At 56.7% G+C, this 41,025-nt stretch carries 31 protein-coding genes and 1 rRNA gene (1 of these 32 running past the window's edge); 21 read left to right on the forward strand and 11 right to left on the reverse strand.

Annotated features, from left to right (window positions below; translation table 11 throughout):
* Both pta and ackA read right to left on the reverse strand, forming a co-directional pair.
* A protein-coding gene (gene pta, locus LZP73_RS11905; protein ID WP_234235208.1) for a phosphate acetyltransferase crosses the window boundary here: on the reverse strand, positions 1–486 show its start. The gene continues 1,656 nt to the left of window position 1, outside the view; 486 of the gene's 2,142 nt are visible here — the first part of the coding sequence; the start codon lies at positions 484–486; the stop codon falls past the left edge of the window.
* Between the two features lie 78 nt (positions 487–564).
* Positions 565–1,764 carry an acetate kinase gene (gene ackA, locus LZP73_RS11910; RefSeq protein ID WP_234235209.1) on the reverse strand — a complete coding sequence of 400 codons (1,200 nt, stop codon included), beginning with the start codon at positions 1,762–1,764 and terminating at the stop codon, positions 565–567.
* Between the two features lie 190 nt (positions 1,765–1,954).
* Here ackA and yfbV point away from each other — a divergent pair, with 190 nt between their 5' ends.
* A complete protein-coding gene (gene yfbV / locus LZP73_RS11915) occupies positions 1,955–2,398 on the forward strand; it encodes a terminus macrodomain insulation protein YfbV (RefSeq protein WP_234235210.1) in 444 nt (147 codons plus the stop codon).
* Positions 2,399–2,719: 321 nt separating this feature from the next.
* Here yfbV and LZP73_RS11920 read toward each other — a convergent pair whose 3' ends face one another.
* Complete coding sequence (locus LZP73_RS11920) at positions 2,720–5,617, reverse strand: TonB-dependent receptor domain-containing protein (protein ID WP_234235211.1); 2,898 nt, start codon at positions 5,615–5,617, stop codon at positions 2,720–2,722.
* A 907-nt stretch (positions 5,618–6,524) separates the two neighbouring features.
* Positions 6,525–7,493 carry a cysteine synthase A gene (cysK, locus tag LZP73_RS11925; protein WP_234235212.1) on the reverse strand — a complete coding sequence of 323 codons (969 nt, stop codon included), beginning with the start codon at positions 7,491–7,493 and terminating at the stop codon, positions 6,525–6,527.
* A gap of 264 nt (positions 7,494–7,757) precedes the next feature.
* On the opposite strand from cysK, the gene LZP73_RS11930 reads away from it, so the two are divergent.
* Together LZP73_RS11930 and LZP73_RS11935 are read left to right on the forward strand one after the other, a co-directional pair.
* A complete protein-coding gene (locus tag LZP73_RS11930; RefSeq protein WP_234235213.1) occupies positions 7,758–8,831 on the forward strand; it encodes an RDD family protein in 1,074 nt (357 codons plus the stop codon).
* Positions 8,832–8,986: 155 nt separating this feature from the next.
* On the forward strand, positions 8,987–10,108 hold the full coding sequence (locus tag LZP73_RS11935) for a beta-ketoacyl-ACP synthase III (protein WP_234235214.1): 1,122 nt from the start codon (positions 8,987–8,989) through the stop codon (positions 10,106–10,108).
* A 63-nt stretch (positions 10,109–10,171) separates the two neighbouring features.
* Here the strand turns inward: LZP73_RS11935 and cysZ are convergent, their stop codons facing one another.
* Positions 10,172–10,957, reverse strand: coding sequence for a sulfate transporter CysZ (cysZ, locus tag LZP73_RS11940; RefSeq protein ID WP_234235215.1), 786 nt, complete (start codon positions 10,955–10,957; stop codon positions 10,172–10,174).
* 197 nt (positions 10,958–11,154) lie between these two features.
* Here cysZ and LZP73_RS11945 point away from each other — a divergent pair, with 197 nt between their 5' ends.
* The 12 genes from LZP73_RS11945 (at position 11,155) to LZP73_RS12000 (ending at position 28,579) form a co-directional block, all read left to right on the forward strand.
* On the forward strand, positions 11,155–14,580 hold the full coding sequence (locus LZP73_RS11945; RefSeq protein ID WP_234235216.1) for a chromosome segregation protein SMC: 3,426 nt from the start codon (positions 11,155–11,157) through the stop codon (positions 14,578–14,580).
* 22 nt (positions 14,581–14,602) lie between these two features.
* Positions 14,603–15,547 carry a cell division protein ZipA gene (gene zipA, locus LZP73_RS11950; protein ID WP_234235217.1) on the forward strand — a complete coding sequence of 315 codons (945 nt, stop codon included), beginning with the start codon at positions 14,603–14,605 and terminating at the stop codon, positions 15,545–15,547.
* 113 nt (positions 15,548–15,660) lie between these two features.
* Positions 15,661–17,667 (forward strand): NAD-dependent DNA ligase LigA, encoded by a 2,007-nt coding sequence (gene ligA / locus LZP73_RS11955; protein WP_234235218.1) that lies wholly within the window; start codon positions 15,661–15,663, stop codon positions 17,665–17,667.
* Positions 17,668–17,813: 146 nt separating this feature from the next.
* Positions 17,814–18,281, forward strand: a complete 468-nt coding sequence (locus LZP73_RS11960) for a DUF2919 domain-containing protein (RefSeq protein WP_234235219.1) — start codon at positions 17,814–17,816, stop codon at positions 18,279–18,281.
* Between the two features lie 225 nt (positions 18,282–18,506).
* Positions 18,507–19,709, forward strand: coding sequence for an HD-GYP domain-containing protein (locus LZP73_RS11965; protein WP_442800740.1), 1,203 nt, complete (start codon positions 18,507–18,509; stop codon positions 19,707–19,709).
* A gap of 70 nt (positions 19,710–19,779) precedes the next feature.
* Entirely contained in the window at positions 19,780–20,625 is an 846-nt protein-coding gene (locus tag LZP73_RS11970) for an SDR family oxidoreductase (protein ID WP_234235221.1), read from the forward strand.
* 68 nt (positions 20,626–20,693) lie between these two features.
* Entirely contained in the window at positions 20,694–21,305 is a 612-nt protein-coding gene (locus tag LZP73_RS11975) for a thiol:disulfide interchange protein DsbA/DsbL (RefSeq protein WP_234235222.1), read from the forward strand.
* A gap of 365 nt (positions 21,306–21,670) precedes the next feature.
* Positions 21,671–21,937, forward strand: coding sequence for a DUF4212 domain-containing protein (locus LZP73_RS11980; RefSeq protein ID WP_169564849.1), 267 nt, complete (start codon positions 21,671–21,673; stop codon positions 21,935–21,937).
* An 11-nt stretch (positions 21,938–21,948) separates the two neighbouring features.
* Positions 21,949–23,667, forward strand: coding sequence for a sodium:solute symporter family protein (locus LZP73_RS11985; RefSeq protein ID WP_234235223.1), 1,719 nt, complete (start codon positions 21,949–21,951; stop codon positions 23,665–23,667).
* 162 nt (positions 23,668–23,829) lie between these two features.
* Positions 23,830–25,674 (forward strand): DUF294 nucleotidyltransferase-like domain-containing protein, encoded by a 1,845-nt coding sequence (locus LZP73_RS11990; protein WP_234235284.1) that lies wholly within the window; start codon positions 23,830–23,832, stop codon positions 25,672–25,674.
* A 77-nt stretch (positions 25,675–25,751) separates the two neighbouring features.
* Positions 25,752–26,447, forward strand: coding sequence for an exonuclease domain-containing protein (locus tag LZP73_RS11995; protein WP_442800741.1), 696 nt, complete (start codon positions 25,752–25,754; stop codon positions 26,445–26,447).
* A gap of 251 nt (positions 26,448–26,698) precedes the next feature.
* Complete coding sequence (locus LZP73_RS12000; protein ID WP_234235225.1) at positions 26,699–28,579, forward strand: SLC13 family permease; 1,881 nt, start codon at positions 26,699–26,701, stop codon at positions 28,577–28,579.
* A gap of 247 nt (positions 28,580–28,826) precedes the next feature.
* On the opposite strand, the gene LZP73_RS12005 is transcribed toward LZP73_RS12000, so the two are convergent.
* The gene (locus LZP73_RS12005) at positions 28,827–29,345 is read right to left on the reverse strand and encodes a GNAT family N-acetyltransferase (protein ID WP_234235226.1); all 519 of its coding nucleotides are present in this window, start codon (positions 29,343–29,345) and stop codon (positions 28,827–28,829) included.
* A gap of 125 nt (positions 29,346–29,470) precedes the next feature.
* On the opposite strand from LZP73_RS12005, the gene LZP73_RS12010 reads away from it, so the two are divergent.
* A complete protein-coding gene (locus LZP73_RS12010) occupies positions 29,471–30,952 on the forward strand; it encodes an aminotransferase-like domain-containing protein (protein WP_234235227.1) in 1,482 nt (493 codons plus the stop codon).
* A 143-nt stretch (positions 30,953–31,095) separates the two neighbouring features.
* Entirely contained in the window at positions 31,096–31,551 is a 456-nt protein-coding gene (locus tag LZP73_RS12015) for a GNAT family N-acetyltransferase (RefSeq protein ID WP_234235228.1), read from the forward strand.
* Positions 31,552–31,637: 86 nt separating this feature from the next.
* On the opposite strand, the gene LZP73_RS12020 is transcribed toward LZP73_RS12015, so the two are convergent.
* The 5 genes from LZP73_RS12020 to LZP73_RS12040 all read right to left on the reverse strand — a co-directional run bounded on the left by LZP73_RS12020 (position 31,638) and on the right by LZP73_RS12040 (position 37,113).
* The gene (locus tag LZP73_RS12020; RefSeq protein WP_234235229.1) at positions 31,638–32,705 is read right to left on the reverse strand and encodes a ketoacyl-ACP synthase III; all 1,068 of its coding nucleotides are present in this window, start codon (positions 32,703–32,705) and stop codon (positions 31,638–31,640) included.
* Between the two features lie 78 nt (positions 32,706–32,783).
* Positions 32,784–33,455, reverse strand: a complete 672-nt coding sequence (locus tag LZP73_RS12025; RefSeq protein ID WP_234235230.1) for a GntR family transcriptional regulator — start codon at positions 33,453–33,455, stop codon at positions 32,784–32,786.
* 110 nt (positions 33,456–33,565) lie between these two features.
* Positions 33,566–35,164, reverse strand: a complete 1,599-nt coding sequence (locus tag LZP73_RS12030) for an aldehyde dehydrogenase (NADP(+)) (protein WP_234235231.1) — start codon at positions 35,162–35,164, stop codon at positions 33,566–33,568.
* A 9-nt stretch (positions 35,165–35,173) separates the two neighbouring features.
* Positions 35,174–36,175: a 4-hydroxyproline epimerase gene (locus tag LZP73_RS12035; RefSeq protein WP_234235232.1), complete on the reverse strand. Its 1,002-nt coding sequence runs from the start codon at positions 36,173–36,175 to the stop codon at positions 35,174–35,176.
* A gap of 23 nt (positions 36,176–36,198) precedes the next feature.
* Entirely contained in the window at positions 36,199–37,113 is a 915-nt protein-coding gene (locus LZP73_RS12040) for a dihydrodipicolinate synthase family protein (RefSeq protein WP_234235233.1), read from the reverse strand.
* A gap of 186 nt (positions 37,114–37,299) precedes the next feature.
* On the opposite strand from LZP73_RS12040, the gene LZP73_RS12045 reads away from it, so the two are divergent.
* From LZP73_RS12045 to LZP73_RS12060, 4 genes are all read left to right on the forward strand, one after another.
* Positions 37,300–38,343: a proline racemase family protein gene (locus LZP73_RS12045; protein WP_234235234.1), complete on the forward strand. Its 1,044-nt coding sequence runs from the start codon at positions 37,300–37,302 to the stop codon at positions 38,341–38,343.
* 25 nt (positions 38,344–38,368) lie between these two features.
* The gene (locus tag LZP73_RS12050) at positions 38,369–39,634 is read left to right on the forward strand and encodes an NAD(P)/FAD-dependent oxidoreductase (RefSeq protein WP_234235235.1); all 1,266 of its coding nucleotides are present in this window, start codon (positions 38,369–38,371) and stop codon (positions 39,632–39,634) included.
* A gap of 116 nt (positions 39,635–39,750) precedes the next feature.
* Positions 39,751–40,305, forward strand: coding sequence for a D-glycero-beta-D-manno-heptose 1,7-bisphosphate 7-phosphatase (gmhB, locus tag LZP73_RS12055; protein ID WP_234235236.1), 555 nt, complete (start codon positions 39,751–39,753; stop codon positions 40,303–40,305).
* Between the two features lie 603 nt (positions 40,306–40,908).
* Positions 40,909–41,025 (forward strand): 16S ribosomal RNA (locus LZP73_RS12060); the annotation flags it as partial.

The following is a 41,025-nucleotide window of genomic DNA, read 5'->3' on the forward strand; positions in this document are numbered from 1 at the left end:
CTTCTTGCCGCCCCAGGAGTTATAGGCAATTTCGAGGCGGTTCATCAGGCCGGTGGAGCTGTCGTTGCCCGGGGTGGCGATAAAGATCACGTCTGCATCTATCGCCTTGGCGATGGCATAGTTGATGTCGCGGGCGAAGGGGTGATGCCGGGTCGGCACCAGGCCTTCGACGACGAGGATCTCTGTGTTGGCGGCACATTCGGCGCTACGTTCTATGATCTGCTCCATCAGCACATCCGTCTGATCCGTGCGGATCAGCGCCTCGGCGTGGGCCATGCTGAAGGGTTCGAGTGGATTGACCGTCTGCGACTGGCGCAAGATGGTGGTCGAGCGCTCCGGGCCGGTATCTGTGGCGCGTTGCTGAGAAATAGGCTTGAAGAACTGTACCTTAACCCCGTGGCGCTCCAGCGCCCGGACCATGCCCAGGCTCAGGGAGGTGAGGCCAACGCCGACCCCGGTGGGAATTAACATGATATGGCGGGACATAAGAACCTCTGATATCTGTGATTACTTGGCAGCAGGGCTGCAATTGTGCATCTGTATGGGCCATGTTGGCCCCGGGGCTCAAGCCTGAACCAGCTTGATCGCATCTTCGGCGATGACCCATTCCTCGTTGGTCGGGATCACCATGGCGACGGGCCCCTGCTCCTTGGTGATGATGCCGGCCTTGCCGAAACGGGCCGCGAGGTTGCGCTCGTTATCTACCTCGAAGTTGAAAATAGCCAGCATGTTCAGTACTTTTTCGCGGATGATGTCCGAATTTTCGCCTATGCCGCCGGTAAAGATCACCGCATCCAAGCGTCCCAGTGGTACAGTATAGGCGGCGATATACTTCGCCAGCCGATAGCAGAAGATCTCCAATGCCAAGGTGGCGCCCTTATGGCCCTCGGCCATGGCTTCTTCTATGCCGCGGCAGTCGTTGGTCAGCTCGGAAATGCCCAGCAGGCCGCTCTGCTTGTTCAGCAGGCTGTTGACTTCATCCAGGGTATAACCCAGTTGATGCACCAGGTGATAGATGATCGAAGGGTCGAGATCGCCACAGCGGGTGCCCATCACCAGGCCTTCCAGTGGCGTCAGCCCCATGGAGGTGTCCACGCTCTTGCCATTTTTGACCGCAGTGACTGAGGCACCGTTGCCCAGATGGGCACAGATCAGATTGGTCTGTGCCAGAGGCTTGCCCAGCAGCCTGGCCGCTTCACGACTGACGAACAGGTGACTGGTGCCATGCATGCCGTAACGGCGAATGCCATGTTCGCGATACAACTTGTACGGCAGGGCATAGATATAGGCATGCTCCGGCATGCTCTGGTGGAAGGCGGTGTCAAATACCGCCACCTGGGGCAAGTCGGGGAAGGAGGCTTGGGCGGCACGGATCCCGATAAGGTGCGCCGGATTATGCAGAGGTGCCAGCGAGGCACAATCTTCGATGCCTTTGATCACCGCATCATCTATGACGACAGAGCGGGTAAACTTCTCGCCGCCATGCACTATGCGGTGACCTATGGCCTGGATCTGGGCCGCCAATTCGGGTTGCTGCGACAATATCTGCTTGACGATGAATTCGACCGCCTCGCGGTGGGCGCTGAAAGGCGCCAGCCTGGACTCCTGCTTAACCCCCTGCAGTTTCCATTTGATCTTGGCATTTTCCAGCCCGAAACATTCGGCCATACCCGAGATGAAATCTTCACCCGATTGGGCCTCTATGACGGCAAATTTCAGCGATGAACTGCCGCAGTTGAGTACCAATACCAATTTGTTGGCCATGTTTTGCCCCTTTTAACTTAATATGAATCGTTTATGGGGATGATACCGTTTCCGGCGCCCAGGCCGCCACAATCCCGTGTTATTTCTGTAACTCAGTTCCCAAGTTAACGTCGGCTGTCGCCTAGCTTGGGGCAATATCGGCAATTGTGCTAAGGTAAGCCTTATAGTCAGCTTGTCGTAGGAGCCTTAGTTGCGCATCCGAGTCCTCAAAACCCTTGGCGATGGTCGTCGCTATATGAAAGTCTGGCCCATGGTGAGACAACTGGGGCATTATTTTCCCGAATACCGGGTGGTGCGGGCGACCCGGCTCGCCTTGGTCTGCATGCCTGTGTTGGCGCTCCTGACCCTGGCGAGCCAGCTCTACTTCTTTGGCTGGGATTTTTTACCCCAGGCCCTGACCCTGGCTTTATTCTTCATCAGCTTGCCGCTGCAAGGCCTGCTGTGGTTGGGGTGGCGCGCCCGCCATCCCTTACCTCTGACCCTGTTCGATTGGACCAACAAGCTCAGCAGTAGACTCAGCGCTCAGGGCATAGAGAGTCGGCCATTGGGCGGGCGGGCCTGCTACCTGGACATGGCCCGAGTCTTGAAATTGGCCTTCGAACGACTGGAAGCCGCTTATTGGGAAGAGTTGTAATTGAGCCTATGAGGGCGTGTGAGCCCTGGCTCATACTAACCCTTATGCCCATCAGGCTGGATATGGCGCCGATGTTGTCCGGAGTGCCACGGTTCGGCGGGAATGCTCTTCGTGCTGATGGTTGACCTTTTATAACTTGCCCCCCTTGGTATTTTTGGCTTTCAGATAAATTAAAAACACGGCATCCGAGGATACCGTGTTTTTCAAGACAAATTTGCAACAACATGGCTCTTATCGCAGCTACAACACTTCAGCTATATCTCTGCATTGAAGCTTTTTCTCTGCGATTTCCCCGTACAGCTGTCACAGTATGACATTGGGTTAGAATTTGAAACTAACCGTTGTGTGGAAGAAACGGCCTATGTTGTCATATCCGGCAGATTCGACATTTGTGCCCTTGGCGCCATAGGGTAAGTCACGATCGAATAGGTTATCGATGCCAAATTTCAGACTGATACCCGAATCGAAGTCATATGCGACAGCAACATCGCTGATGAAATAATCACCGTAGGCGAGATTGCTGCTTGGGTTTGCATTGCGCTCCAACTCCCTGCTGGTGTAGAGGTTAACACCTTCTATGAAGCGAGTACGCCAATTTGCACTCCAATTGTCGATTGAATAATTCAGTGTCCAATTGGCTTGCCATTTGGCATATCCAGCTGTACCTGCGTTCTCTTCGAAGGTATCCGGCTCATCCTGGAATGAGAAGTCCTTGCGTTTTAACAGACGGGTGGCAATCAGGTTTGTTTTGAAGTCGCCGCCAAAGCCTTCAAAGTTATAACCTATATCTAAATCTATACCTGCTGCTTCGAGTGCAGCAATGTTAAGTGAGAACTGCTTGATTGACGTAATCTCGTGACTCGCAGGGTCACGAGTGATCAGACGGCAATACTCATTATCAATACCTGTTGATGAATCTACACAACGATCGATGATATCTTGAGCTGCAACCGAACTGATTGAATCCTCGATACTGATATTCCAATAGTCGGTCGATATAGACAGACCTTCAATGAAGCTGGGTTGGTAAATGACACCCACTGTGTAGCTTGTCGATTCTTCGGCCTTAAGATCTCTGTTACCACCACTCACGCCTTCGAGTTTCTTAGAGTCGTAATCTGAATTGAAATCAGCTGGGACACCCAAACTGGCACAATTGTCTTTGCGTACTTCAGGATGTGCAAGCTCGTCCAAATACTTGGTACGACAAGAATCTTTGACACTAAAGAAGTCTTGGCTTGCGGCACCGTACAATTCGCTGATATTAGGCGCTCTAATGGCTTCTGCATAGGTTGAGCGAACACGCAGTTCGTCATTGACTTCCCAGCTTAAACCCGCTTTCCAGGTAGTGGCATTGCCGATAGTGCTGTAGTCGGCGAAGCGAACGGCTAAGTCCAAGTCGAGCTGGCGGATCATCGGCAGATCGGCTAGCAATGGCAGGTTTATTTCGGCAAAGACTTCTTTCACGTCGAAATCACCTTTGTCCTCTCCCAGAACATTGAAAAATGTTCCTTCTGCATTATCTGGTTCGAAGACTTCACTTTGCTCTTTGCGGTACTCTATACCGGTAGATACACCTACCATACCCGCCGGCAGTTCAAACAATGCAGAATTTGTCAGTGAGCCACCGAGAACTGTCTGCTTGATGACAGAAGTGCCAGTTGAGATTGTGTTAATGTAGTCAATGGCTTCTTGGCTCGGGCGGCCGAATCCAAAAATATCAACAGGCACACAGCCAGCTTTTCTCGCTTCTTCGTCTCGACACACGGCCACGCCATCGACTCGTACTGAATCCAGAGCATGCCTATAATTAGCTTTCACTAAGTTATTTTTATTGACCCTTTCTAAATCAGTTTGGCCATACACTGCGTATACATCGTAATTCCAATCTTCACCCATTAAGCCTTCAAGACCCAACACATAGCGTTGGGTTTCACGGGTATCGTCTTCAATTCGAACACCCAAATCTGTCATGAAGCGACGAATGTTGATCGAGTCCAATGGCGCCGGATTGCCGTCCTTATCTTTGTGAGCTTGCATCAAGGCGACCAGCTCTGGATTGATGAAAGCATTGTCAATCTTGACTGTGTTGTCTGGATTTCCAAAGAAGAAGGCTGGCTGCCCCTCATCAGTCGATTGACTGTTCACATACTTAGCTTCAAAGTATGCATTCATATCATCGTTGATTTGATAGTTGGTCTTTAAATTGAAGTTGTAACGCTTGAATTCAGGTTGAAGCTCAACAAATTGATTGAGGTTAGTGAAATCACAATCGCTACAATAGATGCCATCAATATTAGTGCCACGATAGACGTCCCGTAGCGAGCCATCGGGATTAAACGTCTTCCAGCCATCTAAGTTGAATGTACCTGCATTGCTGATACTGTAATGGCCGGCATTGGCAGTATATATTTTGTCCGGGTCATTGGGATCATTTGAATCGATATAATTTCCGTCGGCATCTTTGGGACGGTTGGTGTTTTTCAAACTGCTGAAAGAGGTGGACGTCTGATCACGATCAAATGCTTTTAACTGATCTTGGGCGCTGTATTCGACAGCCAAGGCTATATTGCCTTTACCCTCATTGAAATCAGTGCCGTATGACAGGGAGAAACGGTCTTTACTATGAGGACTGTCTCCGGCCCATCCTTTAGTTGCCGAGACCTCCAGACCATTGATATCTTTTTTTAGAATGAAGTTTACTACCCCAGTAACAGCATCGGCACCGTATATTGCAGAGGCACCACCGGTTATCACTTCTACCTTGTCAATCCAGACACTTGGTATAGTGTTTACATCGACTGATGAAGTACCTGCTGAACTAGAAACGTGGCGTTTTCCATTGACCAGCACCAGCGTCCTGGCTGTGCCCATATTTCTCAAATCCAACAGGTTCAAACCTGAAGTGCCTATGAAACGTCCAGAGTTTGCCAATGAGTAAGTGCTACCCAATGCAGGTAATTGGTTTAAGGCTTCACCTATATTTGTTACACCCGTTGACAGAAGTTCTTCACCACTGATAACAGTTACCGGGGTTGGTGCTATTGCGCCTTCGCGAATGATACGCGAACCTGTGACAGATATTCTTTCTACTTCCTGTTTCTCTAAGGCATCGCCTTGATCTGCAGCGTATGCGGCGGATATGCCCATTGTTGCTGTTACTGCACTGCCTACCAACGCAAAGCGGATAGCCTTGGTTAATATCGAGTTTACTTGCATGATATGCTCCCTGGAATATAGTATTTTTTTATGCAATTAATTATATGAAAGCCGTAACGTAATTATAATTAAAACTGCGACGCAGATATAAGCATGCGGAAATAGTCTTTGCAATAGCTCTGTCATGAACATTTTTATGCTTTTCATGTCAGTTTGTAGATTGGATTTAAATTATATTGCAACATATTTGAAACATTCCGGCTGTTTATCTCTGTTGGACAATGATATGAATGTTGCATTTATGTTTCTCATGTTGCTTGGTTCATTTTTTGGTGTGTATCTGGGAAAATTAATATTTACAATTGTATTGGTTAGCATTGAAAATCCCACGATAATTACCATCATGCGTGCTATTTAATCCTTAAGGGTTATTTACGGTTCGGCATTCTATTTATTTTTAGTTTTGCGTTAATTGCCGCTAAATTTAGACTCATACAAAAATAGCATTCACCCAGGATAATAAATGAGCCCACTAAACCGGAATTCAGCCGATACTCATATCGTGAAGCGCCGAAAAGGGGAAGCTATCCTTGAACTCACGGCAGCCCCATCGACAGCTGGCCGCCTCTGTCGCTCAACCACTGACGCTGTGCTTATTATCTGAGTTCGAGGGCTGGGTGCCGTTAAAAAGAATGAATAAGGCAAGAAGCATTGTTGATGTTTGCCCAACCCGTATAACTATGGAGGGCAAGCGTAGCTTGCTTGATGAGCTGAGCGCATGGAACATTTGTTAGCTCATAACTCAGGAGAATGCCTGATGGAGGGGGGGATTGAAGCTGGGAGATTTACAAATCAGTGAATGAGGCAGCAAGACCATGCTCAGAGTGGCCGAAAAGTCAGCAATCGCGCCTTGCAATCACCCTGCCGCAGCAGGGTGATATTATCCAAGTGGGTCGATGCAAGCGGGTTATTGCACGTTTTCCTGCTCACCGAACTCGCCTTGGAAGAGCGCGGAGGAGAGGTAACGTTCGGCCGCCGATGGCAAGACGACCACTATGGTCTTGTCGGCAAACTCGGGCAGGGCGGCGATGCGATTGGCGGCTACCACTGCGGCACCCGAAGAGATGCCGACCAGTATGCCTTCTTCTTTCATCAGGCGCAGCGACATCTCGATCGCTTCGTCGTTGGTGACGGCTTCGACCCTGTCGACCATTTCGAGATCCAGGTTACCAGGAATGAAGCCTGCGCCTATTCCCTGGATCTTGTGGGGACCGGGTTGAATGGCTTGCCCCGCCAGGGTCTGGGCGATAACCGGGGAGTCGGCAGGTTCGACGGCGACCGAGGTAATGGCCTTGCCCTTGGTATTCTTGATGTAGCGGCTGACACCTGTGATGGTGCCGCCTGTGCCGACACCTGCGACAAACACATCGACTTCACCGTCCGTGTCGTTCCAGATCTCTGGCCCCGTGGTCTTCTCGTGAATTTCCGGATTCGCCGGGTTGTTGAATTGCTGCAGCAGGACGTATTTTTCCGGTGCCGACTGACGAATTTCTTCGGCCTTGTCTATGGCACCTTTCATGCCCTTGGCGCCTTCGGTCAACACCAGGTTGGCGCCCAGTGCCTTGAGCAGCTTGCGGCGTTCCAGACTCATGGTATTGGGCATGGTGAGGGTTAACTTATAACCACGGGCGGCGGCGACGTAAGCCAAGGCTATGCCTGTGTTACCTGACGTTGGCTCGATCAGCTCTTGCTCTTTAGTGAGTAAACCTTTTTTCTCAGCATCCCATATCATATTGGAGCCGATACGGCACTTGACGCTGAAACTGGGATTGCGGGCCTCGATCTTCGCCAGTACCTTGCCCTGACTGACGCGATTGAGGCGTACCAGGGGGGTATTGCCAATAGTGTATGAATTATCTTCGAAAATTTTACTCATGGATTACGTGCTCCTATGGTTTCTCAGTTAAATCATAATCTGCATTGCGGCTTTTAGAAGTGATTGTTTGTTCTTCATTATTCCATTTTGTTATTAAAAATACCGTTATTATTCGTAACTCCCGTGACGCTATCGTCCCAGGCGGCTTAACGCTTGCATTAATCACTGAAGTTAGGCGTAATTGAGCTAACCGTTGGCGGGAAAATTCCGGTTTTTTCCTGTTAGCAACATAGCCCAATGATTCGTAATGGACAACTTATCAAGATGAAGAAGCTGGCACCCGATATAGCGACAGATCCCAAGACCCTGGTGACGCCCTATGCCTTTAAGATCGCAGACAATATTCTCTATACCCCGTTAGCGACCCCCTTGAAACGCGCACTGGCGATGACCATAGACGGTTTCTTGATTGCCGTCATGGCCGATGAGGCTGGGTGGATGTTCATCCTGCTGGTGGCCTTGACGCTGTTGATCCAGCGCCGTAACCACCAATGGGGCAAGATTTTCAAGTGGGGCATGTACGTCGTCATGTTGCTGGGGCTGCTCTGGGTCCTCACCACAGCCGTGTTCGAAAAAGATGCCCCACCGGCTGAGCATGAGCCCAAGACTTCGGCGCTGACGGGAGTGGCCAGCCTGAAACTCCTCCCCCAGATAGTGGCGCTGGCCGGCTGTGAGTCCGCCGAATGTGCCTCGGATAAGGTAAAATCATTGGATAGCCAACTCAAGGCATCGGGCCTGTCGCCCAAGGAGCAGAAACAGATACTGCGCGATGTGATTGCAGATCTGGCACTGCCTGAGGGGGAATTGACGTCATTGGCCAAGAGCGTGGGGCTGGAGCTCGATGCCGGGAAAGGGACCCCGTCGGATGCGGTGCAAGAGGCGGCGGTTGGCACCGACAGCGACAGCGACCTTGGGGATAGTGTGCCTGACCCGGCCGTGGCAAAAAGCCTCATGCGGGACAAGGAGGCCAAGCCGAAATACAGTTTGCTCGAATGGGCCAAGGGGGTACTGAACGATCTGGGATTGGGCTTCGGTTGGTCGGCCTTCTATTTTACCGTGTTTACCGCCTGGTTCGACGGTCAGACTCTTGGCAAGAAGCTATTGCGTATCAGGGTCATTCAACTCGATGGCAGCAAGATCAGCCTCTGGGCCGCCTTCGGCCGTTATGGCGGTTATGGTGCCGGTTTCGCCACGGGTTTGCTGGGGTTCCTGCAGATATATTGGGACGCCAACCGCCAGGCGATCCAGGACAAGATTTCCGCTACCGTGGTGATCGACCTGACCAAACCCAAGAAGATCCCCGCGGGGATGGCGGTCGATGCCATGGATCCTGTGTGAAGCGCATCTTGTGAAGTACATTTAGTGAAGCGCATCCTGTGGTGGGCAGAGAGTCGCGGCGACAATGTAAAAACGACAATGTAAAAACGACAATGTAAAAACGACAATGTAACAAACGACAATGTAACAAACAGCGTATGGATTTTGGAGCGAGTATGAATAAGGTGGTCATCTCTGGCAGTGGGTTGTTTACCCCGCCCCATGGCATTGCCAATGCGGAGCTGGTCGACAGTTACAATGCGTATGTCGATATCTTCAACAGTGAAAATGCCGGCCTGATAGCCCAGGGGCACCTGGCACCCCTGAGCTACAGTTCCAGTGAGTTTATCGAGAAGGCCTCGGGGATCAAGCACAGGTATGTGATGGTCAAGGAGGGCATACTGGATCCCGAAGTCATGATGCCGCTGATCCCCGAGCGCAGCGCCGATAGCCTGTCGATGCAGGCCGAGATGGGTGTGGCGGCGGCACGTATGGCATTGGATGAAGCCAAGCTCGAGGCCGGGCAGATAGATCTTGTCATCGTCGCCTGTGCCTATACCCAGAGAGCCTATCCTGCGGTGGCGATAGAAATTCAGCGGGCGCTCGGCACCCGGGGGTTCGCCTACGACATGCTGGTGGCCTGTTCCTCGGCGACCTTCGCCATGGTATCTGCGATGAACGCCATCGAGAGCGGCACCGCGGCGCGGGTGTTGGTGATAAACCCGGAGATCTGCTCCGCCCAGGTCAATTACCGCGACAGAGACAGCCACTTCATCTTCGGCGATGTGGCCACGGCTGTGGTGTTGGAGCAGGAAGCGCTGACGCGCTCGCCCCAGGCGTTCCGCGTCCTCGGCAGCCGCTGTTTCACCCACTACTCGGGCAATATCCGCAGCAACTTCGGCTTCCTCAACCGCTGCGATCCCGCCAATGCCCATAACGGCGACAAGCTGTTCCATCAGCAGGGGCGCAAGGTATTCAAGGAGCTGTTGCCGCTGATCTATCAACATCTGGAACGACAACTGGGCGATGCCGGCCTGGAGCCCAAGGACTTCAAGCGGCTGTGGTTGCACCAGGCCAATATCAACATGAATCAGTTCGTGGTGAAGAAGTTGCTCGGCGATGCTTTGGCGCCGCTGCAGGCGCCGGTAGTGCTGGACGAGTATGCCAACACGGCTTCGGCCGGCTCTGTCATCGCCTTCCACAAGTATAAGCATGACTTCGCCGCCGGCGATCTCGGACTGCTATGCTCGTTCGGTGCCGGTTATTCCATAGGCAGCCTGATCTTGCAAAAGTGCTGAGCCGATAGCTGGAGCCAATAAAAACGCCTGCGACAGCAGGCGTTTTTATGTTTGCTTAACCTGCTAGTCCGGGGCTATCTCAGGGTGACGATACACCTCGCGATACTTGTCGACCCACATGGCGGTGGCGCCGCAGATGGCGACCGGCATGACGATGAAGTTGACTATGGGGATCATGGAAAACACAGTCACGGCGGCGCCGAAACTGAAGCTGGTGCCCCTGGTCTGGGCCAGGGCGAACTTCATGTCCTTGAAGGTCACCTTGTGATTGTCGAACGGATAGTCGCAGTATTGGATGGCCATCATCCAGGCGCTGAACAGGAACCAGAGCACGGGCGCCAGAGTCTGGCCGACCAGGGGGATCCAGAAGATCAACAGGAACAGCAGCGCCCGTGGCAGGTAATACTTGAGCTTGAGCCATTCCCGCCCCAGGACCCTGGGTAAATCTTTGAGCAGATCCACAGTCGTGCCTGTGTTGAGGGGCTTGCCCGTCAGCAATTGCTCGACTTTTTCCGCCAGCAGGCCGTTGAAGGGCGCCGCCAGCCAGTTCATCACTGAGCTGAACACGAACGACAGCAACACCAGCATGGTGACCACGGCCAGGGGCCACAGCAGGAAGTTGAGCCAACTCAGGTAATCGGGTAATTGAGCGTTAACCCAGTCGAAAAAGACTTCCAACTGCCCGAGCGCGGCATAGATGACGCCGGCAAATAGCAGCAGGTTAATCATCAGTGGAATGAAGACGAAGGTGCGCAGCCCCGGGCGCTTGATCAGGTTAAAACCATAGAGAAAATAATTGACGCCGCTTTTCCTGGCATTTGCGGCTGGGGACGATAAGGCAGAAGCCATAAGCAAAAATCCTTCGGGTAATCCATAACATGCCCCGATTGTGAGCAAGCCGGCTGCGAATGACAAGGGGAAAACCCGGCTAAACCAATAAAAAACGTTACAAAATGCGGCCCGCTTTGTTAAAGTTGCCACCATAGCCGCACCGGCTCAATTCTGACATATCATGGCATGGACCATGAGGCGACCCGACTGGCACCATGAGATTAAAACTAATAAAACTTGCTGGCTTTAAGTCGTTCGTCGATAGCACCAAGATCCCCTTCATCAATGCCCTCAGCGCCATCATAGGCCCCAACGGCTGTGGCAAGTCCAATGTCATAGACGCGGTGCGCTGGGTGCTGGGCGAAAGCTCGGCCAAACACCTGCGTGGCGATTCCATGACGGATGTGATCTTCAACGGCTCGGGTGGCCGGCGACCCGTGTCGGTTGCCGGGGTCGAGTTGGTGTTTGAAAATACCCAGGGACGCCTGACGGGCCAATATGCCGCCTATCAGGAAATTTCGGTCAAGCGTCAGGTCAGCCGGGACGGCGAATCCAACTATTTCCTCAATGGCCAGAAGTGTCGCCGTAAAGACATTACCGATCTCTTCATGGGCACGGGCCTGGGTCCCCGCAGTTACGCCATCATAGAACAAGGCACCATCTCTCGGCTGATCGAGTCCAAACCCCAGGAGCTGCGGATCTTCATCGAAGAGGCCGCCGGCATCTCCCGTTACAAGGAAAGGCGGCGGGAGACGGAGAACCGCATTCGTCACACAAGGGAAAACCTCGAACGTCTGGGTGACATACGTGTCGAGCTTGGCCAGCAGCTGGCCAAGTTGTCGCAACAGGCCCAGGCGGCCAAGCAATACCGCGAGCTGAAGCAGGCCGAGCGTGAGACCCAGGGGCAGTTGCTGGTGATGCGTTACCAGGAACTGCAGACCCAGATGGCGGGGCTCAAGGCACAGATTCAGACCCTGGAGCTGGATATAGAGGCAGGTCATGCGCTGCTTCAAGCCATACAGCTGGAACTGACAGAGCAGCAAGTGCTGCTGGCTGAGCTGTCGCAGCAGGAACAAACCGGGGTCGAAAGTTACTATCAGACGGGCACGGCGCTGGCGACCCTGGAGCAGCAGCTCCAGAACCAGCAGCAGCGCGATGCCCAGCAGCAAGCTCAGTTGAGCCAGCTTGCGGAGCGGCTCCTCGCCCATGAAGCCAAGTTGGCCCAATACCAAGCCGACAGTCAAGGCATTGCCGCCGAGTTGGCGGCGCTGGCACCGGCACAGGCGCTGGCCGAGGAAGCCCATGATGAATTGCAGGCCCAATGGGAGCAGCAGCAAGGGGAGCAGCAAGCCCAGGCCGAGGCGCTGGGGCTGGCAAATGAGCGGGTCTCGGCTGCCAGGCTCGAGCTGGAGCTGACCCGCAACAAGTTGGGCCACTGTGAACAAGTGCTGGCCCATAAACAGACCCAGAGCGACGCCCAGCAGACGCAGTTGCAGGCACTCGAAACCAGAGCAGAGGGGGATAACCCGGCATTGCTCGATGAGGGGCTGGCGAAGCTGGATGCCGAGCTCGACTGGCAGCGCGAGCGTAATCTCGCCCTCGAAGAGGCATGCCAGGAGGGTGAGCAAGCGCTGGAGGAGATGCGCCAGGGCGCCGAGGCGGCGAGTCAGGGCCTGGCGGCGATGCAGGCCAGACTCGAGCTGATTGCCCAATGGCTGGCTGCGGGCGCAACTGAGTCGGACAGGCCTCAGCTGTGGCAGCGGCTCGAGGTCGCCAATGGCTGGGAAAAGGCCGCCGAGCTGGTGCTCGATGGCCTCTTGACTCGCGAACTTGGGGTCAGCGGCGACGAGCCAGGCTTCGAGTCCATGGCCTATGATGCCCAATCCGAGGGTGACCAGGCCTATCTGGGCGCCGCAGTCAATCTCAGCCCCTGGCTCAAGCATTTGCATTGGGCCAATGATCTGGCTGCGGCACGGGGCCTGTTGCCGACTTTGGCTGCCCACGAGCGGATAGTCACAGCCGATGGCTATCTGTTGGGGCATGGCTTCCTGCTGACCAAGACGGAGGGGGCCCAGTCACTGGTGCAGCTGAGCAAGGAGCAGGAGCGGTTGACCTGCGACATCAGCCAAGCCCAGGCAAGGTCCGCGAGCCTGCAGGCGGATATGCGCCGTCTGGGCGAAGCGCTGACGGCGCATAAACAGGGATTGCTGCAGGGCCAGCAGCGGCTGCATCGACTCCAGTTGGAAAAGACCACCCTGGAACTGCAGCGCACGACCCTGGCCGAACAGATGGCCGAGCGCAGCGGGCGTCAACAGGAGCTCGGCAGGCTGTTGGCGGCGGCGGCGGCTGAGATAGAACAGCAGCAAGCAGGGCTCGAGGCCTTGGGCGAGCTGGAGTCGAACCTGAGCCGCCAGCTGGATACACAGCTAGAGCTGCAACATCAATTGCAGGCACAGGCGCAGACGGCCAGTAGCCAGAGCCGGGATCTCAAGGCCAGGCTGGATGAGCAGACCAGGCAGCGCCAGGCGCAGGCGGCCCAGAAGCAGACCCTGACCATGAAGCTGGCGGTGACCGCCGAGCAAGTGCAGCAGCAGAGCCAGAGGGTGGAGGAAGCACTGCAGAGCCGGCGACAGCTCGAGGGGCAGCTGACGGCGCAGCAAAGCAAGCAGGGGGGGCAGAATGCCGCCCAGCTGCAGGAGGGCTTGGCGCTGTTGCTGGCCAGACAAGAGAGCCAACAGCAACAACTGCAGGCCATTCGTCTGCGGCAAGCCCAGGTACAGGAAGGGCTCGATGGCACGGGTTTAAAGCAAAAACAAGAACTTGGTCGCTTAGAGGGCTTGACTCAAACCCTGAGCACGTTAAAGTTACGTCATGAAGGCTTGAAGGGGCAGGCACAGAGCCAGCTGCAGCTGTTACAGGAGGCCGAGATCCAACTCGACCCTGTGGCGGCCACTATCCCGGCAGAGGCCACCCCGGACAGCTGGCAACAGCGTCTGGACAAGCTCAGGGCCAAGATAGCGCGCCTGGGGGCGATTAACCTGGCGGCCATCGAGGAATTTGAGCAGCAGAGTGAGCGCAAGCAGTATCTCGACAGCCAGGATGAAGATTTAACCAAAGGTTTGGCGACCCTCGAAGAGGCGATACGCAAGATAGACAAGGAAACCCGCAGCCGTTTCAAGCTGACCTTCGATTCTGTGAACCAGGATTTGGGGCGTTTGTTTCCCAAGGTCTTCGGTGGCGGCCATGCCTATCTGGCGTTGACCGACGACGACTTGCTGGAAACCGGGGTGACCATAATGGCGCAGCCACCGGGAAAGAAGAACAGCACTATTCATCTTCTTTCCGGTGGAGAAAAGGCGTTAACCGCTTTATCATTGGTTTTTGCGATTTTCAGGCTCAATCCGGCGCCTTTTTGTATGTTGGATGAAGTCGATGCACCACTGGACGATGCCAACGTCGAGCGCTTCTGTCGCTTGTTGCAGGAAATGTCCCAGAGTGTGCAGTTTATTTACATCAGCCATAACAAGATCACTATGGAGATGGCCGATCAATTGATTGGCGTGACTATGCACGAACCCGGGGTGTCGCGTATAGTCGCTGTGGATATAGAGGAAGCGCTGGCCTTGGCCGACGCGGGATAATCTCAGAAATACAGGGTAACCAATGGAAGATTTGCAACTGGTTTTATTTGTGTTGGGCGCGATAGCCATAATCGCGGTACTGGTACATGGATTTTGGTCCATCAGAAGGCAACAGCCTAAATCATTGAGAGACAGCCCCATTGGGAGCTTTTATAAGGATCAGGCCGACCGCAGAGACGCGGAAGGATTCGACGCCGATGGCATTGGCCAGGTGCGGGTACGCAAGCCTGGGCAACAGGAGCCTGAGGCGGATGTGGATCTCGCGGTGCGTGCCGGGATGCAGAGCCCAGACTTTTCCTTGTCGGCGACCCCTGGCACCAAGGCACAAACCAAGCCGGCCAAACCCAGACAGGCAGCCAGTCCAACGGCCAATGCCAGTGCTGTTGAAGAGGCGTCCGAGTCGGCGACGCAGAGTCAGATGGAGTTGGGTCTGGCCAAGGATAACCTCCAGGCGCAGCTGTTCGATGAGCCGGCTATTGAGCCTACAGATGCACAAGTGAGGGAGACAACAGGCGTCGACGCGGCGGCCCAGGCCGAGGAAGACGAGCTGGGTGAGCCCCAGGATGTGCTGGTACTGCACCTGATGGCCAAGGAAGGGGAAGAACTGCAGGGCGCCGAGTTGCTGCCCTGCCTGCTGACCCTGAATTTCAAGTTCGGCGAGATGAATATCTTCCACCGCCATGTGGATAACGCAGGTACAGGCAAGGTGCTGTTTTCCATGGCGAACATGGTGAAACCTGGGACCTTCGATCCCGACAACATGGAACAGTTCAGCACCCCAGGGGTGGTCTTGTTCATGACCATGCCTTGTTATGGCGATGCGCTGATGAATTTCTCCATCATGCTCAACTCGGCGCACCAGTTGGCCGACGATCTCGATGCCCTGGTGCTCGACGCCCAGCGTCAGCCGTGGGATGAGGCCAGCAAGCAGGATTATCTGCGGCGGATCCGTGCTCAAGTCGGCTAACCCGGCTTGAGCCAGTATAAGCTCCATGGCCTTGAGTACGGCCATTATTAATCGAATTCAGTATTGGTGAGGCCGCAGCAGCGGCCTCATTTTTGTTATTTGGATACCATCCCATGCACGCGATTCAAACAGAAATAGCCCAGCTTACCCAGACACTCAACGAACATAACATACGCTATTACGTCGACGATGCGCCGAGCATCCCGGATGCCGAATACGATCGGCTGATGCAAAGGCTGAAACAGCTGGAGAGCGCCCATCCCGAGTTTGTCCGTGCCGACTCTCCGACCCAGAGGGTCGGCGGGGCGCCGCTGGCCAAGTTCGAGCAGATAGCCCACCTCAAGCCCATGCTCAGCCTGGACAATGCCTTCGACGAAGACGAGTTCAACGGCTTTCATAAGCGGGTCAGCGACAGGGTAGGTGAGGTCGAGTACTGCTGTGAGCCTAAGCTCGATGGCCTGGCGGTCAGCATAGTCTACCGTGATGGGCTGCTGGAGCGTGCCGCGACCCGGGGCGATGGCAGCATAGGCGAAGATATCACAGAGAATGTGCGCACCATACGCGCCATCCCCTTGAAGCTCAGGGGGGATGATCTTCCGTCCCTGGTGGAAGTGCGCGGTGAAGCCTTCATGCCCAAGGCGGCGTTCGAGGCCCTCAATGACAGGGCACGGCTGAAAGGTGACAAGCTGTTCGTCAATCCGCGCAATGCCGCCGCCGGCAGTTTGCGTCAGTTGGACAGCAAGATCACCGCCGCCCGCGAGCTGGCGTTTTACGCCTACGCCCTCGGGGTCGTCGAGCCCGAGTCCGGCGTGCCCGCGACCAGTCATTATGATCAACTGCAACAACTCAAGGCCTGGGGACTCCCCGTCAGCGCCGAGGTGAAAGTCTGCGCCAGTCCCGCCGCGGTGTTCGACTATTATGCCGACATTCAGACCCGCCGCGCCGCATTGGCGTTCGAGATAGATGGGGTGGTCATCAAGGTCAACAGCATAGCCCAGCAGCAGCAACTTGGGTTTGTCGCCAAGGCGCCGCGTTGGGCCATAGCCTATAAGTTCCCCGCCCAGGAAGAGATGACGCTGCTCGAAGGGGTGGACTTTCAGGTCGGCCGCACCGGCGCAGTCACGCCCGTGGCGCGCCTCAAGCCGGTATTCGTCGGCGGGGTGACTGTCTCCAACGCCACACTGCACAATGCCGATGAAATCGCCCGTCTCGGGGTCAAGATTGGCGATACCGTCATCATCCGCCGCGCCGGCGATGTTATCCCGCAGATCGTCGCCATAGTGCCGGAAAAACGTCCGGCGGATGCCAGGGATATCGAATTTCCCAGCGAGTGTCCCGTGTGCCATAGCCTGGTCGAGCGGCTCGAAGGCGAAGCCGTTGCCCGTTGCAGTGGCGGTCTCTTCTGTGAGGCCCAGCGCAAGGAAGCCATCAAGCATTTCGCCTCCCGCAAGGCGTTGGACATAGACGGCATGGGCGACAAGGTGGTGGAACAACTGATAGACAAGGAGCTGGTCAAGAGCCCGGCGGACCTGTTCGGCTTGACGGCCTCCATGATGACCATGCTGGAGCGTATGGGGATGAAGTCGGCGACCAAATTAGTGGCGGCGATCGAGACGGCCAAGAGCACCACACTGGCAAAATTCCTCTATGCCCTGGGGATCCGTGAGGTGGGCGAGGCGACGGCCGCCAACCTGGCGGCGCATTTCGCCAGCCTGGAGAAGATCAGGGAGGCCAAGGTCGAGCAGTTAATCGAAGTCGAAGACGTTGGAGCGATAGTGGCGCAGCATGTGGCGCACTTCTTCGCTCAGCCCCACAACCTGGAGGTGGTCGATAAGCTCATAGCGGCCGGGGTGCATTGGCCGGCGATCGAGGCGCCGGCGGAAGATAAGCTCATTCTCAAGGGCCAAACCTGGGTGCTGACCGGTACCCTGACCCGACTCAATCGCAACGATGCCAAGGCTCAGCTGCAGGCTTTGGGGGCCAAGGTGGCCGGCAGTGTTTCCAAGAACACGGATTGCCTGGTGGCGGGTGAGGCCGCAGGTTCCAAGCTCGCCAAGGCACAGGAGTTGGGGATCAAGATCCTGGATGAAGATGCCTTGCTGGCGTTGTTGAATCCTTAAGCCTTTAGCCTTAGGAACTGGCCGCGGGACAATCTTTTGTGGTCGAGTCATGCCTGGTGCTTGTAATCCGGGCATTCGCCTCCATGTTATAGCTATCACCCATGTCAGCCACAGAAGGGCTTAGGCCTGTCCAAACGGAACCCAATTTGAATTTCAGTCACATCACCTGGCTAGATGATAAAGGCCATATCAAGCCCCCCCTGGCTCTGTACCTCATGCTGGCGTTTCTGGCCAGGGGCTGGTGCGTCTTCATCGCCTCTTTGACCCAGATGAGCGATCGCAGCGCCCTGGTGCGGCTCTTCTATCCCCAGAAGACCGAGTTTCTCTGGGCCCTGGGGACAGGGGCGGGGGCCGTGCTCCTGTACTTTGTGGTCATCGCCGAGCGCAAGCGCTCGCCCGCCTGGATAAGGCCGCTGTTTGGCCGCTTGGCCTGGCCCCTGTGGGGCCTGCTGCTGCTCGATGGCGCCATCCTGCTGCAGCGGCTGCTGCATAGCGATCTGCTGTTTAACTGGCGCTTCGCCTTCGATGCCGTGCTGTTATTCTGGTGTGTTTTATACCTGCTCAAGTCTCGCCACCTACATCATTACCTCAGGGACTGGCCGTCACAGCCTTAGGCCCTAGGGCCTGTGACGCGCTAAATGTCCATCAAGGCTTATGCTTTTGCCTAAGCTATGTTAGATTCGTCAATTCGAGTGTGACAAAAGTGTTGCAATTCCCCTGGCCAGGGCAGCACTTGAGTGCAGGGCCTATGGTGCGCCACCGAATGCGCCACTATCGCTACTGCATAGCCACAGCCGAGCCCAATCCCAGTTACTGCCAGCCCCATACCCGGAGGAGCTATCCGAGTGGCATATATTCGTTTACCCCTGTCACAACTGGAAGTTGGACTGACGGTGAAATTACCTTTGTCTTGGCGCGAGCATCCTTTCATGCTCAACAAGATAAAGATCAAGGATGATGCACAGATAGCCCTGATCAGGGGACTGGATATTCCCTATGTCTACCTGGTCGAGGGGGAGCCGACGGCGGATGTCGCCATCCAGGTGCCTCAGAGTGAACCCGAGCCGCCGGAGGCTGAAGCCGTGCGGGATCCCGTCGCCGAGACCCGCAAGGCTATCCATGCCAGTCAGAAGCAATTCTTCCAGGGGGTGAGCGATACCCGCAGTCTCTACAGCAAGCTGAACAGTGATCCCGAAGGCGCCTACCGTTTGTCGGCCACCCTGGTGGAAGATCTCATGACGCATCTGCATGGGAGCGATACCCCGCAGCTGGCCCTGGTCAAGGTCGCTCCCAACGAAGTCAACATCACCCAGCATGGGGTCTCGGTTGCCGTCATCGCCATGATGATGGGCCATAGCCTGGGGCTGGCCCCCAGGGAACTCAGGGACATAGCCCTGGGTTGTCTGTTTCACGATATCGGCAAGTTCAAGGTACCGGATGCGATACGGCGCAAGCGGGGCGCGCTGAACGAGCATGAAACCAAGTTCATGCGCATGCACCCCAACTTCGGCCATGAGATGCTGGAACGTTCAGGTTTATTTCCCGCCGAGATGCTGCACATAGTCCTGCATCACCATGAATACCTGGACGGTTCAGGTTATCCGCACAGGCTCAAGGGCAAACAGATCCCGCTCTTGACCCAGATAGTCAGCCTGGCCAATGATTATGAGCATCAGTTCGGCAATGAACAGGTCGACTCGCCCCAGCTCGCCCTCGGTTATCTGTTTAAACACCATGGCGCCAAGCATAGCCCTGAGTTGTTGTCGACACTGGTGAAGGTGTTGGGTATCTATCCTCCCGGCACCCTGGTCTCGCTGACCGATGGCAGCATCGCCAAGGTAGTGATGACCACGGGAGAGGCGAAGCAGCCCCATGTGCTCGCCTGCCAGCCTGGCTCGGGCCAACTGGCATTGAGGTTCCTCATCGAGGAGGAGGTGCATATAGCGCAGATCCTCAAACGCGAGGCAGTGTCCGACACCCTTGCCGGCCGTTTGCAGCTGGATATGGGCATAAGTTACTATTTTTGCGCCCCACCTGCTTGAATTCAGACGGGTTTGTTCCGTATGCTTGGGCAAGATAAGTTTTCAGTGGCCCCATTTTAGTGGAATAGAGATGAAACGTATTGCGATAGTTGGCTGTGGCTGGTTTGGCTTACCTCTGGCCAAGACCCTGATAGCCCAAGGCTACCAGGTGAGTGGCACCAAGCGTTGTGCCCGGGATCTGCCTGGCCTGGCGCGCGCCGGCATAGCCGCATACGCCCTGGATCTCGATGCCCCGCAAGTGCCTGGCAATCCAGAGCCTCTGGCCGGGTTATTCGACAGTGACTTTCTGCTTGTCAATGTGCCGCCAAGGCTCAAGCAAGGCCACGAAGAATACCTCAACAGATTGCGCCGCCTGAAAGCCCTTATTGGCGACCGCCAGTATCAGCGGCTGATCTTTATCAGCAGCACTGGGGTGTATCCATCCCAGGCGCCCGGTGTAGAGTCCAGGGAGCTGACTGAGGCCGATGCCAGTGCCCATAGCCTTCAGAGCGAGACACTGCTGGCCGCCGAAGCCCTGTTCGGCGTCGAGCCCAACGCCTGCGTGCTGCGCTTCGCCGGCCTGGTGGGACCCAAGCGCCATCCGGGGCGCTTCCTCGCCGGCAAGAAAGATCTGCCCGGCGCCAATGTGGCGGTCAACTTGCTGCATCTGGACGACGGCATCCGCGCCGTGGCTTTGTTGTTGCAGCGCACGCAAAGCCACGGGCCTATCGCCCCCGTCTATAACCTCTGTGCACCAGGGCATCCGCCCAAGGGCGAATTTTATCGCCAGGCGGCGCTGAGCCTGGGGCTGGAGCCGCCTGAGTTTAATGCCGGCAGCGCGCCGGACAAGCGGATCCAGGGCAACAAGATCTGTGCTGAGCTAGGTTTCGAGTACCTGCACTGGGATCCCTATGTCATGTTGGACGCCTGCCGCTAGCCATACACGCAACACTGAAACTCACGAATAAACCTCAACCCAAGAGAGAGAGAGCGAAAGGAATGACATTGAAGACACTCTACGTCGGCGCCGCCCTGATATTCGGCCTGGCATTGAACCTGCCCGCAGAGGCGAAAAATTATGTCGAAGGCCAGGATTATGTCAAAGTCGGCGGCATTAGCGAGACCAAGACGCCCGTGCTGAGGGAATTTTTTTCCTACAATTGCCCGCACTGTTACCATAAGGATCCCCAGATCGCCGCGACTGTGGCCTTGCTTTCCAAGGATATCGACTTCGTCAGGACCCCCATAGGGGCCGGGCGCCCGGCTTGGATCTTGAGCCAGCAGGCCTATTATGTGTCCCAGAAGCTGAAGCTGACTGAGCAGGTGCATGCCAAGATCTTCAATCAGATCCATGAATTGGGCAAGGCATTCACCCGTCCGGAGCAGCTCAAGGCCTTCTTCGTCGCCCAAGGCGTCAGCCCTGAGGTGTTCGACGCCACCTTCAATTCGGTGGACAACAAATTCACCCTGTCCAATTACGATTTTCAGGCGCAGCTGGCCGAGATCAAGGCCGTGCCATCCCTGCTGGTGAACGGTCATTACCTGCTGAACCCAAGCTCCTTCTCGCCCAGCGAGCTGGCTGAGCTGGTACGCTATGTGGCGGCCCTGGCTGACTAACCCTGTCGCATCATTTTATTCGCCCGTCCGGCCTGCTGTGCCGGCGTGCGCTCCCCATGGGATGAGGCAAGATCAGGAGTCGTTATTTCGTTGGGCAAATGCCCATCTTTTGTAACATAAACTTCCCAACCACTCTGTCCCTCCCGCATCCCCGCCGCTTTTGGCTTCGACCTTGGTCTAAGGTCGAAGCCAAAATCTGTGAGTCACACCTCTCTAAATTCATCCCATCCTGTTGATTTATAGTTGTTTATTGTGTTTTGGTCGTCGATTGCTTCTCCCAGTTAGACTAAGGTCGCGATTGTGGTCACCCTTGGGCTTGTTAGATTAACCAAGACTTAACAATAAAACACTAAAGGGGAGTCGCTATGGGTTTTGAAAATAATGAAAAGGCCGCCGGCTATTGGCGTGAAAATTTACGCCTGGTCTTGGGGCTGCTCGCCATCTGGGCGGCGGTATCTTTCGGCTGCGGCATTCTGTTGGTCGATGTACTGAATCAAATCCACTTCATGGGCTTCAAACTGGGCTTCTGGTTTGCGCAGCAGGGCGCCATGTATGTATTCGTTGCACTTATTTTTGTCTACGTCGCCAAAGCGAATGCGTTGGACAAAAAATACAATGTTCATGAAGATTAAGGGGTAACGAGATGGATGTTCAAACATTAACCTATTTAATCGTCGGCTTTACCTTTGCGCTCTATATAGGGATCGCGATTTGGTCCAGGGCGGGGTCGACCAAGGAATTCTATGTTGCCGGCGGCGGTGTGCACCCTGTGATGAACGGGATGGCGACGGCGGCGGATTGGATGTCGGCGGCATCCTTCATCTCCCTCGCCGGCATAGTGTCATTCGTGGGCTACGACGGCTCTGTTTACCTGATGGGTTGGACAGGGGGCTACGTATTGTTGGCCCTGTGCATGGCGCCGTACCTGCGCAAATTCGGCAAGTTTACCGTGCCGGATTTCATCGGCGATCGTTATTACTCGCAGGCGGCGCGCACCGTGGCGGTTATCTGTGCCATCTTCATCTGCTTCACCTATATCGCGGGTCAGATGCGGGGTGTGGGTGTGGTGTTCTCGCGCTTCCTGGAAGTCGACGTAGAGACAGGTGTCTATATCGGCATGGCCGTGGTGTTCTTCTATGCGGTGCTCGGGGGAATGAAGGGCATCACCTATACCCAGGTGGCCCAATACTGCGTGTTGATCTTCGCCTTCATGGTGCCGGCCATCTTCATTTCGGTGATGATGACGGGTCACATCATTCCACAACTGGGCTTCGGCGCCGAATTGGTCGATGCCGCGGGGAATAGCACCGGGGTGTATCTGCTCGATAAGCTCGATGGCCTGTCGGCCGAGCTGGGTTTTTCCCAGTATACCCAAGGCGCCAAGAGCACCATCGATGTGTTTTTCATCACGGGCGCCCTGATGTTTGGTACCGCCGGGCTGCCACATGTGATAGTGCGCTTCTTTACCGTGCCTAAGGTGAAAGATGCCAGGGTCTCTGCCGGCTGGGCGCTGGTGTTTATCGCCATAATGTACACCACCATTCCGGCTCTGGCGGCCTTCTCCCGGGTGAACATGATAGAGACTATCAATGGGCCTGCGTCTACCGGGGTTGCCTATGAGACGGCACCCGAGTGGATCAAGAATTGGGAGAAGACGGGCCTCATTGCCTGGGACGACAAGAACGCCGATGGCAAGCTTTACTATGCCAAGGGCGAGCGCAACGAGATGAAGATCGACCGCGACATCATGGTGCTGGCGACCCCTGAAATTGCCAATCTGCCGGCCTGGGTGATTGCCCTGGTGGCTGCCGGTGGTCTGGCCGCGGCGCTGTCGACCTCCGCCGGTTTGCTGTTGGTTATCTCTACTTCCGTCTCACACGATCTGCTGAAGAAGAACCTGATGCCGGACATTTCCGACAAGAAAGAGCTGCTGTTTGCGCGTATCGCCGCGGCGCTGGGGATAGTCCTGGCCGGTTACTTCGGTATTCACCCTCCGGGTTTCGTGGCGGCGGTGGTGGCCATCGCCTTCGGACTGGCGGCCGCCTCGCTGTTCCCTGCGATCATCATGGGGATCTTTTCCCGCACCATGAATAAAGAAGGGGCGATTGCCGGCATGGTAACGGGTCTCCTGTTTACCGCGGCCTACATCATCTACTTCAAGTTTGTGAACCCGGCCGACAACAATCCGGCCAACTGGTTCCTGGGGATCTCGCCTGAAGGCATCGGCATGCTGGGCATGATGATTAACTTCATGGTGGCCTTCATGGTCAGCAAGGTGACCCGGGCCGTGCCACAGAATGTGGTGGATATGGTCGAGTCGATCCGTTTCCCCAGAGGGGCGGGTGAGGCCAGTGGCCACTAGTGGGTCTGGCTGAAAACGGCTTGGCCGGCAAGAGGTAAAATGCAGAAGGGCGCCGCGGCGCCCTTCTTGTTTGTGGCTTTAGTCGAATAGTCTTGCCCGTTGGCGCCGGGCTATAGTAACGGCTAAGGCCAAGACACGGAGAATGCGATGGAAACAGGCAAGATGGATGCGACCGAGCTGCAACCCGTGCTCGAGTTTCTCGGGCGGCAGGTGCCGTTCGATGCCCTGAGCCGTGAGGCACTGGCGCTTTGTTGTCGTTCCCTGGTGATAGGCTATTACGCCAAGGCCTCAGGTTATGTGGCCATGGATGCCAGTCGCCCCAGGCTGCACCTGGTGCGCAGCGGCGCCTTCGAGGTCCGTACCCCTGAGGGGGAGCTGATAGATCGCCTGGGGGAGGGCGATTGTTTCGGTTTCTCGTCCATGCTCAGCGGCGAAGAGATAGTCAACCGGGTGGTCATATTGGAAGATGGGCTGGTATATCATCTGGATGCAGATACCTTCGATGTGCTGCGACGCCAGAGCCGCGAATTCGATCGCTTCTTCAACCGCATGTTCGCCCAGCGGCTGCGCAACCAGGGGCGTTATCGGGCCAAAGAACTCGCCACCAGCCGCATCTGTGCCTTGATGACGGCCACCCCCATGAGCATAGACGGTCAGGCAAGCGTGACCGCGGCGGCGCAACTGATGCAACAACACAGGATCTCCTCCTTGCTGGTGACCGACGGCCTGGCGCTGAGCGGCATATTGACCGACAGGGACTTGCGCAATCGCGTCCTGGCAGCCGGGCTCGATGGCGGGGTCGCTGTGCACAGGGTGATGACGCCCAGGCCCGTCAGCCTCCAGGCCAACGCCTCTGTGTTCGAGGCCATGCAGCTGATGAGCGAGCATAACATTCACCATCTGCCCTTGTTGGAGCAGGGCAGGCCCGTGGGCATAGTGACCAGCACGGATCTGCTGCGCCGTCAGAGCTGCCAGCCGCTGCTGCTGATCGGCGAAATAGAACGCCAGACGGATCTCCCCGGCCTGGTGCAGGTGAGCAAGCAGCTGCCCTTGTTGCTGCAAAACCTCATAGGCGCAGATACCCGGGCCGAAGAAGTCGGGCGCATCCTGACCTCGGTCACGGATGCCTTGACCCGGCGCCTGCTGTTGCTCAACCAGGCCTTGCTGGGAGAGCCGCCCATGGCTTATTGCTGGCTGGCATTTGGCTCCCAGGGGCGCCAGGACCAGGCGGCCTGCTCGGATCAGGATAATGGCTTGCTGCTCGCCGAAGAGCCGGATGCCGAGGCACTCGGTTATTTTTCCGCTCTGAGCCGGGCGGTATGCGAGGGCCTGAGTCTCTGCGGTTTTCCCCTATGTCCAGGCAACATAATGGCGCAAAATCCCGACTGGTGCCTGTCGCTGACCCGGTGGCAGCAGCAGTTCGTCCAGTGGGTAGCGACACCCGATCCCGGGGCGCTGCTGCACGCCAGTATCTTCTTCGACATGCGCCCCGTGTTCGGCCCAGCCAGCCTGTTTGCCGCCCTGCAGGACAAGGTGTTGGCCGATACCCGCAAGAATGCGCTGTTTCTTGCCGCCCTGGCGGGCAATGCCTTGCAGACCTCGGCGCCGCTGGGCTTCTTCCGCACTTGGGTGCTGGAACGGGATGGCCGCGAGATCAAGGGGATAGACTTGAAACATAGGGGCAACGCCTTGATTAACGACATTGCCAGGGTGTATGCCCTGGCCGCCGGTATCAAGGAAGTCAACACTGCCCAGCGGATCCGCGCCGTCATGGCGCTGGGTGAGCTCAATCGTCAGGATGCGCTCAACCTGGCCGATGCCCAGGAGTTTATCGCCCATAGGCGCCTGGCCAATCAGGGGGCGCAATTCACCGCGGGCCAACCTATGTCAAATTACCTCAAGCCGGCGGATGTCTCCAGCCTGGTGCGGCACCAGCTCAGGGACGCCTTCAGGGTGGTGCATGAGGCGCAGGACGGCCTGCGCATGACCTTCCTGCGGCGCTTTTAACATGCTGTGGCTGTGAGCATGACCTTATGTATGACAGGATGAAGATGACAGACTTGGCGGATTTGCTCCTGTCGCCCATGGTGCATCGCTTGCTGCCGGGGCGCCTGCTCAGGCCCTGGCTGCGTCTCAACGCCAACAGGGCCAGGCAGACGCCGCTGGCGGCCTACTTAAGGGCGCTGGAGCCCTTGCTCGGCATGGCGGTGGCGCGGGCACCCATGATGGCGCTGGATCTGGAGATGACAGGACTCGACCCACGCAGGGATCAACTCCTCAGCATAGGCCTGGTGCCGATAGAGGCCGGCGAACTGCTCCTCGCCGGTGCCAGGCAGGTCTTGGTGCGCATCGATGCCAGTGTCGGCCATAGCGCCACCCTCCATGGCATAGTGGACAGGGAACTGGCGCAGGCCATGACCCAGAGCCAGGCCATGGACTGGTTGTTAACCCGGACCCGGGGACGCTTGCTGGTGGCCCATAATGCGCCTTTGGATCTGAGCTTTATCCGCCGGCGCATGCAGCTGGACCATGGCTTGGGGATCACCCTGCCGGCGGTCGATACCCTGAGACTGGAGCGGCGCCGTCTGCTGCGCCAGGCGCAGGACCTGACCCAGGGCAGCCTCAGGCTGGGGGCTTGCCGCAGCCGTTATGGCCTGCCGGGCTATGCCGGTCATCATGCCCTCGGCGATGCCCTGGCCTGCGGCGAATTGCTGCTGGCACAGCTCAGCGCCATGGGCGACGGCCTGACGGTCGCCGAGCTGCTGCGACTCTCATCCTAGCGCTAGCCTGGGGCAGGCAGAAAAGCCGCCTTAGATGCCAATATGCTGCAATACTGGATCTGAGGCTCTGCACTATTGATTTAGTGCCCATTGATTTAATGCCTGTTGGTTTGATGCCTGTTGGTTTGATGCATAGTCTTTAATACATAGTCTTTAATGCATTGCCTCAGTGAAGTAGCGTCTTTGAAATGCCAGATGCCCGTTATGCCGGCGCCCAGTACCGGCGACGCCTTCGATACGGATGGATTGCCATGTCAGCTGCCCAATTAATCCTTATCTCAGTGCTCATCGCCGCCATGGGCATGTTTCTCTGGGGCCGCTGGCGCCACGATGTGGTCGCCATGGCGGCGCTGCTGATCTGCATTTTTACCGGGGTGGTGCCTGCGGAGGACGCCTTCGGCGGTTTCGCCCACCCGGCGGTGATCACCGTCGCCTGTGTGCTGGTGCTGGGTCATGGGCTGCAGCAATCCGGCGCCATGAACCTGGTGGCGAAACGCCTGTTGCCCACCAAGGCGGGGCCGACCCTGAGCATCCTCTTGCTGCTGGGGTTGGCGGCCCTGCTGTCGGCCTTCATGAATAACGTGGGGGCGCTGGCGCTCTTGATGCCGATCGCCATTCAGATGGCGGCCAAGTTGCAACTGCCGGCGGGTAAGGTGTTGATGCCGCTGGCCTTCGGCTCAGTGCTCGGGGGCATGACGACCCTGATAGGCACCCCGCCCAATCTGATCGTCTCCAGCTTCAGGCAGGCAGAAGGCCTGCATGGCTTCAGCATGTTCGACTTTTCCCCCGTAGGCTTCACCGTCGCCTTCGCCGGCGTGCTCTTCATCGGCCTGCTCGGCTGGCGTCTGGTGCCGACACGCAAGCAAACGGGCAGCGCCGGTTTCGATACCGGGACTTACCTGAGTGAGGTGCGGATAGTGGAGGGCAGCAAGGCGGAAAAGATGAGCCTGCAGGATGCCGAGCGCTTGCTCGATGAGGCGGATGCCCAGATAGTGGCGCTGGTGAGGCGCGAGGTGCGCATCTCGGCCCCCAGTCCCAGGTTGGTGCTGCGCGCCGGCGATATCCTGGTGCTCGAGGTCGAGCCCGGCTCCCTGCCGGCGGCATTTTCCAGCCTGGGACTCAAGTTTGAAGCCGAGGTGGCCGCGGCCAGTAAGGAAGCGCCGGAGAAGCAGGCCGGGGCCGCAACACCCGCCGGAGGCAAAGCCGAGACGGCCAAGGCAAAGAAAGAGCTGGAGCAAGAGCAGGAGGACGGCCAGGAGACGAAAGCCAAGCAGGACGAAGTCGCGCTCCAGGAGCTGGTGGTGATGCCCAACGCCGCCCTGGTGAATCGCTCGGCGACGAACATAGATCTGCGCAGCCGTTATGGCATCAACCTGCTGGCCATCTCCCGTCAGGGACAACGCAGCATACGGCGTCTGCGTACCACCCAGATCCAGGCGGGCGACGTGTTGTTGGTGCAAGGCACGCCCGAGGCGCTCGGCGGTTTCGCCTCCCAATTCGGTTGCCTGCCGCTGGCGGAACGCGACATACGGGTGCCGCAGATGAGCCATGCGCTGCCGGCGTCGCTGATCATGGCGCTGGCGGTGTTGCTGGCGGCCTTAGGCATCTTGCCCACGGCCGTCGCCTTCGCCGCCGGTGCGCTCGCCTTCGTCATCCTTGGCATAGTGCCACTGAGATCCATCTACACCTCGGTCGATTGGCCCGTGGTGGTGCTGCTGGCGGCCATGCTGCCGATTGCCGATGCCATGGAGACGACAGGAATGGCCGACATGGCAGCGAAGCTGTTGTTGCAGCAGGTCGCTCAGGATCATGCCATCGCCGGGTTGGTGTTGCTGCTGGTGTTGACCATGTTCCTGTCGGACCTGATGAATAACGCCGCCACGGCGGCTGTCATGTGCCCCATAGGCATAAGCACTGCGATGCAGCTCGGCGTCAGTGCCGATGCCTTCCTGATGGCCATCGCCGTCGGGGCCTCGTGCGCCTTCCTGACGCCCATAGGCCACCAGAACAACACGCTGATCCTCGGCCCCGGCGGTTTCAGGTTCGGTGACTATTGGCGCATGGGACTCATGTTGGAGATCATAGTGGTGGCCGTCAGCGTGCCCATGCTGTTGTGGGTCTGGCCACTGTGACACCATCCCATGCATCAGAGTCCGGCCCGGAGCGCTATTGGTCCCAATAAGGGGTAGCCATGAACAGCCAGCCGGCTACCGTCGGCAAGCTGAGGAAATAGACATAGGCCTGCAACTGCTGATTGCTGCGCTTGGCGACCAGCTTGGTGATGAGCTCACCGGCACTGATCCAAATCAGGTGCGCACTGACGTTGAGCAGCGCCAGCTATCTTACACAGGTTCTGGCGAGTGTCCGCCGGGCATGAGGTTATGCTTTCAGGCGCATGTGGTAACGATTGAGGGTGACCCCATCTTCCTGATATTGGGCCTGATATTCAAGCCCCAGCTTGAGCAATACATTGATTGAGGCGGTGTTTTCGACGACGGCGTCGCCGACGACCTGGTCCAGCGCCATATGGGTCCTGGCATATTGCAGGCAAGCCCGCATGGCTTCGGTGGCATAACCTCGACCCCAATGTCGGGGTAACAAGCGGTAGCCTATGTCTGTTGCCATGATGCGGGTCTCATACTTGAAGCCACAGAAGCCTATGACTTCTTCAGTCTCTTTAAGCACCAGGGCCCAGCGGCCATAGCCGTATTTGGCATATTCCGCCAACCAAATATTCTCTATGACATTTGCTGCATCCTCAGGGGTCTTTACCATGCCGGCATCCCCGGTATAGCGGGTGACGCTTGGGTCGCTGTTGAAGGCGAATACTGCCTGAGTGTCGGCGATCTCGAACTCCCTGATAATGAGCCTGGGGGTTTGAGTGATGATTTTTCCCATAACTTGTCTTCCTAAATGGCTGTTACAATTTGATTTTTACTTTAACATAGGGTTAAAACCAAAACAGATGCAGTTTAGGTTAAATAAAACCAATACAGAATGCGTCGCTTTCACAGGCCGGGAATATGGCAGAGGTTAAGGTCAGTAAAGTCACAGGCAGTACATTCAAGTACCGTAAAATCGTCGATGAGACGATCCGTGCCATAGAGTTGGGGGCGCTGCGAGGGAAATTAGCTTCGGTGCGGGAATATGCCAAAAGTAAAGGGGTCGGGGTCTCTACAGTGACTCAAGCTTACTATGAGTTGGCCCGCCAGGGCTGGATAGTCGCAGAGCCCAAACGAGGTTATTTCGTCTGTCCCAAAGAGGTAAACAGGCAACCAGATTATGGCTGTCATTACCATAGGGGCTATGCCAACCAGGACTTGGTCAGGGCGGTACAATACTCCTTCAATGACCCGGATATCCTGCCTCTGTCCTGCACTGCCCCCAGCAGCGTCATAGACATAGAACCGGTTCTCAATCGCTTACATAAACAGGCGTTGAAGCAGCGGCCCTACAAGTTGCAGATGCAAGATCCCATAGAGGGCATAGCCGAGCTGAGGCAGGAAATCTGCCGTCATTTTTTTCGCTCAGGCCAAGTCTTCTCCCCACAGCAGTTGTTGATCACCAATGGCCGGAAAGAGTCGCTGTTGGTGGCGCTGGCTGCTGCCGGCTGCATGGGCAAGACGCTGGCGCTTGAGTCACCTGTGTCCTTCTATTTTCAAGCGATACTGAGCCAACTCAATGCCGATGTGATCGAGGTGCCGATACAGGCCAATTATGACGACGAGCTGGCATTGCTCACCCAAGCCCACAGGGCGCAGCCATTCAGTGCCTATCTGGTTAACCCGAGCTTTTCCGATCCCACGGGCAGAGTGTTATCCAGGGACAATAAGCTGGCGTTGATCTATTGGGCGCAAAGGCATGGAGTGACGCTGATAGAGTACGACAGGAGTGAGCTGTATTTTGGTGCCGAGCGTCCGGTCACTCTCGCCAGCCTGATTGCCGGCGAATGCGTCGAAGCCTCATCGGCCGGCGATTCATGGGCCACGGCCAAATGCAAACTCATCAGCATAGGGGGCTTTTACGACACCCTGTCGCCGAGCATCAGTCTGGGTTACCTGATATGTATCAATACCCTGGAAGAGTGCCAATACGCCAAACAAACGCTGGCCGAAGAGCCGGGTATCCTGTTGCAACACATGGTTAGCAGCTTGATGGCGTCCGGTGAATACCCCAAAATTTTGGCCAGACTCAGGCGCCAACTTAGGCTCAATTGTTTGAGCTGCATAGGCCTGTTGCAAACTGGATTACCTAATGGTGTTTACATGAGCCAGCCAGCGGGTGGCCCCTGTCTGTGGTTACAGCTGCCTGAAGGTTATTCGAGTGAGCTGCTCTGGTCGCATGTCATTGCCTCCAAATTGTCGATAGCGCCAGGGACGCAGTTTTCCTTCGACAGGCGATATGACAAGTGTTTTCGCATCACCTATGGACTTCCCTGGAATGAGGCTATGGTGGCGGGCTACCGTCGATTGGCGGACATCATTGCCGCGTTTCTCGTTGCTTAGTTGCAGCGAAGCCGGATTGTTTATCTTGGCGGGGCATGGCATCATGGGACTTATAATTGATAGTCAAGTCAGTCACATAGCTATTACAACCTCATGGTTATAGGTATGGTCAATGGTATGGCCAGCAGCACAGGAGATAGGATATGGAGTTGAGACAGGCCACGGCAGCCGACATAGGGCAGATCAGCGCATTGGTGACCGAGCTGGTGACCAAGTATATAGCGCCTGACTGCACGCCAGAAGGTGCAGGGTTACTCCTGAATGCCATGACACCCGAGGCCTTCGAGGGCTACTTGGCCGCAGGCTACAGGTATCATGTCGCCGACATGGCCGGAGCGATAGTGGGGCTTGTCGGCATCAAGGAAAATGCCCATCTGTACCATCTCTTTGTTGCAGACTCGCACCAGGGCCAGGGGCTATCCAGGCGTCTGTGGGAGCTGGCCAGGGAGGTGGCGCTGGCGGCGGGCAATGAAGGCGTGTTCACTGTCAATTCGGCGCTCAATGCCAAGGACGTCTATCTCAGGCTGGGGTTTGTCCCCTTGGCCGGCGTCAGGGAAAGGGCGGGGATCCGCGACATTCCCATGGAGCTGAGGCTCTGATGTCGGCTCTTGTCGCTGCTTCCATAAACAAAAAAGCCACCCGAGGGTGGCTTTTTTGTTGGCATGTCAAGCTTTTATAACAAAAACTATCTATTGCAGAAATAGTTGACCGCTTCTTTAACCAGTTCTATGCCCGTCTGCTCGCAGGGAGGCAGCTCGGCATCGCAGCTGGCGATAGGGGTGACACGCTCGCCCCATTTGAACAGCAGGGCCGCCGAGGTCAGGCCGGCACCGAAGGCGCAGGAGAGTATCGTCTGTCCAGGTTTGATCAGGCCTTTTTCCAGCGCATCGCAGATGGCGATGGGAATGGTGGCCGCCGAAGTGTTGCCATAGTTAGCGATATTGACGAAGGCCTTTTCTTTCGGGATCTTCATTTTGCTGACTAAGGTGTCTATGATGCGTTCGTTGGCCTGATGCGGGATCACCAGATCCACCGCATCCTTGTCGATGCCACACTTGTCCAGCACCTTGACGCTCAGCTTGTTCATGCCATTGATGGCACGCTTGAAAATTTCCTGACCTTCGAACTGGATGAAAAAGTCCAGTGAATCGGCGCTGAATCTGTCCATCGCGCTGCCGAAGTTGGCCTTGAGGATCTCACGGCCTTCGGGATCGTTGCTCAGCTCGTAACCTAACACCCCACCCTGAATGTCGCTGGCTTCGACCACGACGGCACCGGCACCATCGCCGAACAGCACTGCGGTTTCCCGGCGTGACCAGTCGAGGTAGAAGGACAGACGTTCGGCACCTATCACCAAGACCTTGCGACTCTGACCACTCTTGATCTGCGAGCTGGCGAGCCCCAGACCGTAGAGGAAACCACTGCAGGCGGCATTGATGTCGAAGGCGGCGCAGGTGGCACCTATGTTGGCCTGTACCGTCGAGGCTATGTTGGGGATCAGGGTATCAGGGCTGGCGGTCGCCAGGATGATCATGTCCAGTTCGCTGCCATCTATGCCGGCAGCGGCCAGGGCGCGCTTGGCAGCGAGCGAGGCCAACTCGGAAGTGTTGACGTGGCTGATGTGACGCTGGCTGATCCCTGTGCGTGACTTGATCCACTCATCCGAGGTTTCGATGAAGGTGCTGAGATCTTGGTTTGTTAGCGTCGCAGGTGGGACGCATTTTCCCCAACCTGTGATAGTGGCGTACTGCATTTGTTATTCTCTCAAATCAAAAAGGCGAGCCTCTGCTCGGGCGCCTGTGGTGGCTAAACGTGACTGCGTTTGCCAGATCTAGTTCACCTGCTGCGCGACGAGTTCGCGGATAGCCGTGGCGGCATGTAATATGTGCTGACGCAATAGTGTCGTCGCTTTCTCTATGTCTTTATTCCGACAATGACGAAGCAAATCCCTGTGATCTTGCTCTGCCTGGGGGATCCCGCCCGCCAGCAACAATTGCAGACGAATATACCTGTCGCAATTGGTGTTCAGTCCGTGTACGACCTCCAGCGTATGAGGTCGATTGGCCGCCCGATATAAACAGGTGTGGAAACGGGTATTGAGATCGCTCCAGCTGGCAACGGCATCTTCCTGCTTGAAGGCGGATTCCATCTGCTCCAGTACCTTCTCGGCCTGTTGCAGGTCTGCATCTTGCAGATTTGGGATGGCTTTGGCAAGTAGATCTGTCTCTATCATGGCCCGCAGCTCGAATAATTCCGTGACTTGCTCGACCGAGAGGATAGTTGCCGTGGCACCTTTGTGGGCCTCAAACTTGACCAGGCCTTCGGCTTCCAGCTGCAACAGGGCTTCACGCACCGGGATGCGGCTGACATTGAGTTGTTCGGCCAAGGCACTCTGACGTAGTGGCTCACCCGCTGCAATTTCGCCCGAAAGAATTCTTTCTCTCAGCACTTCCACCACAACCTGAGTGCGAGTCTTATGAACGATAGGGGTTGTTCTACTCATAGATTCCGTCTATTTAGTCACGATTTTATCTTGTCCGACCAAGATTACCGTTAACGAGTCGATAAATAAAGGGAAACCCCCGGGTTCCCTTCATTTAACCCAGAGGCGAACTAGCGTGAAACGACGTTGGACTTATCGCTCGTCAGCTCGGGGGGACGGAGGGGCGCGGGCATATTCTGGTAGCAGATAGGCCGCAGGAAACGCTGCATGGCCCTGACCCCGACCGAGGTCGAACGTACATCTGTGCTGGCAGGATAGGGGCCGCCGTGGTTCATGGCGTGACAGACTTCGACTCCGGTAGGCATCTGATTGAAGATCAGCCGCCCGACCCTGTGGCTGAGGATGTCGACCAGCTCGGGTTCGGCCAGCAGTTCCGCTTCCAGTCCATGCAGGGTGGCGGTGAGCTGGCCGTCCAGGGCCTCGGCGATGGCATACATCTCGTCCTTACTGGCGCAGCATACCACCAAGGCATAGGGGCCGAAGACTTCCTGCTGTAATTCGGGGCGACCGAGGAAGGCCGTTGCCGAAATGCGCAGTGCCGCGGGACGGGTATGGTGTTTCGCCGTTGCCGCCTTGCCCTGGGCCAGCAGTTCCATGCCGGGACGCTGCAACAAGGCGGCGAATTCCCGTTGGAAGCCGGCCGCTATGCCAGGGGTCAACATGGCGGCGGCGTCCTGGCTCGCCAGTTGTTGCGCCAAGGTGGCGAGATAGCCTTGCTGGGCCTCGCCGGGTGCCAGGATCACCAATCCCGGGCTGGTACAAAACTGACCATGGCCCATCATCATGGACTGAACTTGGCTGTTGGCCAGGGTTTCGGCCTGGGCTTTCAGGATGCCGGGCAACAGAAATTGTGGATTGGTTGACCCCAGCTCACCGTAGAAGGGGATGGGTTCAGGGCGCGCGGCACAGATGTCGGCCAGCAGGCGACCGACCCTCAGCGAGCCGGTGAAGCCGACGGCCTTGATGGCGTTGTGGCGTACCAGCGCCGCGGCAATCTCGGGCCTGTCGCTCTGCAACAGATTGAATACCCCGTCCGGCATGGCACATCTGGCGATGGCGCGTGCCAGCGCCAGGCTCACCCTTTCACTGGTGCCCGGATGGGCAGGATGGCCCTTGATGACGACGGGGCAACCCGCGGCCAGCGCCGAGGCGGTGTCGCCGCCCGCAGTCGAGAAGGCCAGCGGGAAATTGGAAGCACCGAAGACGGCGACGGGTCCAAGTGGCAAGCTGCCCAGGCGGATATCGGGTTTGGGCAAAGGGGTGCGATCCGCCTGGGGGAGATCCACATACACTGTCTCCAGCGGCTGACGCAACTGGCCGGCGAACAGTTTGAATTGACTGCAGGTGCGGGCCAGCTCGCCTTCCAGCCTGGCGGACGGCAGGCCGCTCTCCTGCTGGGCTGTGAGGACTATCTCATCCCTGTCAGCCTGTATCTCGGCGGCTATGGTGTCGAGAAACTCGGCCCGCTGGCGCGGCGAGGTGCGTCGGTAGGCCACGAAGGCCCCCGCCGCGGCGTTGGCGGCGCGCTCGACCTCGTCCATGCCGGCATTGGCGAACCACTCGGGCAGCGGCTGGTTGGCGACGGGATCGAAACGCTGAAACCCGCTGGCTTCTCCGCACCATTGACCATGGATGAAGTGCTGGCCGCTAAAGCGGGTGTCTTGCCCTTGATTAGGGTCTGGCTTGAGTCCTTGAATGGCTTGTTGCATGAATCCTCCTTATATCACCTGGAAACCTAAGGCGTAGGGATCGCTGTCATCGACAGTGATGCTGTTGTGGCCCGTGATCCGCGCCCAGCCCTGGATGCTGGGGCAGATGGCGTCAAATTTACCGACCCGGGTGACCGACTCTATCCGGCCGATAAACTGACTGCCTATGATGCTCTCATGGGTGTATTGCTCGCCGACTTGCAGTCGCCCCCTGGCATGCAGCTGAGCCAGGCGGGCGCTGGTGCCTGTGCCGCAGGGCGATCTGTCTATGGCCTTGTCACCGTAGAACACGGCGTTGGCGCCATCCGAGCCAGGGGTGAGGGTATCACCTGTCCAGAGCACGTGGGACACTCCCTGTACTGTGGCGTCGTCCGGGTGAACGCAACTGAGCTGCTCCCTGGCAATCTGACGCACTATTGGACTCCAGCGCAGGATCTCCGCCGCGCTCCAATGGCGCAGCCCGGGGAAATTTTCCTGGGGATCGACTATCACATAGTAGTTGCCGCCATAGGCCACATCGACCCTGAGTTCACCCAGCCCCGGCACTTCCAGGATGGCATCCCTGTGTGCCAGGTAGGCGGGTACATTGTAGATCCTGACCCAGTCGACCTTGGCGCCTGTCTGTTGGTAGTCGATGCGGATCTGCCCGGCCGGCACATCCAGGGTCAGCTTGCCCGGTTCTCTGGGCTGCAGCAGCCCGGATTCGATGGCGGCTGTGACTGTGCCTATGGTGCCGTGGCCACACATGGGCAGGCAGCCGCTGGTCTCTATGAATAGCACTGCCGCATCGGCGTTATCCGAGCAGGGCGGATAGAGAAAGGCGCCCGACATCATGTCGTGGCCCCTGGGCTCGAACATCAGCGCCTGACGGATCCAGTCGTGGTGTTCGAGGAAATCCTGGCGTTTTTCGCTCATGTTGCGACCCTGAAGATCCGGATGGCCACTGGTGACCAGGCGGACTGGGTTGCCGCAGGTGTGCGCGTCGACGCAAAAGAAAGTGCCTTTGATCATCTCAGCCTTGCTCCTTCAGCCTGTTAATTGAGGTTGTACTTGTCGAGATCTATCCGGGTCGCCAGGGCCTCGGCAACGAGGCGCTCGACATAGGCGCGCTCTTCGCCTATCAGCGGCAGGCGTGGCATGCGCACATTTTCACTGCCGCGGCCGACCAGTTGCTCCGCCAGCTTAATACATTGCACCAGGGTCGGGATAGTATCCAGGCGCAGCAGCGGCATGAACCAGCGATAGAGTTCTCTGGCCTCCTGGATGCGGCCGGCGCGGGCCAGCTTGAACAGGGTCACAGACTCGCGCGGGAACACATTGGTCAGGCCAGAGATCCAGCCGCAGGCGCCTAAGAGCAAGCTCTCAAGTGCGATATCGTCGACCCCACAGAGGATGGCGAAGCGCTCGCCGAAACGGCTCTGGAGTTCTGTCAGTCGGCGGGTGTCCGTGGTGGACTCCTTGATGGCCACTATGTTGGGCTCGTTGGCCAGTATCCCGGTCATCTCCAGGTTGATATCGACGCCGTAGCTCACAGGGTTGTTGTAGATCATGATGGGCAGGCGGGTTGCCCGGGCGACTGTCTGGTAGTGGGCTATGACTTCTCTGTCTGTGCCCCGGTACACCATGGCGGGCAGCAACATCAGGCCATCGACCCCAAGTTGCTCCACATCCTTGGCATAACCCGCCGCCAAGTCTGCGGTATTTTCGGTGCAGCCCGAGATGACCAGGATACGGCCACGGACGGTATCCAGGGTGTGACGGATGAAATCGCGCTTCTCCTGCGGGCTCAGGGAGGCATTTTCGCCGATAGTGCCCAGGGCTATGATGCCATCTATGCCGTCGGCGATCAGGGCTTCCAACATGCGGGCATTTGACGCATAGTCGATGCTGCCATCCTGATTGAATTGGGTAGAAATTGCCGGAAAAACACCTTGCCAGTTTACTTTCATCTGTGGACCTCTTCATGTCTCATAGTGGGGTATTGCTTTCGGTATAGGGTGGATTCTTCCATAAAGAAGATATATTGTATACAATAATTGCTTAAAAATATTCCCAGGCTTGAAAACTGGCGATTTGCATGAAGCTACAGACTCAAGCATGCGGCACAAATATGAAGATAACAGAAGGAATCGACCATGCATCAGTTCGACCTCAGCGAAGAGGCTTTGGCGCGCTATCGCCAATTTAGCTGCCTGGATGTCCACACCGAAGGCGAGCCGTTAAGGATCATCACGTCGGGTTACCCAGAGATCCCCGGCGACACCATGCTCGCCAAGCGCCAGTATTTGACGGCGCACCTGGATAGTTATCGCAGCTTGCTGATGCATGAACCCAGGGGCCATGCCGACATGTATGGCGCCCTGATCACCGAGGCGGTGACGCCCGAGGCGGATTTCGGCGTGCTCTTCATGCATAACCAAGGCTACAGCAGCATGTGTGGTCACGGCATTTTGGGGCTGCTCAAGGCCGCCTGCGAGACAGGGGCCATCACACTCTCAAGGGGGCCAAGAGCCATAGGCATAGATACGCCGGCGGGATTGGTGAGGGCCAGCGTCGAGCGCCTGGACGACGGGTCGCTCCACGCCAGTTTCTTGAATGTGCCTTCCTGGGCCGAGGCGCTCGATTGCAGCGTCAAGGTGCCTGAACTGGGAGTCATAGCCTATGATATCGGCTTTGGCGGCGCCTATTATGCCTACGTGGATGCCGACAGGTATGGCATCAGCTGCCGGGCCGACAATCAGGCCCGGCTGATAGCGCTTGGCCAAAGCATCAAACAGGCTGTGATGGCGGTCCATCCGCTGACGCATCCCCTGGAAGCCGACTTGAGTTTCCTCTATGGCACTATATTTACCTCCAGAGAGGTCACAGATCCCGGGGCCCATTCCCGCCATGTGTGTATCTTTGCCGACGGTGAGCTCGACAGATCCCCCACAGGCACAGGGGTTGCCGGTCGCATCGCCCTGCTGATGGCCAGAAACGAGGCGCAGTTGGGGCAAGCCTTGACCATAGAAAGCATAGTGGATGGCAGAATGACGGTCACAGGGGTGGAACGGGTCGGCTATCAGACCAAGGATGCGGTGATCGCCCGCGTCTCGGGCCGGGCCTTCATCACAGGGCGGCAGCAATTTCTGCTCGATCCCCAGGATGTGTTTCAAACGGGTTTCATGCTGGCGCGCTAGTGCCGGCTCAGTGTCAGGACAGAGTATGAGTATCGAATCAACACCGGGGGCGCAGCAGACCCTGACGATAGTGGGTGCCGGCATAGTGGGGCTGGCGAGTGCGCTTGCCTTGCAACGCGCGGGTTTCAAGGTGCGGGTCCTGGATAAGACAGGCGTCGCGGCCGGCGCTTCCAAGGGCAATGCCGGTCATTTCGGCACTGAGCAGGTATTTCCACTGGCGGATCCCGCCTTATTGCTCAAACTGCCCGGCATGCTGCTCGATCCCCTTGGGCCCTTCAGGATCCGGCCCCAATATTTCTTCAAGGCCTTGCCCTGGTTCATGCGCTTCATGCTGAACATGTTGCCCGCCAGGCGGGCACATAACACCCGGGCCATCAGGGCATTGAACCAGAAGGCCATAGGCGCCATGCAGCAACTGGTCAGCTTCTGCGATTGCGAACCCCTGTTGGTGCTCAATGGCAGCTTGTTGGTGTTTGAAACGACCCCAAGGGCCGAGGTGGAGGCGGAATATCGGCGTTATGCCGCTGCCGGGGTGGCCGTGCGCTTGCTGGACGGCGACGCAGTGCAGGCATTGGAGCCGACATTGAGCCGAGACATCCGCCATGGCCTGTATTTCACCCAGGTGGGTCATACCCCGGATCCTCAGGGGCTATGTGAGGCGATGGCGCGCAAATTTGTCTCCCTGGGAGGCGAGCTGGTCATCGGCGAGCTGGCGCAGATCCAGACCCAAGGCGGCTTGAGCCTGAGAACGACCGAGGGCAATGTGTGGCAGACCGAACATCTATTGCTCGCCGCCGGCGCCTGGTCGACACCGTTCGCCAGACAAATAGGCCATAAGGTGCCACTGGAAACCGAACGCGGCTATCATCTGATGATGCCGCAACACAGCGGTCTGTCGCGGCCCGTGGCCTCTTTCGAGCGCAAGTTCATCATCACCCCCATGACACAGGGTACCCGGCTCGCGGGCACGGTAGAATTTGGCGGGCTGAAGGCGCCCATGTCGCCCGCCAGAGCAGATTGCCTGTTCGAGCATGCCAGGGTATTGCTGCCGCAGATCTTCGCGACTGCCAGGGTTAGCGATGGCGAGCGCTGGATGGGCTTTCGCCCTTCTTTACCCGATAGCCTGCCCGTCATAGGCAAGAGCAATGTGGATAGGGTGTACTTTTCCTTCGGTCATCAGCATCTTGGGCTGACCTGGGCGGCGATCAGCGCCAATCTGCTGGAGCAGGTCATTCTGGGCAAGCAGCCCGAGTTAGATATGGCACCTTATAGAGTACAAAGATTTGATTGAGCTGACGGCATCAGCTGGTGACCTGTGGATGCAGATGAACCCGGCTTTAAGTTCGCGGTGCAATTTACCCGGATGAATGGGATAATGGCGGGCAATAGCGATTAGGGAGCATTACAGTGAGCCGAGCCGTATTTTTAGACAGAGATGGCGTTATCAACAAAGATCTGGGTTATGTCCATACTGTGGACGACTTCGAGTACATAGAAGGTGTGTTCGATGCCTGTAGGGCGCTCAAGAGTTTGGGTTATAAACTTGTGGTGGTGACTAATCAGTCGGGTATCGCCCGTGGTATGTACACCGAAGATCAATTCCATAGCTTGACAGAATGGATGGATTGGAACTTTGCCGACAAGGGCGTGGAGCTCGACGGTATCTATTATTGCCCGCACCATGCCGAAAAAGGCCTGGGTGAATACAAGCTAGACTGTGACTGCCGTAAGCCTAAACCCGGTATGCTGAACTCGGCCGCCGAGTTCCTCAAGCTGGATTTAAGCGAGTCTGTCATGGTGGGCGATAAGCGGGATGATATGCTGGCCGCCAAGGCCGCGGGCATAGCAACGCGGATACTGGTGCGCAGTGGCGAAGCCCTTGATGAAGCCGGCATCGCCGAAGCGACTGTGGTGCTCGACAGCATCGCCGATGTGCCAGCCTATCTCAAAGGGCTGGCATAAAGGACTGGCTTGAGCTTAGCTTAAAGGGCTAGCTTAAAGGGCTAGCTTAAAGGGCAGGCTCGAAAGATAGCCGGGCTTAACTTAAGCAGCACAGCCTGGTGCGGGCCGGACATCAGGCATAGACTGAATACAGGGATTGAGTGATAATCGGTGACTATTCGGCTGCAAATCACTCTTTTTGGTTAAAAGCTGTGCATCCGAACCCGGTTTTGCGAAAATCTGTGTTTTAGGGGTTGCGGTAAAATCTGTCTTCCCTATAATGCGCATCCACTGACCCAAGGGGGTCGAGGTTAAAAGCTGAACAAGCCGCTAGCCATGCTCTTTAACAATTTATCAAGCAAATCTGTGTGGACACTCACAGGTGTTGAGTTAATCGAAACTGCTCGCTCTTGGCATTAGCCTTAGGGTTGGCAGTCAAAATTTAAATCAATGTTTTCAAGCTTCTCATCCTTAATAGGATGAGCAGTTGAGTGTTCATAGTAATATGTACTTACAGTAATGTAAGTATTGAAACGCAATGCTTCTTAGTGAGCAATGCGAATCAAAACAGTAGAATTCATTGAGCCGTTTCTTCACTCTTTATGGGTGAGAAGCAAAAAACTTTAATTGAAGAGTTTGATCATGGCTCAGATTGAACGCTGGCGGCAGGCCTAACACATGCAAGTCGAGCGGCAGCGGGAAGATAGCTTGCTATCTTTGCCGGCGAGCGGCGGACGGGTG

The sequence above is a fragment of the Shewanella sp. AS16 genome (assembly GCF_021412365.1).
Lineage (GTDB): Bacteria > Pseudomonadota > Gammaproteobacteria > Enterobacterales > Shewanellaceae > Shewanella > Shewanella salipaludis.

Coding starts and splice junctions, on each gene's coding strand:
- LZP73_RS12005 (WP_234235226.1), bottom strand. CDS start 29,345: ATGGGAAAAATCATCACTCAAACCCCCAGGCTCATTATCAGGGAGTTC.
- LZP73_RS11970 (WP_234235221.1), top strand. CDS start 19,780: ATGAAACGTATTGCGATAGTTGGCTGTGGCTGGTTTGGCTTACCTCTG.
- LZP73_RS12000 (WP_234235225.1), top strand. CDS start 26,699: ATGTCAGCTGCCCAATTAATCCTTATCTCAGTGCTCATCGCCGCCATG.
- cysZ (WP_234235215.1), bottom strand. CDS start 10,957: ATGGCTTCTGCCTTATCGTCCCCAGCCGCAAATGCCAGGAAAAGCGGC.
- LZP73_RS11985 (WP_234235223.1), top strand. CDS start 21,949: ATGGATGTTCAAACATTAACCTATTTAATCGTCGGCTTTACCTTTGCG.
- LZP73_RS11945 (WP_234235216.1), top strand. CDS start 11,155: ATGAGATTAAAACTAATAAAACTTGCTGGCTTTAAGTCGTTCGTCGAT.
- LZP73_RS12045 (WP_234235234.1), top strand. CDS start 37,300: ATGCATCAGTTCGACCTCAGCGAAGAGGCTTTGGCGCGCTATCGCCAA.
- LZP73_RS12025 (WP_234235230.1), bottom strand. CDS start 33,455: ATGAGTAGAACAACCCCTATCGTTCATAAGACTCGCACTCAGGTTGTG.
- LZP73_RS12050 (WP_234235235.1), top strand. CDS start 38,369: ATGAGTATCGAATCAACACCGGGGGCGCAGCAGACCCTGACGATAGTG.
- LZP73_RS11995 (WP_442800741.1), top strand. CDS start 25,752: ATGGTGCATCGCTTGCTGCCGGGGCGCCTGCTCAGGCCCTGGCTGCGT.
- LZP73_RS12035 (WP_234235232.1), bottom strand. CDS start 36,175: ATGATCAAAGGCACTTTCTTTTGCGTCGACGCGCACACCTGCGGCAAC.
- LZP73_RS12020 (WP_234235229.1), bottom strand. CDS start 32,705: ATGCAGTACGCCACTATCACAGGTTGGGGAAAATGCGTCCCACCTGCG.
- LZP73_RS12015 (WP_234235228.1), top strand. CDS start 31,096: ATGGAGTTGAGACAGGCCACGGCAGCCGACATAGGGCAGATCAGCGCA.
- zipA (WP_234235217.1), top strand. CDS start 14,603: ATGGAAGATTTGCAACTGGTTTTATTTGTGTTGGGCGCGATAGCCATA.
- LZP73_RS11930 (WP_234235213.1), top strand. CDS start 7,758: ATGAAGAAGCTGGCACCCGATATAGCGACAGATCCCAAGACCCTGGTG.
- ackA (WP_234235209.1), bottom strand. CDS start 1,764: ATGGCCAACAAATTGGTATTGGTACTCAACTGCGGCAGTTCATCGCTG.
- LZP73_RS11990 (WP_234235284.1), top strand. CDS start 23,830: ATGGATGCGACCGAGCTGCAACCCGTGCTCGAGTTTCTCGGGCGGCAG.
- LZP73_RS12030 (WP_234235231.1), bottom strand. CDS start 35,164: ATGCAACAAGCCATTCAAGGACTCAAGCCAGACCCTAATCAAGGGCAA.
- LZP73_RS11980 (WP_169564849.1), top strand. CDS start 21,671: ATGGGTTTTGAAAATAATGAAAAGGCCGCCGGCTATTGGCGTGAAAAT.
- LZP73_RS12010 (WP_234235227.1), top strand. CDS start 29,471: ATGGCAGAGGTTAAGGTCAGTAAAGTCACAGGCAGTACATTCAAGTAC.
- cysK (WP_234235212.1), bottom strand. CDS start 7,493: ATGAGTAAAATTTTCGAAGATAATTCATACACTATTGGCAATACCCCC.
- LZP73_RS11935 (WP_234235214.1), top strand. CDS start 8,987: ATGAATAAGGTGGTCATCTCTGGCAGTGGGTTGTTTACCCCGCCCCAT.
- LZP73_RS12040 (WP_234235233.1), bottom strand. CDS start 37,113: ATGAAAGTAAACTGGCAAGGTGTTTTTCCGGCAATTTCTACCCAATTC.
- LZP73_RS11920 (WP_234235211.1), bottom strand. CDS start 5,617: ATGCAAGTAAACTCGATATTAACCAAGGCTATCCGCTTTGCGTTGGTA.
- ligA (WP_234235218.1), top strand. CDS start 15,661: ATGCACGCGATTCAAACAGAAATAGCCCAGCTTACCCAGACACTCAAC.